The sequence below is a fragment of the Pseudoalteromonas sp. NCCP-2140 genome (assembly GCF_023708065.1).
Classification (GTDB): Bacteria; Pseudomonadota; Gammaproteobacteria; order Enterobacterales; family Alteromonadaceae; genus Pseudoalteromonas.
The window spans coordinates 1-57671 of sequence record NZ_BRCZ01000014.1 but is presented as its reverse complement, the minus strand read 5'-3'; the positions used below and the strand labels follow the sequence as shown (position 1 = coordinate 57671).

The following is a 57671-nucleotide window of genomic DNA, read 5'->3' as shown; positions in this document are numbered from 1 at the left end:
CTTTCATTTATCCTCCTTGATTACTGTTCGAAAATCACTCAAATCATAGCAAAAAAAAATCGCATCACAAATTAGTCAATATTTAGTTACTTTTTAATGATTTATCTTAAATTTTATTTTGCTAAACTCACGGCAAAGAATAAAAAGTAAGCATGGTATGCATTTAAAAACACTCTCAACGCTTATTGCGGCAGCACTTTTAAGTGCATGCAGTAATTCAAACACTGTTAATGTTATTGCCGGTGAAGGCACTATCACTCCGTTAAAAAACGAGGGTGAGTACGAAGGTCGCTACCACAACCTTTATCCGGGTGATAAAGAATACCCAACAACCTGCACCGACAATTGCTATGAAGAGTCAGAACTACTGGTGTGCGACGACAGTAACTCACAATGCGAGTTTCACGCAGAACAAAATGTGCCTGCAATCAATTCAGGTTTTACGGTGCGCTGGTTAGGTCATGCTGGGTTTTATATTCAATCACCAAATGGTGAGCAGCTGTTGTTTGACCCTGTTAAAGATCAGTTTGATTCGCCCGTAGACTTTGCCTTTAAGCTTGCTGGGGGCATTTATCGCAAACCTGGTTTTTGGCCATCACAAGCTGAACTTAATGGCTTAGATGCTGTAATGTACTCACACATTCACTATGACCATTTTAACAAGGCGGATATAGAAGAGATTGGCAATACCCCCCGCTACTTAGTGCCATTAGGGTTTGCAGATAACTTCCCGACGGGTGGCTTTAATATTTCCGAAATGGCGTGGTACGCAAGTACACAAATTAATGATTTAACGATTCATGCGCTGCCAGCTCATCATTTTAGTAGTCGTATAATGGTGCCTTTCATTTACGACGACCACAATAAAGATTTATGGAATGGTTGGTTACTTGAGCAAAACGGTAAAACCTTGTTTTTTGCTGGTGATACCGGTTACTCAAAACACTTTCAAGATATTAATCAAAAATACGGCGAGATTGATGTATGTTTAATGCCTATCGCTTCTTATTACCATGAAGAAAACGGTAAGTGGTATCGCTATGTTCATACAACGCCAGAAGACAGCTTAAACGCCGCGGAGGAGCTAAGCTGTAAAGTGATGATCCCGTGGGGTTATGGCAACTCAAGCTGGCAAATGGGCGACCATTCAAGTCATTCTGCATTATTAAGATTACTGCATATGCAAAAACAGATGAACAGCCATGTTCCTCTTTATATATTGAATGAAGGTGAGCAAGTGTCACTGTAGTGACACTTGCAAGCCCTACATAGTATGTTTGAGCAATGAGTCCCGTAAAGCCAGCATAAGTTTATGGGCGCTTCCTGCCGACATGGCTAATGGGTTAAATTCGCTGGTACCTGAATACTTAAGGTTAATAGGGGTCACTTGTTTACTGTAAGGAATGTAACCCATAGACCAATTTTCAAACTCTCTTTCATAAATTTCACAGTAATTCAGCATGATGATATTGCGATGTCTCTTGTCATTAAGAATACGATGATAAGTTTCATTAACTGCTTTTCGTGACCCCTCAAGGCATTGCATAAAGTGAGAACTATTAAAACAAAGTAGCCCAGTTACATTACTTTCTGCATTATTCTGCTTAGCTTTCTCGAGAATATCTTCGATGTCATTGGGCCCAAACCCATCGCTAATTTCACTTGTGTAAATCAGTCTAACTAAATACATCTTACTCTCCTGCAAGTTGGATTTAGAAAAGATAGTACAGATGGGGGAGTTAGTAAAAAGTTGCGAGTTGCCTTTAGAAGTTTATATAAATTAAGTTGGGTTTCGCTTCGCTCTACCCAACCTACCTGGCTTACACTAAAACAAAAAACCGCCGTATTTTTCAATACGGCGGTTTTAATTTTGTGAAACTAAAAGACCTTATTAGTCTTTAGCTTGACGGCTCGCACGCTTACGCTCACTTTCAGTTAAGTGACGCTTACGAATACGGATGTTTTCAGGTGTCACTTCCACTAACTCGTCATCATCGATGAACTCAATCGCTTGTTCAAGCGTGTAGTTTAGTGGTGGAACAAGTGTTTGTGCTTCATCTGTACCAGATGCACGAACGTTTGTAAGTTGCTTACCTTTAAGCGCGTTTACTGTTAGGTCGTTGTCACGGCTGTGGATACCGATAACCATACCTTCGTAAACTTCAACACCGTGACCGATGAATAACTTACCACGGTCTTGTAAGTTGAATAATGCGTTAGTAAGTGCTTTACCTGTTGCGTTTGCAATCATTACACCATTCTTACGAGCACCGATAGTACCGCCTTTATGTGGACCGTAGTGGTCGAATGTGTGGTAAAGAAGACCAGAACCAGACGTTAACGTCATGAATTCAGTTTGGAAACCAATTAAGCCACGGCTTGGGATCATAAAGTCCATACGTACACGGCCTTTACCATCTGGAGACATGTCTGTTAGTTCACCCTTACGAAGACCAATTTGTTCCATGATAGAACCTTGGTGCTCTTCTTGACAGTCGATTGTAAGTGTTTCGTATGGCTCTTCTTTTTGACCATCAACTTCACGAAGGATTACTTGTGGACGAGATACAGCAAGCTCGTAACCTTCACGACGCATGTTCTCGATTAAGATACCTAAGTGTAACTCACCACGACCAGAAACACGGAAGCTATCTGGGTTGTCAGTTTCTTCAACACGTAATGCAACGTTGTGAACAAGCTCAGCTTGTAAACGCTCAAGGATGTTACGTGAAGTTACGAATTTACCTTCTTTACCAGCAAATGGTGATGTATTTACAGAGAACGTCATTGTTACTGTAGGCTCATCAACACTTAGCGGTGGTAATGCTTCAACGGTATTTACATCACAGATAGTGTCTGAGATTTTCAGCTCACCAAGACCTGTGATAGCAATGATGTCACCCGCGCCTGCAGATTCTGCTTCATGACGCTCAAGACCTAAGTAGCTCATTACTTGGCCAACTTTACCATTACGCTTAGTACCATCTGCACTAACAATTGTTACTTGTTGGTTAGGGCGAACAGTACCACGCTTGATACGACCTACACCGATAACACCGATGTACGAGTTGTAGTCAAGCTGAGAAATTTGCATTTGGAAAGCACCTTCAGGATCTGCATCCGGTGGAGATACTTCGTCAACGATCATCTGGAACATTGGTTCCATGTTATCTGATGGCTCGTCTAAATCCATTGTTGCCCAGCCGTTGATAGCTGATGCATAGATTACTTTAAAGTCTAACTGTTCGTCAGTTGCACCTAGGTTATCGAATAAGTCGAAAACTTGGTCCATAACCCAGTCAGGACGTGCACCAGGTTTGTCGATTTTGTTGATAACAACAATCGGCGTTAAACCTTGTGCGAATGCTTTTTGCGTTACGAAACGCGTTTGCGGCATTGGACCTTCTTGAGCATCAACAAGTAGTAATACTGAGTCAGCCATCGAAAGTACGCGTTCTACTTCACCACCGAAGTCGGCGTGTCCTGGGGTGTCTACGATATTGATATGGTAGTCGTTCCAAGAGATAGCTGTATTTTTAGCTAAAATGGTAATACCACGCTCTTTCTCAATGTCGTTTGAGTCCATTACGCGCTCTTCGTTACCGCCGCGCGTTTCTAATGTGCCTGATTGCTCAAGCAGTTTATCAACCAAAGTTGTTTTACCGTGGTCAACGTGGGCGATAATCGCTATATTTCTTAACTTTTCGATGCTCATATTTTTTCTCAGAGAAATTGAATCTCATTGATCCTGCAAGATCTACGCACTCACCTGCGTTTTCACCAGATGTCCCAGCATAGGATTTAAAAGGGCGCATATTATCCCTTAATAATGGCATGGATGAAAGTTTATCCAATATAAATTTATAAACTTTCTTCAGGCTTTTTATAAGTATCTGTTTTATAAATGACAAATTTATGAAAATTAAAGTGAATCTTAGCTCAAAACTGGCGAAATTTTCGTTTTTGAACCATATTTTGGCACTAAATCGTGTTCATAACAGAAAAATTGGCACGCTCAATAATTGTGCAAAACAAGGTCGCACTTTTACGCACCAGAATGATCTTTTTACGCACCAACTTAGTGCAATAGAAGTTAACAAAACAAAGCCTTGTTTGTTTTTTGTAAGTCTAAACAAGGTGTTAAAAAAATGGCACGAAACCAGCTTATATAAGCGAAAAGCAATAATGCAGCAAAAAATAAAACCCAACAATTGGAGGACACATGTCACAATCGGTTTTAGATTTTATCAAAGAAAATGACGTTAAGTTCATTGATTTACGCTTTACTGATACCAAAGGTAAAGAACAGCATGTTTCTATTCCTCATCATCAAATTGATGAAGATTTCTTCGAAGACGGCAAAATGTTTGACGGTTCTTCAATTGCTGGCTGGAAAGGTATCAACGAATCAGACATGGTACTTATGCCTGTTCCTGAGTCTGCGAAAATGGACCCATTTTCTGAAGAAGCTACACTAATCGTACGTTGTGACGTAGTTGAGCCTTCAACACTGCAAGGTTATGAGCGTGATCCACGTTCTGTTGCAAAACGCGCTGAAGAGTACATGCGCTCTACTGGTATTGCTGACACTGTATTATTCGGTCCAGAGCCAGAGTTCTTCCTTTTTGATGACGTTAAATACAAATCAGACATGTCTGGTTCTATGTACAAAATCGATTCTGTAGAAGCTGCTTGGAACTCTGATAAAGATTACGAAGGTGGCAACATGGGTCACCGTCCAGGTGTTAAAGGCGGTTACTTCCCGTGTTCACCTGTTGATTCATCACATGACTGGCGTTCAGCGACTTGTTTAGTTCTTGAAGAACTAGGTCAAGTAGTAGAAGCTCACCACCACGAAGTAGCAACTGCAGGTCAAAATGAGATCGCAACTCGCTTCAATACAATGGTATTAAAAGCTGACGAAATCCAAGAGATGAAATATGTTATCCATAACATGGCTCACCTATACGGAAAAACAGCGACATTCATGCCTAAGCCAATCGTAGGTGATAACGGTTCTGGTATGCACTGTCACCAATCTCTAGGTAAAGATGGCGTAAACATCTTCGCTGGTGACAAATATGCTGGTCTATCTGAAGAAGCGCTTTACTACATCGGTGGTATCATCAAGCACGCTAAAGCAATCAACGCATTTGCTAACGCGTCTACTAACTCTTATAAGCGTCTAGTACCAGGCTTCGAAGCACCAGTAATGCTTGCATACTCTGCACGTAACCGTTCTGCTTCAATCCGTATCCCAGTAGTACCGTCTGCAAAAGCACGTCGTATCGAAGTACGTTTCCCTGATCCAACAGCGAACCCATATTTAGCATTCTCTGCAATGCTTATGGCTGGCCTTGACGGTATCAAAAACAAGATTCACCCTGGCGATGCAATGGACAAAGACTTATACGATCTACCTGCTGAAGAAGCAGCTGAGATCCCACAAGTTGCATCTTCTTTACAAGAAGCACTTGCATCACTAGATGCTGACCGTGAGTTCTTAACGCAAGGTGGCGTATTCACTGATGACCTAATCGATGCATACATCGCACTTAAGAGCCAAGAAGTTGAAAAGCTTAACATGACAACTCACCCAGTTGAGTTTGAAATGTACTACAGCGTTTAATTAACGCTGTATCAGAATTATCTGAAAGATAATAAATGTGTGTTCTCAAGCCCGCTTTGCGGGCTTTTTTAATGGTAATTGAGCGGGTTCTACTCTACAGTTTTATTTAGGTAAATAAATACAGGAACACAGGGTGAGAAGCACAACTTTATTGGTATTAATATTTATTGCAGCAAGCGTTTACGCTGAGAGTGAAGTGAAAAAAGTGTATTCTTGGAAAGATAAGAATGGCGTTTTAGTGTTTTCAGACTCACCGCGCCCTGGTGCTACCGAAGTAAAGATGAATACCCAAAACCTAACCATGCCAGCTACCGACACCAGCATTCTTAATAGTGCGCCAAGCGGGACACCAGTCAAATTTAAAGTCAGTATTTCTTCTCCTGCTAATGAAGCGACCGTGCGAGAAAACACGGGGTCAGTGTATGTCACTGCCCGTATTAGCCCACGCTTCGAAACCGGGTTTAAAGTACAGCTTTTATTTGATGGCACACCTCATGGTGCACCAAGTAATAGCACGACCTTTGCACTAAGAGAGGTCAACCGTGGTGAACACACATTACAAGCAAAACTTTATAATGCTAATAATAAACTCGTTTCGGTTAGCCCAATCAGCACCTTTTTCATGCATAGAGCTTCTGTGATTAATAGAAACTAATATTTCAACATAACGATCTCGCAACGTAAAAAGAATATGCTAAGCTGCACTAAATCGAAACGCACTAAAATGGTGCAACCATGCTCAGTGATACACATTTTAATTCTGAATTACTCGATAGTATTTGGAAAAATTTAAGTACTGCCGTCATTTTACTCGACCATGATTTTAAGCTGGTTTATGCAAACGATAGCGCCAGTGAGCTTTTAGGTTTAGGACCTAAGCGCATTATCAACCAACCGTTCGACAACCTATTTAATTACCACTCGATAGACTTAAAACGCATTGCTCAATATTCGTTGTTCGATGGTGTTGATTGCCACCAGCATAGAGCTGACGTGGTGTTTGTCGATTCACGCCATGCCAAGCTAACTATTAGCACGCGTCGAATAAACAGTAATAACGACAATTATATTTTGCTCGAATGCCGCCAAATGGATGATGAAATTCGCCACGATCAAGCTTCGAATCAAATGCATCAGTACCAAGCAGCACGTAACCTAATTCGCGGTTTAGCACACGAAATTAAAAATCCTTTAGGTGGAATTCGCGGAGCGGCGCAATTATTGCAGTATGAGGTTGATCAGCAAGAACGTGATCAATGTGCCGAATTAATCATTGAACAAGCAGACCGTTTACGCGAGCTTGTAGACCGCTTACTTGGTCCGAATCAATTGCCACATAAATCCTATGGCAATATTCACCAAGCGTTAGAGTCAGTGATTAAACTGAGCATGTTAGATAACAATGCCAATATCACTTTAGTGAAAGACTATGATCCAAGTATACCGAGCGTGTATATCGACCAAAGTAAAATTCAGCAAGTGGTACTGAACATTATTCGTAATGCACAACAGGCACTGGTTGATGGTGGCGAGATAAGAATAAAAACCCGTATCAATCATCAACACAGGCGCCCTGGTAAGGCGCCGAAAAAAACCTTGCTGATCCAAATTTCGGATAACGGCCCAGGTATAGACAAGAGCTTACGTGAAACCTTGTTCTACCCAATGATCACCAACAAAGAAAATGGATCAGGGCTTGGTTTATCGATAGCGCAAACCTTGGTTGACCAACATGACGGCCACATTGATTGTGACAGTTGGCCAGGCCATACAGAATTTAATATCTATTTGCCTTTTACGGATTAATGGTTTTTTGGAGTAGTCATGAAAACAGTCTGGTTAGTTGATGATGATGCCTCAATTCGCTTTGTACTAGAGAAAGCGTTGGCACGTGCAGGATTTGAAACTGAAAGCTATGCGAACGCACAAGATGTGCTTAATGCATTAAAGTTTAGCCAGCCAACGGTATTAGTATCTGATGTACGAATGCCGGGTATGGACGGCATGGCGTTACTTGAGACTATTGCTGAGCAAAACCCTGGCCTGCCAGTGATCATCATGACCGCTCACTCAGACTTAGATTCGGCGGTAAATGCCTTCCAAAAAGGGGCGTTTGAGTATCTCGCTAAACCGTTCGATTTAGATGAAGCTGTCGCGCTGGTTGAAAGCGCATGCCGTGCTAATTCAACGAAAAAAACTAAACGTAAGCAAGCACCACAAACCAATGCGCATATCATAGGCGAAGCGCCTGCTATGCAAGAGGTGTTTAGGGCAATTGGTAAATTATCAGCATCAAGTATGAGCGTGCTGATTAATGGTGAGTCAGGGACAGGTAAAGAGCTAGTTGCAAGTGCCCTGCATAACCACAGCCCTCGTAAAGAAAACCAATTTATAGCTTTGAATATGGCTGCCATTCCAAAAGAATTGGTCGAGTCAGAGTTATTCGGTCACGAAAAAGGCGCGTTCACTGGAGCCGACAGTATTCGTAAAGGCCGTTTTGAACAAGCGAATGGCGGCACCTTATTTTTAGATGAAATAGGTGATATGCCACTCGATGTACAAACGCGTTTATTACGCGTGTTAGCCGATGGTGAGTTTTACCGTGTTGGTGGCCATCAAAGCATTAAAGTTGATGTACGTATTATTGCTGCAACACACCAAAACCTCGAAGACCTAGTAAAACAAGGTAAGTTTCGTGACGACTTGTTCCACCGCTTAAACGTTGTGCGTTTACGCTTACCCGCGCTACGTGAGCGTACTGAAGATATTGAACGACTTGCACAACACTTTTTACATAAAAGTGCCAAAGAACTGCAAGTTGAAAGCAAAATTTTAAGCCCTAAAGCTACAGAGCAACTGCGCTTGTTTAACTGGCCAGGTAACGTACGCCAATTAGAAAATACCTGTCGTTGGTTAACCGTTATGGCACCGGGTGAGCTGATCAGCGAACAAGATTTACCACCAGAGATTGTTGCTGTTACACCGACTGAGCAAGAAGGTGATTGGCTGGATGCATTTCAACAATGGCTTAACCTTGAACTTAAACAAGGCAAAGAAAATATTTGGCCTGCCATTCAAGCACAACTCGAAACTCGTTTGATTAAAACCGCCCTTGCCAACTGTGCTGGCCACAAGCAAGAAGCCGCAGTGAAGATTGGTTGGGGCCGCAATACATTGACCCGCAAGCTAAAAGAGCGCAATATTAGCTAATTTCGCGCTATACCTATGTGAGTCAATGAAGTTAATCGAGCACATTCCACTAATTAAACAAATGGAAATTATTAACAGATTGTCGTTCTTTAGAGAGTTTACTCTCAGTGAACGACAAGTGTTATTAGAGTCATTCAGTCATTTGTATTTGGTCAAACAAGGCCGGGCTGTTTTTAAACAATACGATGCTGATAAACGGCTTTATATCGTGCTAAGCGGCTCACTGATGGTATTCAAACAAAGTCATTTACTCGAACTTGGCACCATTGAGCCTGGTGAATTTATCGGTGAAGGTGCTTTTATCAATAACCGAGAGCACAGTACCAGCGCACGCGCTAGAGTCGATACCATTTTGTTAGCTATTTCCCCTGAAGCACTCACTCGCTTACCTAATGTAATCCGTGAAAAAATTAAAGATCGCATAATCGAAGGCATGAGTGAGCGTATTACTAAGCTTAGTAATTACCTTGAGTCGCGAAGCTAGTCCATATACACAATTTGTAATGAGCAATTTAACCAACTTGGGCTATTAACACGTGCCGTGTAACGGTAAGTATCTGATGGTTTCATACCAAAAGGAGTGCTCACTTCTGGCGTTAAATGACTGTATGTTTGCGAATAATTTTTATAATAAATGACTAGGTAGCCATATAAATAATCCCAATCTAGGGAGACTTTTCTACCACTTGTAAGGGTAAAGTGCGCCTGCTTATCATTAAATGTAACTGCAAGATCATTATACTTGTCTTCAACGCACCCAGTGGTGAGTACACGAGCCGGCATAGTAAAACTGGTGGTGGTATTTTTAGCTCTTAAGTAAAAGCCAATATTGCCATGATTGTAAAAGTGATTGGCATCTGTGGTGTACTTAATTTCAGCTTGATAACCTAATCCCTGCATAATTTCAGCTAGTTGCTCGGCTTCATGAGTAAGAATTTTATCGCTCGATAGCATTAAGGTTGCATCAGTAAACTCTCTTGGCACAGGAAGCTGGGTATATTCATAGGGTAAGCTTTGTTTATTTAATGCTTGCTCTAATGATTGCAACTGCGACTGTTCAAGGTTTTCTGTATATACGTAGACTGTAGCTTGCTGACAACCTGCCAAAATTAAAAGTATGGCTGCTGAAATTATCCTTTTCATGTTCTTTCTCACTTTAGATTACATATGTAGTCTAAAGTGAGAAAAACAATAAATCAATTAAGATGTTTTTTTAGCCAACTATTAACACTTTGACGGGTATATAGAATATCTTTAAATAGACGGTGAGTTTGATGCTGAAGCAGCTTTTCTTTATTTGTTTCACCTGAACTTAACTGGCTATGGTTATCATTAAAGCGCGAAATTAACGCAAAACCTTGTTCTGATTTTTCAGGCTGAGACTTAATTGTTTGCGTTAACAAAGCTCGCACATCATCTGCAGCAAGCAATGACGAATCTTGCAAACCCATTAACTCTTTTCTTAGCGCTGATCTTACGCCCATTACAACTTCTCCTGAACGAATAAAAAATGAAACGGACATGCATTTAGCAATTTGTACACCAATTCCAAACGCGCGCAGTGTACCCAGTAAATACTGCAGTTTTTTTACTGTTTATAAAAATGTCAGATTATTTATTGCTGCAAATTTTAACCGCTTGAAGAGCTTAAAAATTTAATCTTGGTTCAATTGAGTGCTAGGCTTTATAATGGCTGCGATTGAATTAAGAGAGACCAACATGAACGAAGATTTCATCGAAATTGAACTAGAAGAAGAGCCAATAGAGTTATGCAACTTGCTAAAAGTGCTCGACCTAGTCGAAACAGGCGGCCAAGCAAAAGCCTTAATTGGTGAAGGTTATGTTGGGGTTAACTATGAAATTTGTACAATAAAACGGAAAAAATTATACAGTGGTGACGTATTGGCATTCGATGGTGAGTTGTTCCAACTGACACTAAGCGAAGATGCAACACCAAATCCTCGCCCACCGGAACCTGTACAAAAAGCACAACCACAAAGCGCTGAAGAAGCGCCAAAAAAATCAAAGCGTAAACGTACTAAAAAGCCAAAAGTAGACGAAAAAACCGGTCGCCGCCCTATCTCGTTTGGTTAACTAGAGCTTGCTTAGTTAGCATAAATCACCTTTAATTGAATGCGATTATAACAACAATAAAAGGTGATTTATGAACCCTCCAGCTTGGCTCAAGCCACTTGCTTGGGCAGCCCTTGTATGGAATCTTTTAGGTGTCATTGCGTTCGTAATGCAACTGTTGATCACACCCGAAATGATTAACCAACTCCCCGAAGCACAACAAGCCGCATACCGCGACATACCGCTCTGGTCAACGGCTGCCTTTGCGATAGCCGTGTTTTCAGCAAGCTTCGCGAGCATCTTATTACTGGCAAAAAAAGCCCTTGCGCGCGAGTTATTTTTAATCTCGTTTATCGCCGTATTAGTCCAGCAATATTATAATTTTGTGGTGATAGATAGCCTTGCTATGTTTGGTACTAGCGCATTAGCAATGCCATTGTGTGTGATCGTTATTGGTTTACTATTACTGTTTATTAGCCATAAAGGTAAACAACAAAACTGGCTTAACTAAAAGCACTTATTTCTGAGGGTAGTTTAAAGTGACTACCCTTTTTATCTGCCTCCTTCCCTTGAAATAAATCACATCAGCAGCAACTATATTAGGTAGCATATTTTTTCATCAGCTAGATGAATTTCTCAGCTGGTATTAAGTTTGCAATAACACTGTGTCTATTTCGAAAAGGAAACAACAAAGCAAGCCAAATTGCTTGCTCAAACCACAGGGGCAAATAATGAATAACAGTTTTGATACCCAAAAACAGCTTACGATTAATGGTGAGCAATATCATATTCACTCTTTACAAGGTTTAGGCGACAAAGCAAAACGTCTGCCATTCTCTCTAAAAATCTTACTTGAAAACCTGTTGCGCAATGAAGATGGCGTTAATATTAAAAAGCAAGATATCGATGCTTTACTAAACTGGGACCCTCAAGCGAAACCATCAGCAGAAGTAGCGTTTACGCCTGCTCGCGTTGTAATGCAAGATTTTACCGGCGTACCCGCCATTGTCGATTTAGCCGCGATGCGTGATGCCATGGGAAAACTTGGCGGCGACCCTGCAAAAATTAATCCGCTGTCACCTGCTGAGCTTGTTATTGACCACTCAGTGCAAGTTGACGGCTACGGTGAAGATGGCTCATTCGACTTAAATGCGAAACTTGAATATGAGCGCAACAAAGAGCGTTACGAATTTTTACGCTGGGGGCAAACTGCCTTCGATAACTTGAAAGTCGTGCCACCAGCAACTGGCATCGTACACCAAGTTAACTTAGAATATTTAGCCCGCGTGGTATTTAACGATAGTAAAAATGGTAAATCACTCGCCTACCCAGATACCCTAGTCGGAACCGATTCGCACACCACCATGATCAATGGTCTTGGGGTATTAGGCTGGGGTGTGGGTGGTATTGAAGCCGAAGCCGCAATGCTTGGTCAACCGATCAGTTTACTCATTCCACAGGTCGTTGGCTTTAAGCTCAATGGTCGCCTGCCAGAAGGCACAACTGCAACAGACCTGGTACTAACCGTAACAGAAATGCTGCGTAACCATGGCGTAGTGGGTAAATTTGTTGAGTTTTATGGTGATGGTCTTGCTGATTTACCGCTTGCAGACCGTGCAACTATCGCAAACATGGCGCCTGAGTATGGTGCAACCTGCGGTATTTTCCCAATTGATGATGAAACCATTAACTACCTACGTTTAACTAACCGCGATGACAAACAACTCAAACTCATCGAGGACTATGCTAAGCACCAAGGTTTATGGCGTAATCCTGGCGATGAAGCTCATTATACCGACACACTAGAGCTATCACTTGATGATGTTGTGCCAAGCCTTGCTGGACCTAAGCGCCCGCAAGATAGAATCGCCCTTGATAAAGCAGGTAGCATTATTGGTGAGCACTTAAAAGGCTTTCAAGAAGAGCGTATGCAACATCGCGATAAAAGCGATGCTCAAGAGGCGCGCATTGAAGATGAAGGCCCAACAACTAACCCTGATGAGCCAGTGAACGAAGCTCAGTTTATGGGCGCAGCTAAGGTTAACTTTAAAGGCGAAGAGTTTGAGCTTAATGATGGCGCTTGTGTCATCGCTGCAATTACAAGTTGTACAAACACTTCAAACCCAAGTGTTATTTTAGCAGCTGGCCTAGTGGCTAAAAAAGCTAAGCAACTGGGCTTAAGGGTTAAACCATGGGTTAAAACCTCACTTGCTCCAGGCTCACAAGTGGTGACTGATTACTTGAAAAAAGCCGACTTAATGGATGATTTAGATTCATTAGGCTTTAACCTTGTCGGTTATGGTTGTACAACCTGTATCGGTAACTCAGGCCCACTAGCTGATGAAATCACCGATGCAATTCAAAAGCATAAACTGGTTGTAAGCTCTATTTTATCGGGTAACCGTAACTTTGAAGGGCGTATTCACCAAGATGTGAAAATGAACTTCTTAGCGTCACCACCTCTTGTGGTTGCATACGCAATTGCGGGTCGTACAGATATAGACGTTTATAACGAGCCGCTTGCGCAAGACCCTAATGGTAATGACATTTATCTAAAAAATATCTGGCCAAGTGTTAGTGAAGTGAACGAACTCGTCCGCGAAACTGTAACCAAAGAAATGTTCGCATCAAGCTATGGCAACGTATATCAAGGTGATGATCGTTGGCAGAAAATTCAAATTCCTGATGGCAAACTTTATGATTGGGATGATGCGTCAACCTACATCAAAAAAGCGCCATTCTTTGATGGTATGGAAATTGAGCCTCCTGGCATTCCTAGCATTAGTGGTGCACGCTGTTTAGCAAAATTAGGTGACTCAGTTACCACTGACCACATCTCGCCAGCAGGTGCGATTAAAGCGGATGCGCCAGCAGGTCTTTACTTGCAAGAGCACGGTGTACAAAAAGCACAATTTAACTCGTACGGTTCGCGCCGTGGTAACCACGAAGTAATGATGCGCGGTACCTTTGCGAATGTGCGTTTACGTAATCTATTAGCACCGGGTACCGAGGGCGGTGTAACCCGTATGCAGCCAAGCGATGAGCTTGCCAGCATTTATGATGCAGCGATGCAATATCAGCAAGATGGCACGCCACTGATCATTTTAGCAGGCGCGGAATATGGTACAGGTTCATCACGTGACTGGGCTGCTAAAGGCTCACTTTTACTTGGTGTTAAAGCCGTTATTGCACAAAGCTATGAGCGTATTCACCGTTCAAACCTGATTGGCATGGGTGTTTTACCCCTACAATTTAAAGAAGGTGAAAGCTATGAGTCACTGGGTCTAACCGGCCAAGAATCATTCGACTTTGAAGGCCTATACGACAAAACCAATGAAGTCAGTGTGATTGCCACTAACAGTGAAGGCAAACAAATTAGCTTTAGTGTTGATGTGCGTATAGATACCCCGAAAGAGTGGGATTACTACAAACACGGCGGTATTTTACAGTATGTACTGCGTAATATGCTGGCTGAGCAGTAATAGCTGTTAAGTTAACTAAGGGGCTGAATTTTCAGCCCCTTTTTTGTTTAAAACACTAACAATACCAATCCGCAATAATACTTAATCATTTTGAGGGATTAAACCTGTCGCTACCTGCGTTAAAAATTTCTGATTTAGAACAACTAAATAACGAAATTTTTGCCTTGTTATCAACGAGGTTTTATTGCCTCAAAATAGACCACTTAATTAAGCGAATTGGTATAAATTGCAGTTTAGACCAACACACTTACTTACAAAAAATGAAAAGCACATAAAAATCAGCATGTTAAAATTGGACCGTAGTTTGCAAATGCTAACCAGATAACAATCACAATAATTTTTGGAATCCCTATGACTATTGCATCATTCAAACGCGCAATTTGCGCAACGGCCATCTCATCAAGTTTATTATTAACGGGCTGTGTTATTCATGTCTCTCCGGGTCAAATCGCAGAACAAAAGCAACAAGACTTAAGCGTGTCGGCTGTCAATTTAAACGAGCTAAAAATTGATGCCGAAGCAGGTTCACTGATCATCAAAGGCGACAGCAACGCCACGGCTATCACAGTGAATGCTAATATCTATGCGGCTAAAGGCGATGAAACTTATACACTAACCCTCGAAAAGCACGGCGACACCGCAGAGCTTATCAGTAAGCTCAATAATGGTAGCTTATCGTTTTACAGTGGCTCATCACCTCATATTGATTTAATCGTCTCTGTGCCTAGTACCCTTAACTTGGATATCGATGATGACTCAGGTGATATCGTGATACGTGCAATGCAAAACGATATCAGCATTGATGATGATTCAGGATCAATTGTGATCGAAGGGGGTCGCACTATTAATATTGATGATGACTCGGGGGATATTCGCATTAGCAATGTCAGCGGCAATATCAGCATTGAAGACGATTCTGGCTCAATTATGATAGACCAAGGCCAAGGGCGTATTGATATTGAAGATGACTCTGGTGATATCCGCATCGAAAACAGCCAAGGCCCTGCACGTATTATTGATGAATCAGGTAGTATCAGCATTAAAACATTGGCTGGTGCGCTTACTATCGAAGATGGCTCTGGTGATATAGATGTAAGACAAATCAAAGGGCTGGTTACCATTACCGATGGCTCTGGCAGTATTTATGTGGATGACACACTCGGCCTGACAATTATCGAAGCGGGTTCAGGTGATTTAAGCATCGATAACATCAACGGCCCAGTAAAATTGGATAGATAATCAACAATTGCTTGATTTAGAACAATCCTGTTAATAACAACAGCACCTACACTTTAATTAAGGCTAAAGTGTAGGTGCTTGTATGACTGAACAAACCATCATTAGAATCTTAAAAACCTTTATTATTTTAGGCATTTGCCTAATTATATTGGGGCACTCTTTATTAGCTGGCAATTACTTAAGTGATAGCATGGGTATACATGGCATTATGATCAGCGCAGCGTGTATTGCTGTTGGTGTGCTATTCTCTTTGCCCACCAAAATTTATCTCACTATTTTACTGATGAAAATGGAAAGCGATCTCAAAGCACATAACAAACAGAGCTAATTTCCACCTTGCTCTTTGAGCTGCTGTTCAAGTTGCTTGTTACGTTGCTCCATAAGCTGTTTTACCTGCTCAGCGTCTTGCATCATCTTTTGTACATTTTTAGGGTCGTATACGCCAAGCGCTGAAGATGCTTCGTCAGCTTCAGCAGTTGCTGGTTGCTCTTCATCAGCTTGAAATGTCTCTGCGGGTAACACTGTTATGTCGTTAGGATCTAAACTTACCGCAGTACTTACGTAATTAGGGTGAGGGGTATCAGCATAGTGCCACTGACCATGTTCATCTTGCCATTTATACACGACGACAGATGAGTTTGCGTCTTTGCTCAAGCTCAACTTCTCAGTGAGCTTTTTTGCTTGGCTGGTAAGTGTATCGGCACTTTGCGAAGCAAAATCACTCACATCACCACTTACTTTGTCTGAGTAACGCTCGAACATGCTCAGCTCTAGGTAAGGTTTACCGTCTGGCTTTTTAATATAAAACAGCAGGGCAACACTGGTCAGTAGCAACATAACCGCAAGATAACAAAAACGCTTAATCATTCGATTTACCGATTATTGGTAGTTACTCTCAATCTTAGCAAATTCACCGGATGATTTAAGATTTTTCATAAATTCGTTAAATTGCTCGCTCATGCGCTTACCTTTTTCATTGTAAGCAAACTGTAATTGCATCGACGCCTTACCAACACTGTAATCACTCACCGTGAATTTTTTAAAAGCATTATTTTTTGAGGCATACCACTGCAGTGTGTTTTTTGCGATAACAGCAACACGTTGATTTTGCTGCATATCAACTAAAGCGCTCAGCATATCTATTTCAGAGTAAAAGTCTTCACGGTGCAACTTGCCAGCAGCAAACAATGCTTCAAATTGCGGGTAGGTATAACCAAAGCGGGCCATTAACACATAACCGCCGAGCTCATCAATTGCTGGAATATGACAACCACTCGGCATCACTAAAATATCTTCTACAACAGCGATACTATCACTCCAATAGTATTGCTTATTTCCGCGATACCATTGCTCAGACTCTAAGCGCACATCAACCTTGCCTTCATCAAGTAAATGCTGTGAACGCACTTCTGGTACCAGCATGTATTGAATATCATGATTATATTTCTCAGCAAAACGAATTAATAACTCATCAACAAGCCCTTTATGACCACTGTCAGCAAAGTGATAAGGGGGGTAATCTGTGTCATACAACGCTACTTGCAAAGTTTCTGCTCGCACTAAAGGCGCAATAAATAGCAACAATAAAAAAGCAACAACACGACTCATAATTTTCTCTCACAGAATTAAGCCTGAGATTGTATATAAATAACACAAAAAAAGCGCAACCTAGGTTGCGCTTTACGAAAATTCTGATAGGAATTTAGGATTAGATACCATCACCATCGATATGTAAGCCACATTCACGGTTTAAACCAAAGAAACGTGTCTCTTCTTCTGTCATGCCCGGTTCAAGTTTACGGGTTGTATGAACATCGCCCATCGACACATAACCTTGCTCCCAAAGTGGGTGATAAGGTAAATCATGTTTAGTTAGATACTGATAGATGTCACGGTTGTTCCACTCAATAAGCGGATACACTTTCACAGTCCCTCGGCTGATTTCAACAATTTGCTTATCAGCTCGGCTAGATGACTGATCGCGACGCAAGCCACTAAACCAAGTACCTGCACCCAGCTCGTTTAAGGCACGAGTCATTGGCTCAACTTTATTCAGTTGATTGTACTGCTTAATGCCTTCTTCACCTTGCTCCCAAAGCTTACCAAACTTCGCTTCTTGCCACGCAGGGCTAAGCTCAGCTTTATAAACTTTAAGATTAAGCGATAGTCGCTCCGTCATTTGCTCGATGAACTGATAGGTTTCAGGGAACAAATAACCAGTGTCAGTCAGTACCACAGGAATATCTGGCTGCTGCGATGTTACTAAGTGCAACATCACCGCCGCTTGAATGCCAAAGCTCGACGACAAAAAGTGTGTGCTTGGTAAGTTTTCAAGTGCCCATGCAACACGCTCTTCTGCGCTTTTATCAGCCAGAAGACCATTTATATCAGCCAGCATGGCTGTTTGGTCTTCTTTGCTCATCGTTAAGATGTTTTTAAATTCACTCATGGTTAATTCCAAACCTTAAAGCGGTGTCGCTTATAAAATTATGCGTGAAAATCAGTTACTGAAACTTTAACTTCAGCAACAATGCCTTTGCGAATTACAAAATCACCAAAACACTCGCCTTCATTACGCTCACTTGCCCATTGGCCAATAAGTTTATCGAATGCCTCTAGGTATACGTCTTCGCCAACATTTTCTAAATACAATTTAGGAATACGCGTGCCTTCACGGTTACCACCTAAGTACACGTTGTATTTACCCGGACCTTTACCAACCAGACCCGCTTCTGCCAACATGGCGCGGCCACAGCCATTCGGACAACCCACAACACGCATAATAATGTTGTCATCGCTGATACCGTGCTTAGCTAATAACGCTTCAGTTTTCTCAATTAAGCTTGGTAAATAACGCTCAGCTTCAGCCATCGCTAACGGACACGTTGGTAATGCCACACACGCCATTGAGTTTTTACGCTGCTCTGTATGGCTGTCATCAATTAAGCCATGGTTGCGAGCAATCTCTTCGATTACCGCTTTTTGATCAGCCGGAACACCTGCGATGATCAAGTTTTGGTTTGCAGTCATACGGAAATCACCTTGGTGAATTTCCGCAATTTTACGGCAGCCTGTTTTAAGAGGTTGATTTGGGTAATCTAAAATACGGCCACTTTGGATAAACAGCGTTAAGTGATGCTTACCATCAATACCTTCAACCCAACCGATACGGTCACCACGGTGAGTAAACTCATACGGGCGGCTTTGCTCAAATTGAACACCGGCACGTTTTTCAACTTCTGCTTTAAATACATCAGAACCTACACGGTCTAGTGTGTATTTAGTTTTCGCATTTTTACGATTTGAGCGGTTACCCCAATCACGCTGTACAGACACCACGTGCTCAGCAATTTTCAACGTGTGTTCAAGTGGGATAAAACCAAAGTCATCTGCTTTACGCGGATACGTTGCTGTATCACCGTGAGTCATCGCAAGACCACCACCCACTAACACGTTAAAGCCAACTAACTTGCCGTTTTCTGCAATTGCCACAAAGTTTAAGTCGTTCGCATGCACATCCACTTCATTGTTCGGTGGAATTGTTACTGTGGTTTTAAACTTACGTGGTAAGTAAGTTGAACCTAAGATTGGCTCTTCAGTGGTTTCACTCTTTTCGCCATTTAACCAAATTTCAGCGTACGCTTTGGTTTTTGGTAATAGGTGCTCAGAGATCTTCGCTGCCCACTCGTAAGCTTCTTGGTGAAGCTCAGATTCAACAGGGTTCGTTGTACATAATACGTTTCGGTTTACATCGCCCGCCGTTGCAATTGAGTCAATACCCACGCTATTAAGCATTTGGTGCATGCCTTTAATATTTGGCTTAAGCACACCATGGAACTGGAACGTTTGACGCGTGGTTAAACGAATACTGCCATAGCTGGTTTTCTCTTCAGCAAACTTATCAATCGCTAACCATTGCTCAGGCTTGATGATACCGCCAGGCATACGAGCACGTAACATAACATTATGTAATGGCTCTAATTTTTGTTTAGCGCGCTCAGGGCGAATATCACGGTCATCTTGCTGGTACATGCCGTGGAAACGGATCAGTTGGAAGTTATCAGCAGTGAAACCACCGGTGATCTCGTCTTTTAAATCTTGCTCAATTGTGCCACGTAAAAAGTTACTTTCTCTTTTCAAACGCTCGTTATCAGAAAGCTTTACGTTTTTGTCTTGTTCGCTCATGGTATTTCCTAAATTTGTTACAGTGACGGCTGTTAGCTTTAAACGTGATTAGTACACGTCTTTCTGATAGCGATTTGCGCTACGTAAATCTTTTAAATATTGCTCAGCTTGTTCATCATCTTTGCCGCTATTTTCTTTGATAATGTCTACAAGCGCCTGATGAACATCTTTCGCCATGCGGTTTGCATCACCACAAATATAGAAATGAGCACCCGCTTCTAACCAAGCAAATACTTCTTGGCTGTTTTTGCGAAGTTTGTCTTGAACATATACTTTTTCTGCTTGATCACGGCTAAACGCCACATCAACTTTAGTCAGTAAACCTGACTTCAAGTAACCTTGAATTTCTACTTGGTATAAGAAGTCTTGAGTAAAGTGTGGGTTACCAAAGAATAACCAGTTTTTACCGCTTGCTTCACGGGCATCACGCTCTTGTAAAAACGCACGGAATGGGGCAATCCCCGTACCCGGACCTACCATGATAATTGGCGTTTCATCATTAGCCGGTAAACGGAAGTTATCGTTATGCTCGCTGAATACTTTTACTTTACAGCCTTCTTCAGCACGACGTGCTAAATAGCCAGAACAACCACCTAAATGCTCGCTACCGAATGCATCAAACTCAACCAGACCCACAGTTAAGTGAACTTCTTCTTCAACTTCTGCTTGGCTAGATGCGATCGAATATAAACGTGCTTGTAGTTTACGTAAGCAGTCTACTAAGGTTTGTGCTTCAAGCTGAGCTGGGTTTTGACGAATAATATCGAAGATTTGGCGAGGTTCGATGTAATCACGCATTGCCGCTTTATCTTCAACTAACTTTAATAATTCAGGGTTGCCAGTTGCTGTTGCATATTTTTCAACAAAGCCTGGATATGACTGAGTTAATTCTAATTTTTCGATTAATGCATCACGAATAGTTAGCTCTTCGTCGCCGAGCTTAACCGTGCTAGATGCATCGATTTGTGTAAGCGTAAGTACTTCATCAACAAGCGCTTCGTCATTTAAGAAGTAAACGCCTAGCGAATCACCCGGTGTATAGGTGATGTCTGAACCTTCTAATGAGATTTCTACATGACGCACGTCTTTAGTTGAGTCACGGCCGGTAATTTTTTGCACAACACTTAGCTCTGCAGCAAATGGGTTTTGCTTGGTGTATTGGCTTGCTACTGGTGCCGCTGCACCAAATGGCATCGCCACAACTTGACCACCACTTGCTTGCTGCTGCGCTTTAAGATCAGGTTCAAACGCATCAAGTGCACCATCAATCCACTTAGCTGCTTCATCATCGTAATCTACATCTAGGTCAGCACGCTGGAAAATAGTTTCTGCGCCAAGCTTGTTAAAACGCTTTTCAAAATCTTTTGCTGTTTGGCAGAAGAACTCGTAGCTTGAATCACCTAAGCCGATCACAGCCACTTTAACACCATCTAGTTTTGGTGCTTTTTTAGTTGTTAAAAACTCATGCAGGCTTTCAGCGTCTTCTGGTGGCTCGCCCTCACCGTAAGTTGAAACAACAACCGTGATGAATTTTTCTTTTTTCAGGGCAGTTGGTTTGTAGTCAGCCATGTTTACTAGCTTAACAGTTAGACCGCGCGACTCTGCTTGCTCTTTTAACTTGCTTGCCACGCCTTTTGCGTTACCCGTTTGCGAGCCGTATAAAATAGTTAGCGGCGGTGCATCACCTGCAGCTGGAGTGGCAGCAACACCACCGGTTAATGCACCTGCGTTGGCATTAGCAGCTAAGTAACCACTTACCCACGCTTGCTGAATTGGATTAAGTTCAGCCACTAAGCCTTGCAGCTTTTGTACTTGCTCTTGCGATAGCGGGCTCGCCGCTGCATTTAGTTGACTTAACAACATGAATTTATTCCTCGTAACCCTGAAAAGTTAACTGCGAAACGAACTTGCTACTGTCATTTCGCGAACATTTTTTTCGACTTTAAAGACCCAATAGAAATGCTTTAAAGGTTTATCTGAGCGTGAAGAATAACGAGGTCTGAGGCGATTAAAAAAGAATAGAATCTGCTTTGATATTCCATTTAGTTATTAATTTGGTATTTATCCAAAAAAAACATGTTAAAAGCAAAAATTCCCAAATAAGAAACTTTTATTAATTAACATTATTGCAACATAAGACAATTAGCCTATACTCGCTGTGTTCATTTTGAGAACAGCAAAAACTATTAAAATATAAAAAGGAAAATACAATGTCACACGGGACATGTAAAAAATATATGCTAGCCAGTAGCTTACTTTGTTTAGCAAGTTCAGCATTGGCAAATGTTAATAACGCCAGCTTCGAAAGCTGGTCAGCAAATACCCCTGCAAGCTGGAGCACTATTGATAGCGGTATTAGTCTTAGCGCTAATACTAATGTGGTTTACTCAGGTAATTACTCAGCACAAGTCGTGGTTAATACTGGCACGCAAAGTAATACCGATTTACAACAATTAGTAGAGGTAGTGGCGGGTGAAAATTATGAGTTTTCTGCTTGGGTTTACCATACAGAAGGCGGCGTAAAAGCTCGCTTAGTAGTTGATGGCTATCAAGGCTATTCTAACTCAGCATTAACGAATCAATGGCAACAAATCAGTTATCAGTACACAGCCTCTGCGACCACATCAATTAATGTTGGCCTGCGCTTTTACGATGTAACTGGTTTTGATGGCAGCGAAGTCGTTTATGTAGATAACTTTGCACCAAACACAGGCTCAACCCCACCACCTACGGGCAGCTGCGCCGATAACCAAGTATCTTTGACCCTCACTACCGATAATTATGGGGAAGAAACCAGTTGGCAAATCACCAATAGCCAAGGTAGTGCAGTAGCATCAGGCGGCAGCTATGCAGCAAATACTCAATACAGTGAGCAAGCATGCTTAACTGATGGTGACTATACCTTTACTATTTTTGATAGCTATGGTGATGGCATATGCTGCTCTTACGGTAACGGTAGCTATAGCCTTTCATTCGGTCAAACAGTACTTGCCAGTGGTGCAAGCTTCCAAAGCTCAGACGCTACGTCGTTTAGTTTAGGTGATAGCTCAGGTGGCGGTGACGGCGGTGGTACAACCCCAACAGAGCCAACGGGATACTATGTTACAACGCAAGGCCTTAGTGGTTATGCACTGAAAACAGAGCTATACAACATTATCAAAGGTCACAACTCGCAGGGCTATTCCGCGATTTGGAGTTTTTACGATATTGCTTCACGCGATAAGTATTTTGAAAACGACAACTCTATTTTAGACCGTTATTCAGAAAACCCTGCAGGCCAAGACAGCTACAACTATGTTGCTGTGAGCGACCAATGTGGTACATACAACAGCGAAGCAGATTGCTACAACCGTGAGCATTCTTTCCCGAAAAGTTGGTTTGGTGGAACAGTTGAGCCAATGAATTCAGACGTACATCACATTTTTGCCACTGATGGTTATGTCAATTCAAAACGCAGTAACTACCCATTTGGTGAAGTAGCTAGTGCAAGCTATACCTCTAGTAACGGCAGCAAATTAGGCAGCGCTGCTAGCTCATTAAATTACTCAGGAACGGTTTTTGAACCTATTGATGAATTTAAAGGTGACTTTGCAAGAGCCTATTTCTATATGGCAACACGCTATGAAAACGTGATTGGCTCATGGCAAAACAACACAACTTACAGTAACGCTGTATTAAATGGTTCATCTGATCAGGTCTTTGAGAGCTGGGTCGTTACTATGTTATTAAAGTGGCATAACGAGGATCCAGTGAGCCAATTAGAGCTTGACCGTAACCAAGCTGCTTATGAACATCAAGGTAACCGCAACCCATTTGTGGATCACCCAGAATTTGTAGAAATGATTTGGTAACTTCGTTAAGCCAAGGCACTTAGTTTCGGCTAAGTGCCTTTTTATACGGTAAAGCATGACTTAAGCCTCATTAGAGTTTAACTGCTCGACAAGACGAATGTCATGTAACAAATGGTTATGCCTTACCGACAAAGTATTTTCTTCTGTTGGCTGTATTTTATAACCGAGCTGCTGTAAAACCAGCGTAAATAGGGCGGCATGTTGATAACTAAGAGGTTGTCCGCTTAATTCAAATTCTTCGATTACGCTATTTGCATAACTAGAACTATTTTGTAATGACTGCCAAATACGCATTTGTACTTGAGAAACCTGTATCACTGATGTGTGATAGCAATTGATTTGTAGGCTTAATAAATAGTTTTCTAGTGAGTTCATAGCGATATCCATTACAAAAAACGCTACTTTAAAAGCTCAAGTTAAGTTGAGGTAAAGTGTTTTGTTATTACTTTTTACTCCACTTATTCATTATTTCTTTAAATAGTTTTGCTTCTTTATCTTCACAGGGTCTGGGCGATCCACTTGGCACTCCAGATTTACCAAACACCGAATTAAAATCTATGCCGTAACACATGCCATTTAGCACCTCGATACGCTTGCTGCCATCGCCATTTTGCCAAACGACAGTTGCTTTATCAGAGACGGTTAATTGTGCAGGCACTGTAACCCTACCTGTAGGCGATTTATCATTAGCGGCTTCATCCTGCCCAAATAAAGACGCATTAGCAGAACCATTTTCAAAATTAAGCTGTGGGATTGGCGCATAAGGGTTGAGCTTTTTAAAAGGCTCTTCGGCTATTTTTGAATTCTCAGCTGTCTGAATAGGCTTTACTATCTCAGTGATAACTTTTTTCGTCCCATTTATTGTGGGATTAATTACTTTAGTATCACTTATCTGCTGAGAGCTATTATGCGAAGTTTCTTCTTTTTTCGGCAAAGACTTAGCCTCTTCAGGCATTCCTTCTGTTTGCTCAGGTGAAGGTTTTTCTTGGATTTTCTGCAAGCTAGGTAATGAAGTTAAATCAACACTCACATACGCGTTGATTACTTTTGGCGGTTCAGCGACAGCGGGGAGTTTCACAGACTTTCCATATCGAGTAAATAGCAATAAAAGCACAGCATGTAACGTAATTGAGATGATCCATGCTTTGTAATTCCTTTTTAACACCCAAGCGCCTCGTTTTATTTTTAAGAGTATTAGATGAGTGAATTAGTTCATAGGAAAGTTGTGAGTTAGCGAGTAAGGTTTAGAGATTATGCTTTATGATGGTTTGAGTTCATAAAAGCACAGGTTTACATGGATTGTGTTGGGTTTCGCTTCGCTCAAACCAACCTACACTAATAAACTTGATCCAAATCAACTATTAAATCGGCTTATTTAGCATCAGGAAAATAGCTTGATCTGGATCATATCAGTCGCCCTCAAGCCAGCCTATGATTAACCCATAGACATTAGGAGGCACAACCATGAACGTATTCTTCAGAGATTTTTTTAGCGACCCTGTTTTATTTATGTCATTCGGCATTTTGGCAGTTGTTATCGTTTTATGCCTTTTCTATGTTGGTTTCTTTATTAAGAAAATACACGACGCAGAAGTTCCTAAGTAAGAATTAAGCACGACGCACAAAGCCCCTATCCAATTTATTGTTTAGGGGCTTTTTATTTGCAGCTAGCTAAAATCTTGTAGCGGTTCTCAAAAAGCAAAAACTTGCTACAATAGGCGCTTATTTTGTTTCGAAAGTGTCAGCTATGTTACCTGAGTTTAAGCCTGCGTGGTGGATGCGCAATCGCCATTTACAAACCATAATGCCGCGCTTTTTTCGCCCTTTTCATAATACCCGCTACGACATATCGACAATAGATACTCCAGATGGCGACTTTTTAGAACTGGCGTGGGCAACACCTCATAACGAGCAAGCCCCCCTCGCTATTGTATTGCATGGTTTAGAAGGCAACATAAATAGCTTTTATGCTAAAGGCATGATGAAAAAGCTTAAACAACAAGGCTTTGCTGTTGTATTGATGCATTTTCGAAACTGCTCGCGCGAAGTTAACCGTTTAGCACGTGCTTATCACAGCGGTGAAACCGAAGACCTGCGCTTTTTCATCAACCACCTGAAGAGCAAGTTTCCAAAACGCCCGTTATTTGCCGTGGGCTTTTCGTTAGGTGGTAATGTACTGGCAAAGTATTTAGGTGAGCAAGGTACTAAATCAAACTTAACTGGCGCAGCCGTTGTGTCTGCACCATTTGACTTGTCATCATCTTGCGAAGTTATTCGTAAAAGCTTAGGTAAGATTTATCAAAAGTATTTACTCGACCGTATGAAAAAGTCGATGCAAAGAAAGCTACCACAAATCGAACAGCAAATTAGCCTAACGCCAGAAAAGCTCATGGCGATTGATGACTTATGGCAATTCGATAATATGCTCACGGCACCATTGCATGGCTTTGCCGGTGCTGAAGATTACTATCAGCAAGCGAGTGCAAAACCATTTTTAAAAAGCATTGCAACACCTACGCTGATTGTGCACGCCAAAGATGATCCGATGTTATCAATAAAAGCCGTGCCAGATAGCTTAGATGTGAGTGAACATGTTACGCTGCGCATCTCAGAACAAGGGGGCCATGTCGGATTTATTAGCGGTAAAAACCCTTTTAAGCCCGAATATTGGCTTGAACGAATTGTGCCTGAGTATTTTCAACAATTAGTTAAAAAAGAGCAGTTATGATCATTCCCCACGAACGCCTCGATAAAGAGACTCTGTATAATTTAATCGAAAGTTATGTTTTACGTGAGGGCACTGATTACGGCGAACAAGAATTTAGCATTGAAAGCAAAGTAGCGCAGGTTCATCAACAGCTTAAAAATGGTGAAGCCATGGTGTTTTTTTCTGAGTTACATGAGTCAGTTACGATTATATCCAAAGCTGAATTCATTGCTCTACAAGCTGACCCAGAGTACCAAGCGTCGTTTAACGACTAAACTTGTAAGTTACACTGTAACCCTTCACAATGGCTTTTTAACTTAAAGAGCCATTAAAAAATGAAAAAACTAAGCTCACTGGTTGCCGCAGTTTCTTTGGCCTTAATTGGTCAAGCAAATGCAGATCAGGTTACTGCATCAGATAAAGCCATTAAACTAGCAAAAGACACTATTTTAATCGATACCCATATCGATGTGCCTTACCGTATTCATAACAAGTGGGCTGACGTAACCAAAGCTACAAGCGACGGTGATTTTGATTATCCGCGTGCTGTGCAAGGTGGTTTGAACGCTCCTTTCATGTCAATTTACATTCCTGCAAACCTAGAATTTGAAGGCAAAGGTAAAAGCTATCAATTAGCAAATCAGCTAATCGATTCTATGGAAGCGATTGTGCAACGCGCACCAAGTAAATTCGCTATTGCTGACTCAACTGCCGATATTAAAGAGCAGTTTAAACAAGGTAAAATGTCGATTGCTATGGGCATGGAAAACGGCTCACCTATCGAAGGCGACATTAAAAACCTTAAGCACTTTTATGAGCGTGGCGTACGTTACATCACGCTAGCTCACTCGCAAAGTAACCACATTTCTGATTCATCTTATGATATTCGTCGTAAGTGGAAAGGCCTGAGCCCATTCGGTAAAGAGCTGGTAAAAGAAATGAACAACATTGGTATGCTGGTTGATGTATCACATATTTCTGATGATGCGTTTTACCAAGTGATGGAAATCTCGAAAGTACCCGTGATTGCTTCACACTCGTCACTGCGTAAATACACCCCTGGCTTTGAGCGTAATATGAATGACGACATGCTGTTAGCACTTAAAAAGAACGGTGGTGTTATTCAAATTAACTTCGGTTCAAGCTTTGTTACAGCAAAAGCAGGCTCTTGGTACGATCAACTTAAATCAGCAAAGGCTGAAAAGAAAAAAGACGGTACTAAGCTAAGCAAAGATTTTGATGCTGCTTATCGCGCTAAAAACCCGTTTCCATTTGCAAGCTTAGAACAAGTACTTGATCACATTGACCATGTAGTTGAGCTAATTGGTATCGATTATGTGGGTATTGGCTCAGATTACGATGGTGTAGGCGACTCTCTACCTACTGGCTTAAAAGATGTATCTAGCTACCCTAACCTAGTGCAAGGTCTAATGGACCGTGGTTATAGTGATAAAGACATCAAAAAGATTTTAAGTGGCAATATGCTACGTGTATGGCAACAAGCTGAAGCATACGCAAAAGCCCATTAATCGGCATAAACTCTATTTAAAAGCGCAGCTAACTAGCTGCGCTTTTGTTTTTATCATCATAAGTAATTGATAATACAAATAGCTTGTTTTAATCTGCTGATATTACAAAGCAACTTGGATGATGTGATATGTCGACTTGGCAAGGGAATACTGCGCTGGCATTTGCAAGCATTGCACTAGGCTTATCAATTTATAGCTATACAAAAGAAAACTCGACTGACAAGCCTGTAGTTATTCAGCAAGCAAAACCTAACTTAAAAGAGTTAGCCATTCCAGAGCAAGACAGAGAAAATCTAGTCGCCTTACATGGCTATATTTTAGATCTCGAAACACGCATTCACGAGCTTGAAAATAAAGCGCCAACAATTGATCCTGAGCGACTTGCCTCATTAGTTAAACAAGCAATGGAACAGCAAGAAAAAGAGCGACGAGTCGAAATCGAAAAAAGAAATCCGGCGCTTGGCTGGCTAAGTAATTTACCTGATGACTACCGCGAACGCATCAAAGCAGACCCACAATATGCCGACAGCTCAATAAATGAAGCTCTTGCCACCTTACTCAATTTGAGTAAGTCCGAAAATGAGCGATTAGCAGCCTACGGGCAGCTAAAAATGACCCTAAGCATGCTCAGACGCGACTTGGACGACAGCCAAGCAAATGCAGTAATCGATGCCATGATAAGCATTAGCGAATACACTAATGATCCTAAGATTCGTGTCAGTACTTTAGAGAATTTATCTCGCCAAAATAATGTCTCACCTAAGCTCGCTGAGCATTTTCAAAAACTGTTACAAACTGACGATAATGATTATGTTCGCAATATTTCTGCCACAGCCCTCATCGGCCAATTTTTTCGTGCCACAAGAGACGGCAATAATAGTTATGCCAGTGATTTAGCAGAACGAATTACCGCTCTTGAAAATAGTAGCAATACAAAAGTTGCCGAAATCATGGCTGAAAACCTAAAAGGCCCACGGTTAAGAGAAGAAATAGATAAAGCGCTGGGGAAATGATTGAAGGTGCTAGGTGCTAGGTGCTAGGACAAACTAAATCCAGTTTATCCTGAAGTAACTTTTCTTATACTGAAATGAAAGCCCCTTCTCGATCTAATCTGACATCTGACAGCTGAAAGCTTCCAGCTATTTTTTAAAACAAAAAGCCCCAGCAGATGCCGGGGCTTTTTAGTAAGGAAACTTAATTAAAAATTAAGCTTTCTTTGGACGCTCAACAACGTCTACTAAAGTCCAAGACTTAGTCTTAGAAATAGGAGCACACTCAGAAATAGTAACTACGTCACCAGTTTGAGCTGTGTTGTTTTCGTCATGTACGTGTAGTTTAGTCGTACGTTTGATGAATTTACCATATACTGGATGCTTCACGTAACGTGCGATAGCAACAGTGAAAGATTTATCCATCTTGTCGCTGATTACACGGCCTTGAAGAGTACGGATTTTATCGCTCATTATTGACCTGCCTTCTGGTTAATAACTGTTTTTACACGCGCGATATCGCGACGTACTGTTCTTAGCGTGTGTGTCTGAGCTAACTGACCAGTGCTTGCTTGCATGCGCAGGTTGAACTGCTCACGAAGAAGTCCTAGAAGTTCAGCATTTAGCTCTTCTACGCTTTTGTCTTTTAGTTCGCTAGCTTTCATTACATCACCGTCCGAGTTACGAAAGTTGTTGTGAATGGTAATTTACGCGCTGCAAGGTTAAATGCTTCACGAGCAAGCTCTTCAGAAACACCTTCCATTTCGTAAAGTACTTTACCAGGTTGAATTTCAGCAACCCAATATTCAACAGAACCTTTACCTTTACCCATACGAACTTCTAATGGTTTGTTCGTAATTGGCTTATCTGGGAATACACGAATCCAGATTTTACCTTGACGCTTTACGTGACGTGTCATAGCACGACGAGCTGCTTCGATTTGACGAGCAGTCATACGGCCACGGCCAGTAGCTTTCAAACCGAAAGTACCGAAGCTTACTTTGTTACCGTTTTGCGCTAAACCGCGGTTGCGGCCTTTGTGCATTTTACGGAATTTTGTACGTTTTGGCTGTAACATTACTCGCTACCTCTACTTAGCACTTTTTTTGGCTTTCTTTGGCGCGCGTTTAGCTGGCTTCTCTTGCTCTTGTACTAGTGGTAAACCACCAATAACTTCGCCTTTGAAGATCCAAACTTTAACACCAATGATACCATAAGTGGTTAAGGCTTCAGAAGTTGCGTAGTCGATATCAGCACGAAGAGTATGTAGAGGTACACGACCTTCACGATACCATTCTGAACGTGCGATCTCAGCACCGCCAAGACGACCGCTAACTTCAACTTTGATACCCTTTGCACCAATGCGCATTGCATTTTGTACCGAACGCTTCATAGCGCGACGGAACATAACACGACGCTCTAGCTGTGACGCAATACCGTCAGCTACTAGTTGTGCATCAAGTTCAGGCTTACGAACTTCAGCGATATTAATCTGAGCCGGAACACCTGCAATCTTAGTTACTGCTTGACGTAGTTTTTCAACGTCTTCGCCTTTTTTACCGATAACAACACCAGGACGAGCTGTGTGAATTGTTACACGGATAGATTTAGCTGGACGCTCGATAACGATTTTAGACACAGAAGCCGCTTTTAATTCCTTAGTAAGGAAAGTACGTACTTTGTGATCGCCAAAAAGCTGATCAGAGAAATCTTTTGAATTCGCGTACCAGGTAGAAACCCAAGGTTTAGAGATACCTAGGCGAATACCAGTAGGATGAACTTTTTGTCCCATTACTTATACTCCTAGCTATCTGAAACCACAACAGTGATGTGGCTTGTACGCTTAAGGATGCGGTCTGCGCGTCCTTTAGCACGTGGCATAATACGCTTCATTGTTGGACCATCGTCCACAAAGATCGTAGTTACACGAAGCTCATCAATGTCAGCACCTTCGTTATGCTCTGCGTTAGCAATAGCAGACTCAAGTACTTTTTTAACTAATACAGCCGCTTTTTTAGGGCTGTACGCCAGGATTTCTAGAGCGCGATCAACCGGAAGTCCGCGGATCTGATCTGCAACTAGACGTGCTTTTTGCGCCGAACCAGAGGCGAATTTATGTTTAGCTAATGCTTGCATTTATCATTCCCCTCTTAACGTTTCTTCGCTTTCTTATCCGCAGCGTGACCGCGGTAAGTACGAGTTGGTGCAAACTCACCTAGTTTGTGACCGATCATTTCGTCTGTGATGAACACAGGAACGTGCTGACGACCATTATGGACAGCGATGGTCAATCCGATCATGTTAGGTATGATCATTGAACGACGGCTCCAAGTTTTAATTGGCTTCTTGTCACCGCTTTCCAACGCTTTCTCTACCTTCTTCAGCAAGTGTAGGTCAATAAAAGGACCTTTCTTGAGAGAACGTGGCATGGCTATTCCTCAACTATTATTTAGTACGACGACGTACGATAAATTTATCAGTACGCTTGTTCTTACGTGTCTTAGCACCTTTAGTCGGCTTACCCCATGGAGACACAGGATGACGACCACCAGATGTACGACCTTCACCACCACCGTGCGGGTGATCTACCGGGTTCATGGCAACACCACGAACTGTCGGACGGATACCACGCCAGCGATTTGCACCAGCTTTACCTAGTGAACGAAGCATATGCTCAGAGTTGCCTACTTCACCAAGTGTTGCGCGACAGTCAGCTGGAACTTTACGAACTTCGCCAGAACGAAGACGTAGAGTTACGTATTGACCTTCACGAGCAAGGATTTGAACGTATGCACCAGCAGAACGTGCGATTTGCGCGCCTTTACCTGGTTTTAATTCTACGTTGTGAACAGTCGAACCTACAGGCATGTTACGCATTGGTAACGTGTTACCAGCTTTGATTGGTGCATCAATACCTGATTGGATTGAATCACCAGCTTTTAAGCCTTTAGGTGCAATAATGTAACGACGCTCACCGTCTGCATATAATACAAGAGCGATGTTTGCGCTACGGTTTGGATCATACTCTAGACGCTCAACAACAGCTGGAATGCCATCTTTAGTGCGTTTAAAGTCGATTACACGGTAATGATGCTTATGACCACCACCGATGTGACGAACCGTGATACGACCTTTGTTATTACGACCACCAGACTTAGAGTTTTTCTCTAGTAGTGGTGCGTAAGGTTTACCCTTATGTAGATCTGGGTTAACCACTTTAACCAGGTGACGACGACCCGCAGAAGTTGGTTTACACTTTTGAAGTGCCATAATTCTAACTCCCCTTATTACTCGGCGCCGCCGACAAAGTCTAGCTCGCTACCTTCTTTAAGAGTAACGTAAGCTTTCTTCCAGTCTGAACGACGACCGAAACGCATGCCAGTACGTTTTGTTTTACCCTTAACGTTTAGTGTGCGAACACCAGTTACTTCTACTTCAAAAAGCTTTTCTGCTGCAGCTTTGATTTCAGCTTTAGTTGCATCAGAAGCTACTTTGAAAACAATCGTGTTGTTCTCTTCAGCAGCGATAGTGCTTTTTTCAGAGATGTGTGGAGCAAGGATCACTTTTAAAAGACGTTCTTCACGGATCATGCTAGCGCCTCCTCAAGTTGCTTAACAGCAGCAGCTGTAATAAGTACCTTATCGAAAGCGATTAGGCTTACAGGATCGATACCAGCTACATCACGCGTGTCAACCTTGTATAGGTTACGTGCCGATAAGAAAAGATTCTCATCTACTTCTTCAGTCACGATTAGAACATCTTTAAGCTCAAGTTCTTTAAGCTTAGAAACTAGTTCTTTAGTTTTTGGTGCTTCAAGACCAAACTGCTCAACAACGATTAAACGCTCTTGACGAACTAATTCAGATAAGATGCTTTTGATCGCACCGCGGTACATTTTACGGTTTACTTTTTGGCTGTGATCTTGTGGTTTAGCTGCGAAGCTAACGCCACCTGAACGCCAAATTGGGCTACGAATTGTACCAGCACGTGCACGGCCAGTACCTTTTTGAGACCATGGTTTTTTACCACCACCGCTAACTTCAGAACGTGTCTTCTGAGCACGAGTACCTTGACGAGCACCTGCTGCGTAAGCAACAACTACTTGGTGTACTAATGCTTCGTTAAACTCACGTCCAAAAGTAGCTTCAGAAACTTCAAGAGCGCCAGAAGCGTCTTTAATTGCTAATTCCATCACTAAATCTCCAGGACTTATGCTTTAACAGCTGGTTTAACGATAACGTCACCGCCGATAGCGCCAGGTACTGCACCTTTAACTAAAAGCAAGTTACGCTCAGCGTCAACGCGAACTAGTTCTAAGTTTTGAGTCGTTACACGCTCAGCCCCCATGTGACCGGCCATTTTCTTACCTTTAAACACCTTACCAGGTGATTGGTTTTGACCGATTGAACCAGGAGCACGGTGAGATAGAGAGTTACCGTGAGTAGCGTCTTGCATGCTGAAGTTCCAGCGCTTAACACCACCTTGGAAACCTTTACCTTTAGAAGTACCGGTTACGTCAACTTTGTTGATTTCGTTGAATAATTCAACAGTAAGCTCAGCGCCTACTTCAAAATCGCCTTCACCACCATTTAGGCGGAATTCCCACAGACCGCGACCCGCTTCAACACCAGCTTTAGCGAAGTGACCCGCTGCAGCTTTGTTTACACGGCTTGCTTTTTTAGTGCCTGCGGTTACTTGAAGCGCGTTATAACCGTCAGTTGCTTCAGATTTGATCTGAGCAATGCGGTTAGGTGTCGCTTCGATAACTGTCACAGGGATAGATACACCATCTTCAGTGAAGATACGTGTCATACCCACTTTACGACCGACTAGACCTAATGCCATTTTCCTAAAACCTCTCTAATCTTCCGATTAACCCAGGCTGATTTGAACATCAACACCAGCAGCAAGATCTAAACGCATAAGAGCGTCAACAGTCTTGTCAGTTGGTTCTACGATGTCGATCAGACGTTTATGGGTGCGGATTTCGTACTGATCACGCGCGTCTTTATTAACGTGCGGTGAAGTTAGTACAGTAAAACGTTCAAAGCGTGTAGGTAGTGGGATTGGACCACGTACTTGTGCGCCAGTGCGTTTCGCAGTTTCCACGATTTCCGCCGTTGATTGGTCAATCAAACGGTGGTCAAAAGCTTTTAGGCGAATACGAATGCGTTGATTTGACATTCTTAAACCTCAATATAAAGAGCATTTAAAAAGAGCATAAAAAAACGACCGAAACAATCTTAATAACTAAGATGTCGGCTGCTTTCTTATATCTACGATGAATTCCAAATCGGAATTCCTGTTTATTAGCTTGAAATCCAAGCTTAATCTTTCCTTCCAAGTTCCCGAGGGAATTTTGAAAGCCTGCGTATTATAGATAGATTGGTGATAAATGCAACAACTATTTTGAAAATCTCAAAGGTCTAAATTAAATTTTGTTTAATTTTCGAACTTTATCAATAACATTAACGTCTTTAAATTATACTTGTGCGAGTAAAGAGGCTAGAAAATCGCTTTTAAATGGTCAGTCCAGTTAATAATTGTTATTCTATGCCGCTTATTTTTGACCAGACTCGGTCTATTTAATATCTACTAATAACTTTGGTGAGTTGATGCGTATCATTAATCGTTGTTTAAATTTCATTTCTGCCGGTATGAACCGCTTGTTTGTAAAAAGTAAGGTGCTGCCAGAAAATCCGATTGAACAATACAACCTAAACCCAGCCAACCCTACTTTTTATATTGTTAGGTTAAATGCACGCTCTGATTTAGCGGCACTGGCAAGGGTATGTAAAAAATACGGCTTACCTAACCCGACCGAAGAGCAGTTATTAGGTAATGCAGAACTTGATCGCTTTATCGGTATTCAAAACCCACCACCGCTATTTGGTAACAAAAGCAAACCAAGCAATGCCCTGCAGCAAGGCAAACAAATTATTGACCACCTGATGCAATCAGGTGAGAAAAACGTCCAAGTGATCCCGGTGACGATTTTATGGGGCCGAAACCCAGGCAAAGAAAAGCCAGGTTTAGGTACTTTGGTGTCTCATTCATTAACACCCAGCTGGTTTCGTAAATTCTTTGTGTTGCTATTTTCTGGGCGCGATAACTTTATTCGCTTTAGTCAGCCACTCGATTTATCTTTATTGGTCAATGAAAAAGCTGAGGTTGATGAACTACCACATAAGCTTTTACGTGTAGCCCGCGTACACTTTCGTCGCCAAAAATTGGCAGCGACAGGCCCGAAAATGCCATCACGTGAGCAGTTATTTAATTCGCTACTTGCCTCACCAACAATAAAAAAAGCAATTCAAATAGAAGCGAAAGAAAAAAACATCAGCCAAGAACAAGCTCGCCAAAATGCGCTGAAGCTACTTGATGAGATTGCCGCCAATTACAGCGATGCCACCATTCGTGTTGCAGACCGTATTTTAACTTGGCTGTGGAATAAGCTTTATAACGGGATTGATATTAAATTTTCTGAGCAGGTGCATGAGCTTACAGATAAAGGCCACGAGATTATCTATATGCCATGTCACCGATCGCATATGGATTACTTATTGCTGACCTATTCTATTTACCATTTAGGCTTAGTTCCGCCACATATCGCTGCGGGTATTAACTTAAACTTCTTCCCGGCAGGGGGGATTTTCCGTCGCAGTGGTGCTTTCTTTATTCGCCGCTCATTCGCGGGCAATAAACTGTATTCGTCAGTATTTAAAGAGTACCTGAGCCAGTTATTTATCAAAGGCTATTCAGTAAAGTTTTACACTGAAGGTGGTCGTAGCCGTACTGGTCGCTTGTTACCGCCAAAAACAGGTATGCTCGCCATGACATTACAAGCTATGTTACGTGGCATAGACCGCCCTATTTCAATTGTGCCTGTATACATTGGTTATGAGCACGTAATGGAAATTAATACTTACTTAAAAGAGCTTGCCGGTAACGATAAAAAAGGTGAGTCGGTACTAGGTATCTTTAAAGCAATTAAAAACCTTAAAAACTATGGTCGTGGTTATTTAAACTTTGGCGACCCTATATCAATAAACCAATATCTCAATGATCAACAACCTGATTGGCGAGAGTCGATCCACCCAACCGACGTGCAAAAGCCACAATGGCTTGGACCACAAGTCGCTAACCTCGCTGATAAGGTAATGGTTAATATTAATAGCGCCGCTGCACTCAATGCAGTGAATCTACTTGCGATGATATTACTGGTAAATGATAAACACGCGTTAAGTAAACCTAAGCTGATTGCTCAGCTTGAGTTTTATTTACATTTACAGCGAAGCGCAAGCTACAGCGAAAAGGTGACCACACCAGACGAAAGCGCCGAGCAGCTGCTAGAGCATGCACTTAAACTTAATAAGTTTGATGTGATCAGTGATGAGTTTGGCGAAATTATCGCGATTAACGATAAAGAAAAAACACTATTCAACTACTACCGTAATAACGTGTTGCACTTATTTGCAGTACCGAGCTTATTGGCGCTGCATTTATTCAAAGCACATCAAACTACCATGGCTGATTGCCAAGCCTTGATTGCACGTTTTTACCCACTGTTTGCCAAAGAGTGGTTTTTGCATGAGTTAGATGAAAACTACATTACTCGCGTACTCGCAAGCTTCGTTGATCAAGACCTGATTGAAATTGATGGCGATAATATCAAGATCACAAACAGCAACGACTGTTTAGCGAAACTCGAAATGCTCGGTCGCGCCTTAAGTTTAACACTACAACGCTACGCTATCGTGGTTGGTTTTATTCAAACTAGCAGTGGTATTGAGCGTGAAGAACTTGAACACGAAAGCCAAGTGTTAGCAGAGCGCTTAGGTACCTTGCACGGCATTAAAACCCCTGAGTTCTTCGACAAAAAAGTACTTATTGGTTTTATTTCAAGCTTACGAGAGCAAAAGCTAATTACCGAAACAGAGCAAGGCTTAACGGGCAGCAATGAGCTGTGTGAAGTGTATTTATATCTTAAAGCATTGCTGCCAGCACGGGTCTGGCAGTCAATTGACGATATAGTGCAAAGCCAAGCTCAGCACACACAAGATTAACGCTGACGCATGACCCCTTCTTGGATCGTTGAGGCAACCAAATTGCCTTGACGGTCAAAGAACTGACCTCGCACCAAACCACGACCAGAGCTCGCACTTGGGCTATCAATCGAATATAAAATCCAATCGTCTAGTCTAAACGGGCGGTGAAACCACATTGCATGGTCAATTGTTGCAACCTGCATATTCGGCTGCATAAACGATACCCCGTGCGGCTGTAATGCAGTTGGTAAAAATTCAAAGTCAGATGCGTACGCAAGTAAGTAATTATGAATACGCTGATCGTCAGGCATCTCACCATTAGCTTTAAACCAAATATGCTTAACTGGCTCCATCACTTGTGGTTTGAATGGGTTATGAAAGGTCACAGGACGCATTTCAATTGGTACTTCTCGGATGAACTTATTTCGAATTGGTTCAGGAATAAGCTCTGCATTTGCTTGGTAAAATTCAAGCGATGACTTTAATTCTTCAGGCTGTGGTACATCAGGCATCTGCGCTTGATGTGATAAGCCCTCTTCTTCACCTTGGAAAGAAGCTGTCATGTAAAAAATCGGCTTACCATATTGAATTGCTTTTACACGGCGAGTACTAAAACTTTTACCATCACGGATATTTTCTACATCATAGACAATCGGCTTTGCAGCATCACCTGGGCGCAAAAAGTAAGAGTGTAAAGAGTGAACAATACGCCCTTGTGGTAATGTTTCTTTTGCGGCAGATAGAGCTTGGCCCATTACTTGACCACCGAATACAGCTCTAAATCCTAAATCTTGGCTTTGCCCGCGATACAAGCCTTGCTCAATCTCTTCTAACGACATTAATGACAGTAGGTCATCTAATACTTGGCTCATTTATTTATCCTCAATCCCGACAAGCGTTTAATGATACTATAGACTAATTGGAAGTAAATCTTTGTAAGAGCACCTCATTATGGCTTATTGGCTTTTTAAAACCGAACCCGATGCATTTTCAATTGATGATCTAAAAAACGCACCTGAGCAAACCTCTATGTGGGATGGCGTGCGTAATTATCAAGCCCGCAACTTTCTTCGCGATGGTATCAAGCATGGTGACTTGGTAATGATTTATCATTCAAGTTGTAAGCAAGTGGGTGTTGCAGGTATCGCTACGGTGACTCGCGAAGCTTATGCCGACCCAACACAGTTTGATTTAAATAGCGATTACTACGATGCTAAAGCAACTGCTGATAACCCGCGCTGGTTTGTAGTCGATGTACAATATCAAGCACACCTTGAAAAGCTAGTTAGCCTGCAGGCGATTAAAGCCAATGAGTCAATTACCGAAATCGCTCTTAAAAAAGGCGGCCGATTGTCAGTAATGCCTGTCACCGAACATGACTGGCAGCAGATCATCGCAATGAGCGAAAGCTAAGATTCTAAAATGGAAGCCATTTTTAATTAGCTGCTATTTTTGCTATAATTTCGCCCCTTTATTTTAGAGGTACTAAGGGGGATGTATGAAATTATTGTATTGGTTAGAGGAATGGACCAATCTCCCACGCGATGAGCAACAAAGCCTTGTGCCTATGACTGGTGGTGATTTGCTCGGTGATGTTTATGTGAAATACCATATCATTGATGCCAATAAGCCCCTGCTAATTACCTTCTCTCCTGCTGGAACAAATTATCAAGAACATGATATCACTGATGATTTTTCGCCTTGGGCTTATAAGCTCGCGAAAAAGCAAGATGTGAATATCATCGCCTTTCAACATTTAGGCATTAGCAACTGGTTTAGGCACCGTAACCTGTTGTTTTTTATTGAACAGCTAGCACCACTGATTGGCGGGTTCAAAGAGCGGTTAGGTTATGGATTGAGTCGAGGAGGCTTTGCCGTTGGCGCCTTTGCCAATCTATTAAAGCTAGACAAGGTTTTACTCTTTCACCCAGTTAGCACAAAAAATAAAGAAAAAGCGCCATGGGATGATCGCTCAAGTACCGACATCGCGCAAAAATTTGATTGGAACGGTGACTACCACGATTTAGATTTAGGCCATGCAAAGGGTTATATTATTTACGACCCAACGAATCGCATCGACCGAGCTCATGCTAAACGTTACTCACAACTAACCCACTTACGCGTGTTTGGTATGGGTCATAGTGTTCATGCAACATATTTAAATAAGTTTGGCTTTTATAAAGACGTTGCTGTTGATTTTATTAGCCACCAGCAAGTTGATATAGCCCAATTCCGCCAGCAAACCAAAACGCTGCGCTTTAAAGAAGATTATTATCGTCGTCTAAATAAGGCAAACAAGAGTTCGCCACATCGTTTAGCCTTACTAAGCACCGCGCATACAATTTTAGCTGAAGAAAAAGCCGAGCACATGCAAGAGCAAAAAGATGCGATTGATGTACAACCGCTGATTGATGTTGCAATCAAACATCAAGATGAGCACCCAAACGATGCAATTAAGGTCTTAGAAGTAGCGCAGCAACTCTCACCCGATGATCCTGTCATAGATCATAAACTAAAACAGCTGAAGTGACACAGCAGCTGTCAATTTGAGGAGAGTTAACTCTTTGGTTTTACTTTACGGTGTTTCTTGACCCGTCCGTGCTTAGGGATGATTGTTAAGTACATTACTAAAGCTAACCACGAAAAGAAGATGATACCGATTAACCAAGCATTCTTTTCGTGGCCTTGAGTGCGTTTACTATTGAGCACAATGACCACAGGTAAAATGTAGGCACTGAGTACAATAATTAAAAACACAACTTCGTTCATAAATTATACCAACGCTGACCAATCAACTTCGTCACTCAAAACACGCTCCGCAGCAATATAATGCAAAATATCTCCTTCACTTACCACGTAATCAAGTGGCGGGTTTAAGTCCATATTTTTTGCACTCAAATTATGTGCGACACCCAGTAATATAGCATCATGACTATATTTAAAGTGATGAAACAGCTTGCCAAACTCCATTGCTTGCACGCCTTTTGGAATTGGTAAACTAAATTGAGTATCCCCATGTAGTGTCGATAACAGCTCTTCTTGCACACGACTTGAACCTGGGTCTTGCATTGAGCGCACTAAGATCTCGGCTGACTTAGCACTGCTACATTCTACATTGTGGCAATGCTCATGTAGCATTTCGATTTTAGTTTCATCAGTAAAGTGCGCGCTAATGTGGCACTGTTCATTGACCAACTTGCTAATGCGCAGGGCTGTTGTAAACGTTTGGTCATCGTCTTGGCCATCAATGATAATTTTATCGGCGCGATCAATGGCAATTCTTTTCAACTCATCTAAGTCAGTAAAGCTACTTAGACGAGCAAAATCAACCATAGGATTTGCTAAAAACGGATGTTCCATTTGTTCAGTAACCGCCAATAAAATACGACGATCTAAGCGTTTATGATCGGCCAAGATATAGTCAACCATCTTTTTAGTACGTGTATCGTGCCAACCAAAGATAATAATGTGATTGTTTATATGTGCGAAGCTTTTATCACCCGTCATAGCGCGCCTAATTAAATAAGTTACTGTTTGCCCTGTCTTTCCTAACAGAACGCCAAATAATGCTAAACCAAAAGGTATTTGCAATAATGCGACAATCCAACGGCCAAGCTCGGTGCTTGCGCTAAAATCGCCATAGCCAACTGTAGATGTAGTTACTACATAATAATAAAAATAAGTACTAAGTGGTGTGAGCGCTTGCTCTCCTGCAAGCATAAGCAGCCACCAAATAAGTAGCATATGCAAAAGCGTAGTAAATACCACAGCCTGCCAACTTACTTGATCAATGTGACTGCGAATAAGTACCACTAAACGATTAAATATATGATGCATGATCCTTGCGATTTATAGTGGAGGAAATTATCGATACGGTACTGTAATGCTTGCATTTTGGCAACTGATGGAAAATTACTAATGCATGTCGATGAAAAATGATAGTAGACTATACTATCTCTGTATTAGGTGTTTAGGGTGAAATATGTCAGGTGTTCTTGCTTCCGTCGATAAGCGTACGCAACTGGTCGGTGAAAACCGCTTAGAGCTTTTACTATTTTACCTACACAGTCGCCACTTATTCGCTCTCAATGTGTTTAAAGTTAAAGAAGTGGTGAAGTTACCGCAAATTAGCAAAATTCCCCACGCCCACCCTAAAGTTTCTGGGGTTGTAAATATTCGTGGCGAATCAATTCCGGTGATTGATTTGCGCAGAGCGATAAACATGCCTGAAGCTAAACACATCGAAGATACAAACCTCGTTATCACCGAGTACAATCGTACCGTGCAAGGCTTTTTAATTGGTAAAGTTGATCAAATCATCAATATGACGTGGTCAGATATCATGCCGCCGCCAACGGCAATTGGTAAAAATCATTACCTAACAGCCTTAACGAAAATAAAACGCGATGGCCAAGAGCAGCTGGTTGAAATTATCGATGTAGAAAAAGTGCTTGCAGAAATCGTTGAGTACGAAGTCCAAATATCTGAAGACATTCTAGATAAAAGCATCGTGAACGAGTTTGCAGGCCGCAAAATTCTTCACGCCGATGATTCGCCAACGGCTCGTAAACAAGTAAGCGATACCTTGTCGCAACTTGGCATCGAAATCATACCTGCTCGTAACGGACTTGAAGCACTCGAAATGCTAAAAGGCTGGGCTGATCAAGGCAAAGATGTAGAGAAAGAATTACTCATGGTGATCACCGATGCTGAAATGCCAGCAATGGATGGCTACCGTTTAACACACGAAATTCGTAACGATAGCCGCATGAAGAACCTACATATTGTGCTTAATACCTCTTTGAGTGGTAGCTTTAACCAAGCTTTAGTTGAGAAGGTTGGCTGTAATGCCTTCTTATCAAAGTTCCAGCCAATACTGTTAGTAGAAGAAGTTCAAGCCCGCTTAAAAGCAGTGTTAGAACAAGATTCACAGTAAGCACTTTTAGCATCTGTTTTTAAAGGTATAAGCTAAAGCAACGACGTCGCAATTTGCCAATCATCGTTAATCATGATTTATTGGCATTATCGATTCGACGACAACAATAAAAACTATGCTAAATCGCGTTGCCAAACCATTCACTAAACTAGTAGAGCGTTACCTACCCGACCCGTTTGTATTTGTTATATTACTCACCTTGCTGAGCTTTATCGTTGCGAGCCTCTTTACGCCGTCAACGCCCACGCAAGTGCTCGCGGCTTGGGGTGGTGGATTTTGGAACCTATTACAATTTGCCATGCAAATGCTGCTAGTACTGCTAACGGGCTACATGCTAGCGAGTACCCCGGTGATGCGCAGTATACTCAACAAACTCGCGACTCTTGCCAACAGCCCTGCAAAAGCGATCATACTCGTTACGCTCGTGTCTTTATTAGCAAGTTGGCTAAATTGGGGCTTTGGTTTAGTGATTGGCGCTTTGTTCGCCAAGGCAATTGCGAAGCAAACCCGCGTAGATTACCGTTTGTTAGTGGCCAGTGCCTATTCGGGCTTTATTGTTTGGCATGGCGGTTTAGCCGGTTCAGTGCCGCTGACAATCGCAACCGATGGCCACTTTGCAGAGCAAAGTATTGGGGTAATAGGCACCGAAAACACGATTTTTTCGGCATTTAACATCGCTATTGTTGTGGGCTTGTTTATTATCATGCCGCTGGTAAATCGCTATATGTTGCCGAGCGAAAAAGACAGCGTTTATGTTGACCCTGCAAAACTCGATGATGAATCACAACAAATAGCAACACCTACCCGCCCTGCCGAAGTGATAGAGCATAGTCGTTTGCTTGGTATGGGTATAGGTGCCTTTGGTCTTGCCTATTTATTCTATTATTTTGTGCTAAACGAAGGCGGCTTAAACTTAAATAGCGTGATCGCTATTTTCTTATTTAGCGCAATTTTACTGCATCAAACGCCGCATAATTTACTTAGCAGCTTACAGCAAGCAATCCCTAGTGGCGCTGGTATTGTGATTCAATTTCCCTTTTATGCAGGGATCATGGCGATTATGGTAAAAACAGGACTTGCTCAACAAATCTCTGAAGGATTTATTGCCATTGCAACAGCCGAGACACTGCCATTTTGGAGCTTTTTAAGTGCAGGGTTTGTGAATATATTTGTGCCGTCAGGCGGCGGCCAATGGGCAGTGCAAGCGCCGATTGTCATTCCTGCAGCACAAACACTTGGCTCGGATATGCCACGGGTTGCTATGGCTGTAGCATGGGGCGATGCTTGGACTAACCTTATTCAGCCGTTCTGGGCACTCCCCGTACTTGCTATTGCTGGCTTAAAAGCAAAAGACATCATGGGCTTTTGCCTTGTACAGCTGATCATCACCGGCGTGTTTATATCGTTAATGCTGAGCTTTTATCCTTAACACGATATTAGGAAGTGTTAAAAACACTTCCTAATAACTGGCTGTGCATGCTAGCTTGCTAATATCTTCATTGGCAAACTTAGGATTGGGCTTTCTGAATCAGCAAAATGCATCATCACTGCAACGTGGCCTGCAACAACCAGTGCGTACATGACCGCTGAAAAACCTTGCCCGTAAGTATCAAGAGGGATTAGGTGTGAATAATGACGACCACGCCATTCAAATACAATTTCAAGCGCGCCAACAAACAAGAAGAACACGAGGAGCATTAAACCGAAGGTATAGCTCAGCCATAAACCAAATAACACGCCTAATAAGCACACGCTTAAGCCGACCCAAGAACGCATCGAAAAACTAATGCTTTTTAGTACATGACCGCCATCTAGGGGCAGAATAGGTAACAAGTTAAATAGGTTTAACAGTGCACTGAGTACCGCCACCCCGGCGAATATTTCCATTTCTGTGGCGTAGTAAAGCACCACTCCCAGCACAGAGGTAATTAAGCCAAAAGCGGGCCCCATGAGTGAGATCACCACGTCTTGCCATCTGGTGGTAATCTTATCATCAGAAACAGCCAAACCACCGACAAAGGGAATAAGGTAAATACCTTTAGTTTTAATGCCAAAATATTTCATAGCACGCACATGACCATATTCATGCACCACCAAGCAAGCAATTAGCATCAAGGCAAATTCAATGGAAAATAACCACGCATAGCCTGCCACCGAAGCACCCGCTAAAGCCGCTTTCACGACTTTTGCACTTTTGAATAATTTAAAGCCCAGTGCCAGCAAACCAATAATGCCGCGTTTTGGTTCAGCTTCTTGTAACTCAGGTAAAGCAAGTTGGCTCACCTGCTGCTGGTTAACAAAGATTGCTAAGCTTTTTTCGTGCACTTTACTAGTATCAAGGCCAATACGCAGCCCCTGAAAATCAAACTCATAAAGATCTGACTCTGGACTATCAAAGGCAATTGCTTGTTGTTGATGAAAAAGCTGAATTAACTGTGAGCCGTTTAAATGCAAAATAAAGGTTTCGTCTGCGAGGCTCAGCTGAAGTCTGACCATAGTTCTTATAAATACGAATAAAAAGTGCGGCTATTATACTGAGGCCTTACAAAATTACGAATTTCCTTTAGGTACAAGGGGGTATATTTTTCGCACCACAAAACAAGCAAAAAACATGACGAAATACCGTTTATCTACTACTTTTAACTATAGCGTTCTTGTTCATGGAGTGAATATGGTGAAGTCAAATAGACACATTCTCGTAGTGGATGACTCAAAAGCCATCCTGATTGTTATGCATGCCATTTTGAATGAGCTTGAGGTTCCGCACATCACAACCTGCCTAAGTGCAGAAGAAGCTTTAGAAAAAATTAAAAAAGCACCTCGATTCTTTGATGCAATTTTTACTGACCTCAATATGCCAGATATGGATGGTATGGAGCTTATTCGCCACTTAGGCGCTATGAAGTACCAAGGTGCAATTGCCATTATTTCTGAGATGGATCCTAAAGTTATAGACCTTGCCGCAGACCTTGCTCGTAAGCATAACGCTCACTTAATTGGTAACGTCACTAAACCCGTGCAACTTAATCAAGTCTATTTACTACTGCAAAAGCTTGAGCACTTTGCCATTCATGTTGAGCGTACAAAAACCCCTATTTCTGAGTCACTGCTACTACATGCCATCAGTCATAATGAGATTATTCCGTTTTATCAACCTAAGATAAATCGCCACGATAATCGGGTTGAAAGTATAGAGGTGCTTGCCCGTATCAACACAAGCCAAGCAGATGAAATTATCTTACCAGAGCGCTTCATTTGTATCGCTGAAGATCTGGATTTAATAAACCTTATTACTTTTCAATTATTTGAAAAAGCCACTAACGATTTTGCAGAAATTAAAGAGCAGTTTGATCCCAACTTAAAACTGGCGTTTAACTTATCCCCTTCGCAGCTCGAGGACTTAAGCTGCCCTGATAAACTGGCTTTAATACTGCACCTTAACAACCTAACCCCCAGTGAAGTTATTTTAGAAATTACTGAACAGTATGCTCTACGCAGCACTGCACAACTCGAAACACTCAACCGTTTACGAATGCGCGGTTTTGGTATTTCACTTGATGACTTTGGCACTGGCTTTACTAATGTTCAGCAGCTAAAAACGCTGCCGTTTACCGAAATTAAGATCGATCGCACCTTGATTAGCAATATTGAAACCGATCAGTTTTCTCAAGTGATTGTTAGTAGCTTGGTGAATATAGCGATACAAGAAGATCTTGCGATTGTGGCCGAAGGGATTGAACGCGTTGAAGAGCTTGAATATCTCGACCGCTACAAAGAGTTTATTTTAATGCAGGGCTTTTTGCTGTGCCGCCCGAAAGCCAAAGAAGACTTTTTAAATTGGTCACTTTCATGGCGGCAAATGGTAAAAACTGCAGCAGGACATCGCCGCTAAGGTTTACGCTTATCGTCACTGACGATGGTATTACTCGATGCTAAACGTTGTCGCCAACGCTGTTTGGCGACTTTTTGCATATTGGCTGATTGATCATGTTCATCAACAATTTCAAGTCCCATTAATGCTTCAATTAAATCTTCAAGAGTGACAATACCTTGCACATCACCGTATTCATCCACGACTAAACAAATATGTGTGCGCTCAGACAGTAAGGTTTCGAGCAAGGTTGGCACATGCAAGGTTTCTGGTACGGTGTAAATAGGCTTAACAAGCTTGCTAATTTTATAGTCTTCACCTAAACGATGATATGCCAGCATAATGTCATTTTTATGCACAAAACCAATAATATCATCACCATTTTTGTCATAAACCAATACTCTAGAGAACGAAGAAGAACCATGCTCCGCCAAGTATTGGTTTACGGTTAGGTCTTTATGCACTTTAAAAAGCACCGTACGTGGTGTCATTAAGGTATCGAGTTTGGCATGACGAAAATGCAGCAGGCTACGAATGATTTCAGATTCATCTTGCCCAAGCGCTCCAGACTCAGTACCAATATCAGCCATGGCTTCAATCTCTTGGCGAATATAATAGGCTTCATCGTAATTACGCCCCAAAAAGCGCGTTAAAATGTCTGCAAACCACACAAAGGGTTTTAGAATAAACACCAACCAAATTAGGCTCACGCTAACAATGGGTGTTAATCCTCGCCAATAATTAGCCCCTAATGTTTTAGGGATAATTTCAGAAAGCACTAGTACCAATAACGTCATGATTGCTGAAGCTATACCGACGGCAGCATCTGAAAACACCACCGCAGCTTGTGCGCCAACACCAGCGGCACCTGCTGTGTGCGCTATGGTATTTAACGTGAGTATTGCAGCTAAAGGTTGGTCTATATTGTCTTTAAGCTTACCAACACGTTTTGCCAATTGTGGTTGTTGCTTTCTGAGCATGGCAACATAGCTTGGTGTAATACTTAACAGTACCGCCTCCATCACTGAGCACAAAAACGAAACCGCAATGGCAACAAACATATAAACAAGTAACAATGTCACTGTAAGCCCTCTTAAAAAGTTAACCTGCTCACCATAGCAATTGAAAACCACAAGCTCAAACCCGACTGCAATCTAACGCAGAGCACTTTTTGGGTAATTTGCAGCGTGCTATATTGGTTTAAATTACCTTCAACAGGCGAAACTATGACACTTTCAACTACTTGGCTAAGCCAATCAGCCAAGCTAAAAACAACATTCAGTGCATTAGCGTTATGTGCGTTAAGTAATACAGCGATGGCCGCTGCCATTGATAAATCAGCGGTGCAATTTATTGGCCCTCTTGGCGAAGATATGCAACTTAAGCCATATCAAACGGATCATCGCGATGCCATTATTGCTAACCTATTACCTAGCTTGCAAAAAAGCAGCGATAGCATACGCGTTTTTGGTAATGAGCTTGACTGGCAATCATTCGACAAAGTGAGTGCGCTAACACTCGGTGGTTTACAGGCACTCAAATTTACCGCCTCAACTGAACGTTTTAGCCAAGGCTCATTAACACTTAAAGGCATTGAAAACGCGCAGCTGTTTATTGATGGTGAAAAGCAAACAGAAAAAAATAAAAGCTATGAGCTAGCTTTAAGCCAAGGCGATCATCAGTTTGTTATCATCACTGAGCAAGTAGCCAACTGGAATGAGGTTGAGCTTGATTTTACGGCTAAGTCAGAACTAGATACTGTGCAATTTAGCGCTAAACAACAACACGGTTTGTCTGCTAAGCAATTATTTGATGCGCCAACAGTCAGTTATATTTCAATGGCACCAAATGGTGATTACTTCATTACTAGCCAACGTCATTACGAAGATACAACCGCTAATCAAGCACAATATGTTACTGAACTTAAAGACGAAAAAAACAATACACTTTATCGCTTTGAGTCAGCCCAACCAAGTAACATTACTTGGAGCCCAGATAGCAAAAGTTTAGTGTATTTATTAAATGGCGAGCTTAAGCGTTTAAACCTAAAAACCATGCAACTTAGCGTCATTGCTAAAAATCTAGCTGGTGCAAATGGCTTTCAGTTTTTTGATAACAACAGCTTAATTTTTAGTTGGTCAAAGTCTCCAACAGACAATGGCAAGCTCACTAAGCATTACCAAGGCCTGCAAGACCGTTGGTCTTATGCTCGTACTACATCGCAAGTATATTTACTCGATATACCAACAGGTCTTAGCAAAATCTTAAGCCAAGGCCCACTTAGCCATTCACTTGAAGATTTTGACGCTAAAAGCGGTCGCGTCTTAATGAGCCGCTCAGCACAAGCAATGCAGCTATCACCACAGCCAGCAACAGAACTTGTTGAGTTAAACCTAGCTACATCGGCTCTTACGGTACTTGGTCAATACAATACATTTAATCAGGCTAAATATACTGACGACGGAATTTATGTCACTGCCGGACCAGATTTTAATAATGGCTTAGGTCGTAACCTTCCTGAAGGGATGCTTGCTAATAACTATGACGGTCAACTTTATTTACTCAGCCGTGACGGTAAAAAAGCAACCGCTTTAAGTAAAGAGTTTAACCCGGCTATCGGCCAGTTAAATGTGCTTAAAAACGGTGATGCGCTTATTAAAGTTACCGAGCAAGATACCGTACAACTTTATCAATTCGACTTAAGCAAAAAGCGTTTTAATAAAGTGAATACGGGTTTTGATGTTGTTGAGCAAGTTAGCTACTCACACGAACGCACCCCGCGCATTTTGGTTACCGGCACCACAGCGTCAACACCTCAGCAGTTAAAACAACTAAGCTTAGGTAAGAGCCGCGCTAAAGTAATGTGGGACTCTAAGCCAATTGGCTATGAAAATACGCAAGTAGCCTCATTGGAAGAGTTTAACTTTACTAATAAAGATGGCATTGAAATTAAGGGTCGCGTTTATTTACCCCATGATTTAGATAGCAATAAACAATATCCTGCGCTGGTTTATTATTATGGTGGCACTTCGCCAGTAACTCGTGGTTTTACCGGTCGCTACCCATTTAACCTATGGGCTGAGCATGGCTATGTTGTTTACGTTTTACAACCTACTGGCGCAACCGGCTTTGGCCAAGAGTTCTCAGCTAAACACGTCAACGCGTGGGGTGAATACACCGCCAACGACATCATCGACGGCACAAAAGCCTTTTTAGATAAATATAGCTTTGTAGATAGTAAACGTGTGGGTAATTTAGGAGCCTCTTACGGTGGCTTTATGACCATGCTACTCGCAACTAAAACAGATATGTTCAGTGCATCAATTGCCCATGCAGGGATTTCAAATATCACCTCGTATTGGGGTCAAGGTTGGTGGGGTTACTTATACTCAGCAGAGGCATCTAAAAATAGCTACCCGTGGAACAATCCTACACTTTATAGCCAACACAGCCCGGTGTTTCATGCTGACAAAGTAACAACGCCGTTATTACTCCTTCATGGTGATTCAGATACCAACGTACCTGTTGGTGAAAGCCACAATATGTACACGGCATTAAAGTTATTAGGTAAAGATGTTGACCTGATTGAGTACAAAGGTGCAGATCACCAAATTTTTGCTCGAGATAAACGCTTCGACTGGTGGAATACCATGTTGGCTTATTTCGATAAAAACTTAAAAGATCAGCCACAATGGTGGCAATATCTTTATCCTGAAAAGTAGTTTAATCACTTGGCTGAGTACTGTGCGAGTGCTCAGCTTTCACCCTTTTCAACTATAGCTAAGCCATTAAATTGTAAGAAATAGTTACAAACCTCGCCAATACACTTCTCAGCCTTTGCCATACAGTGCTAACATAACAACAAATCAAGTGTGAAATTAAAGCGAATGACTATTCAAGTTTTATTGGTTGAAGACGACGAACTACTCGTTAAACGCATTCTTAATCATTTCAAAGAAACTGAGTTTAATATTGAGGTAGATTCAACGGGGGCCGATGCATTAAGCATTGTGCAATCGCGTGCTTCAACTAAAGAAGCAGTTTCTCTAGCCGTTATCGACATTGTGTTACCAAAACGCGATGGGCTTTTGCTTGCCAAAGAACTTAATGCACTGACTGATATTGGCGTTATTGTGCTGTCTAGTCGTGACTCGCAAGCTGACCGTATTGCAGGTCTTGCACAAGGTGCCGATGACTATATTTGCAAGCCGGTTGACTTACTTGAACTTGAACTAAGAATGCGCGCTCTTTTTAAGCGCATAAAAGGCTCTCAGCAAGATGATGAGAGTGAAGAGTTTATTGAATATGCCGACTTTAAACTGCACCCAGATAACCGCACATTAGTGACCCCTAATGGTGAAGAGTCTCGTCTTACCGAAGCAGAGCACAAGGTACTTATTTGCCTTATTGCAAATGCAGGTAAAGCGACATCGCGTGAAAAAATTTCCGAAGAAATTGGTCAACCTGACTGGAGCCCAAGCGATCGTACCGTTGATGTACTTATTGGCCGCTTACGTAAAAAATTAAGCGATGAAAAAGACCAAAAACGTATCGTTACCGTTCGCGGCAAAGGTTACATGCTCTCTATTTAGCAAGTTATCTAATACTGCGTTAATTGACTAATTAACCGTTCAAAGGCGCGATAATTCAGCGCCTCTTTTAATTCATTTAAGGTAATTGCGGGCTGTACTTTCAAGTCGCTAATGGTACGCGCAACTTTAATAACACGATGATATGAGCGTGGTGATAAAGCCAGTTTTTCGCTGGCTTTTGCTAAAAACTGCAGCTCAGCAGCTGCCAACTCACAATGAATGCTCATTTCTTTATTATTCAAGCGCGCATTCACTTTGCCTTGCCGGTTAAGTTGAATTGCATAAGCTCTTTCAACTCTGGCTCTTACTTGTTCACTGCTTTCTTCTACTTGCGTGCTCTGTAATTGGCTACTGGTGAGTCTAGGCAGCTCAATTTGTAAATCAATCCTATCGATAAATGGTCCAGATACTCGAGATAAATAGCGCAATACTTGATCAGGCGTTGCACGCTTATCAGTATGACTTCCTGTAGGGCTTGGATTTAATGCGGCGATCAGCTGGAATTGCGATGGAAATTCCATTTGTCGAGCCGCTCGCGATATAGTCACCACGCCCGTTTCCATTGGTTCACGCAGTGAATCGAGCACTTTTCTTTCAAACTCGGGCAGCTCGTCTAAAAACAATACGCCATTATGAGCAAGAGAGATTTCCCCCGGCTTAGGGTTCGAAGAGCCACCAACAAGGGCAACCGCAGAGCAAGTATGATGTGGATTTCTGAAGGGTCGTTCACGCCAATTCGATAAATCAACCGATTGACCAATTATCGAATATAACGCGGCGGTACTAATTGCTTCATCATCCGACATGGTTGGCATAATCGTAGGCATACGCTGGGCAAGCATTGACTTGCCTGTACCTGGAGGGCCAAGAAACAGTAAATTATGGCCACCAGCGGCTGCTATTTCGAGTACCCTTTTCGCGCCAGGTTGGCCTTTCACATCACTTAAATCGAGTAGCGTGTCACGCTGCGACTGCTGCTCTGGATAGCAAATATTAAGTGGCAGGGGTTGCTGATTTAATAAGTCATTCCAAACATCTTGTAAGGAGTAAACAGCTTTTCGAGCGACGCCCGAAACAAGGCTTGCGAGATTATCGTTTTCAGCGGGTAAGAAACAACAACGACCCTGCTCTTTCGCTCCTAACACCGAAGGTAAAATAGCATTTACCCCTCTTACTTCACCATTTAAAGCCAACTCTCCGTAAAACTCATAACGATGAATATCAGGGCTGTTTATTTGCCCAGAGGCGACTAAAATCCCCACAGCAATAGCCAGATCAAAACGGCCACCTTCTTTAGGTAAATCAGCAGGCGCAAGGTTTACGGTTATTCGTTGATCTGGAAAACCAAACTGAGAGTTTTCGAGTGCGCTACGCACTCTATCTTTTGATTCTTTGACTGACGCTTCAGGCAAGCCAACGATATGAAAAGCTGGCAAGCCATTTCCTAAGTGTACTTCTACTATCACTTCAGGAGCTTGCACACCCACTTGTGCACGTGAAAATATTCTAGCTAAAGACACGATCCATGATGTCCCTATCATTCATCCTTAAATTAAGTTTAGTCGGGATATTTAAAAACGTGTAATGTCAGTTTCCATTTCATTGCAGCTAAACGCAGTGATAAGGTCATTAGCATGGCTAATATCATAGCTACTTCGGTCACTAAACCCAGCGAAATACTTAATGTATAAACAATGCCACCAGCGATACAAGCAATGGCATAGAGCTCGCCCTTTAATAGCATCGGCATATTCCCAGCCAGCACATCACGGATAACACCGCCAAAGCAGGCTGTTATTACACCCATGATAATCGCCGTGGTGTCTGGCATCCCTGCGAGCATGGCTTTTTGTGTGCCCATCACCGCAAAAAATGCCAAACCGAAAGCATCAGCAACTTGCAGCGCATTAAGTGAAATCGATCGCTGTTTATTGATTAATCGAGTGGTGACAAATACAGACAATAAAATAGCCCAAAAGTAGCTTTGATCATGTAGCCAAAATACAGGAACATCTAAAATAACGTCGCGTACACTCCCACCGCCAATAGCAGTGACTGTGGCTAACACAACAACCCCAAAGCCATCCATTTTTTTGTTGTACGCCAGTAGCGTTCCAGAAACTGCAAACACGGCTACGCCGAATAAATCAAACCAATGGTAAAGTTCAGTCATGTTTGTAACTAAAAAGTAATGTTAGTGCCGTTGTAACATAAACTTTTCAATCTTTTAAGCGAAGTTGTAATAAAAATCGGCTCTTGAAAATTTAAGAGCCTTAACTCAAAGGAAGTAAAAAATAGATGGGGCTCGCTGTAGTCCTTAACCATAATCTGTACTCAGTCATGTTTGCCCGTCAATGATAAACAAAGAGCCCCAAAACTACGAAGATATAATTAGATTAGGTTAACTGTAGAAAATATGTATGCATTATGCCGACAAAAATGTACTCAAATGCGACATTTTCATAATTAACAGCCAGTTATATGTAATGACATTGATACTCTTTCGCCGTCATGCCATATTTTGCTTTAAAAAATTTAGAAAAATACGAGCGTGACGAAAATCCCACATCGTCTATTACTAAACTTATTTGTTGGCCTTTCCTAAGAAGTTCGGCTGCTTTGGTTAGTCGATAATTTCGTAAGTACTCACTGGGTGTAATGTTTAGTAGGACTTTTAACTTGCGTTGTAACTGACGCTCACTAAGCGCTAACTCTTTCGCACAATTCACCATAGAGAAACCTTGTTGCTGGTAATGCTCAGCAACATATTTTCCTAAATTTTCAAGCAACTGTTTATCACGAGGATCAACTTTAATTGATTGCTTAGTTTGAGAATTAAGAGGTAACCCCATAATTTGCTGCTGCGAATATAAGCTAACCCAATGTATCCAGTTCTCTACTTTTAAAAAGAGCTCTTCCCTATCAAATGGTTTAGTGATCACATCTAGCGCATGCTGTTTTAAGCTGCTAATTCGGGTTTCGTAGTCGCCCTTTGCAGTTAAAATAACCACTGGGATATGGCATGTAACGGGCGAATTGTGTAATGAATCTAACACAGTAAAGCCATCGACTTTTGGCATCATTAAATCAGTGATGATTAAATCTGGTACTTGGCTCAGCGCTATTTGCAAACCGACTTGACCATCTTCAGCTAATAATACTTGATAACGCTGCTGTAACTCTGTTTTTAGGTAATGACGTAGCTCGTCATTATCTTCAATAATTAATACACTCGCTTTGTCATGATTCTCTGTTGATTTTAGACTTGTGCTATCAACTGGAGTTTGCTCTGCAAATTGCGCTGTTTTAAATGCGAGTTTAAAGCTGGTCCCTTCCCCTAGGTGACTTGACAGCTCAATAGTACCTTTGTATTTATCAACCAAGCGCTTAACGATAGTTAAACCAACGCCACTTCCTGCTATATTTGCATGACAACTCACTCTGTAGAATGTATCAAACACCTTGTCTTTTTCAGCGTCAGCAATGCCCTTACCTGTATCGGTTACTTCTATGTTGGCAAGTTCACCTGATGCGCTTACGGTTAAGCTAACTTGACCTTGCTTAGTATATTTAAAGGCATTACTTAATAGATTGGTAAGAATGGTGATCACCCCTTCTCGGGTGCTTTCAATAAATACAGCCTCTTCAATATCGACCTGAAAGTCGATGGACTTTTCACCTAACACAGCAAACTGCCCTGCGACCTCTCTGGATATTGCCGATAATGACACAACTTTAATAATCTCTTCATGGCGCTCATCATAGCGAGTCAAGGTTAATAGCTTATCGACCAAGTTTTCTAAACGCCGACTATTACGCAGTACCAAATTCAGTTGCTCTCGCTTTTCAGTATTTCGCTCATCTGCGATTAGCTTTTGCAACGGCGCAATTAACAAACTCAAAGGAGTACGTAATTCATGTGATGCATGTGTGAAAAAGCGCACTTTATTTTCGAGTGAGTCACTCAGAGCATCAGCTTGCTGTTCGATTAGCATTTTTTGCTCTGCAATTTCATCAGTGCGTTCGCTAACAATTTGCTCCAGATAATATTTTTGTTTGCGAATACGGCGAGTCCAAAGCACTGTGAATAACCACACCATAGCCAAAATCAGCATGGCTGCTAGCAGATAAAACTCACTTGTTTGCCACCAAGGCGCAAGAACCGTTATGTTTAACAGTAATGGGGTGAGCGCATTAGCCCCATTTTCACTACTAGCATTAACTTTCAACTGATATTTACCAGCAGGAAGATTAGTGTAGTCAACAGATAAAAACGGCCCTGTAGCTTTTCGCCATTGCTGTTCAAAGCCTGCTAACTGATAGGAGTACTGGTTAGTCTGTGGCTCAGAGTAGTGTAGGTAACTAACCTGAAAATGAACCCGTTTAATTCCCGCAGGAATAGTCACTGAACGGCTTTTTTCTATTTGGTATAAACTGCCTAAACGGCTGATTCCCTGATTTACCACATCCTCATCATCAAACTGCAAACTAGTGAGTGCTAATTGCCCGCCAATATTATTAACTTCAAGGTCAGCAGGATTAATCACGCTAACCCCTTGTGTGCCACCAAACATCAAGCGGCCATCACGGGTTTTTAAATAAGCACCGGCATTAAATTCATTACCTTGTAAGCCATGGCGAGCTTTATAGTTTTTAATGCTCATGGTTGCAGGATCTATTTTAGCGAGACCGTTATTAGTACTTAGCCAGACCCAACCTTCGTTGTCTTTTAACAACGCATAAACGACTTGATTAGGAAGGCCTTGAGCGACATTAAGCTGATGAACTTGCTGGTTGCTCAAATCAATAATATTTAAGCCGTTCGATGTTGCGAGCCACATTTGCTGATCAATTTTTAAAAACGCTCGCACTGTATTATCAGATAAAGCCAAGTCACCTTTACGGTAATTAGTGAGGGTATCGGTTGCAGCGTTGTAATGATAAGCCCCATCACCATCTGTACCTATCCACAGATCTGCTTGCGAAGTTTTATATAAACTCGTCACCCGCGCCGTTGGAATTACAAGTTGAGTATTCGCTACAGGCTTTGCAAAACTAATAAATTTGCCGCGCTGCCTATCAAAGCAAAACAGCCCCCCTCCATTAGTGCCGACCCAAACATTATTTTTCTCATCGACTAAAAGGGCATATATACTGTTTTCAGTTAAGCCATGCTCGCCTTCATCTGCTCGAAAGTGACTGATGCTGCCATCTGTATGCAAAACATCAATCCCTTGCTGCCAGCTGCCAATCCATATATCGCCATTACGATCTTCGGCGATGGCTTTAATTGCATTGCTACTGATTGAATACGGTGAACTTTCGGTGGTTATGCGTTCTAAACGATTTAATTGCTGATCAAGAATATCGATACCGCCACCCCAGCTGCCATACCAAATACGTTGCTTTGAGTCTTCAAATAACGCCCACGCATCGTTACTTGAAAGTGGCGTTGGCTTTTTTAACTTACTAAATTGCAATGATGCTGGGTCGAGCTTACTGATCCCATGTGCAGTACCAAACCACATAATGTCGCTACTGTCTCGGTAGATACTATATACCCGGTCATGAGCAAGACTATATTTATCAAATGGGTCATGCACTAAGACGGTGAAACTTGCATTAATAGGATTGTAAACATTAATACCGCCGCCTCGCGTTGCCAGCCAAACTTGGCCTTGACTATCAAACTCAATATCACGAATTTCATTACTACTAAGCCCCGAATTATCATCTTTAGAGGTAAGCCACTGCGTTATTGTTTTTGTACTTAACTCAATCTTATATAAACCACCGCCCTGGCTTGCCAACCAAATACTGCCATCAGCAGCCTGTTTGATAGCAAAGATACTGGCATGAATATCTACAGGCTCAGCAAAGCCAGAAAAAACCGAATTGATTTGTTTATTATTAATAAGGTCATAATGAAGTACCCCAGCCCCATGAGTACCAATCCAAAGGATGTCAGCAATTTTTGATAGCGCATAAATAGGCTTTTTTAACCCTGTTATTAACGTTTCAAGCTGCTCTTTTTGCTTATCGTAACGAAACAGGCTGCCGTCGTAAGTGCCAATATAAACTTGCTGTTGCGTCACCAATAAACTGGTAATGCGGCGCTCTTTTAAAAGCGGCTCAGAAAATTGATAATCATGTAATGCGAGCTGGTTTACACCACTATTTCGAGTACCTATAAACAGCTGTGATTCGCTATCAAGTGCCAATGGATAGATATAGTTATTAGCTAGGCTATTTGTCTCATCAGATGCTGTGAATACAGTAAATTCATTGCCATCAAAGCGATTTAAGCCTGCCTGTGTTGAAAACCACATAAAACCTTGCTGGTCTTGCACAATATCGAACACAACACTTTGCGATAACCCATCTTCAATATCGTAATTATGAAATGCAGACCAAGCTGAAGGTAAAAACAGAAGTGCTAACAGCGCTATAAAAAAACGGATCATCCCTAAATCTACACATTTATTATTAGTTATTAATCAAGCGTAGTTCAGTTCAGCTAACATTCATAATCATTTCCCAATTTAGGGATGAATAACTAGGATAGATATCAAGGGGTTGGATTTAGATATGAGTTAGCGAGGATAAAGTTTAAAGGGGCGAGGTCAAGCCTATTTGCAGAATGGCTATTTGAGTTCATAAAAGAAAAGGTTTACATGGATTGTGTTGGGTTTCGCTTCGCTCAAACCAACCTACCCGAAGAATGAACACGGCAAATGCTGAGTGAGACACCACACTAACCAACCCCACTCTTCTGATCTGACGTCTGAAAGCTGATAGCTTTTCTACAGACATTAAAAAAGGCCGCCTAGGCGACCTTTTTATAAGCTGTGAAGCTCTATCTGTTGATATTACTCAACGATAGTTGCAACAACACCAGCACCAACTGTACGGCCACCTTCACGGATAGCGAAGCGTAAACCTTCGTCCATTGGGAATTTGAAGGCGGCAGATTAGCCTTTCACTCTAAACTGCTTAAAACTTAAAGCTGACAGCTTTTTTCACCCATAAAAAAACCCGAGACTAAGCTCGGGTTTTTCTTAATGCTTGATGCATTACTATAGTTGATTACTCAACGATAGTTGCAACAACACCAGCACCAACTGTACGGCCACCTTCACGGATAGCGAAGCGTAAACCTTCGTCCATCGCGATTGGGCAGATTAACTCTACAGTCATCTTGATGTTGTCACCAGGCATTACCATTTCAACGCCGTCTGGTAACTGTACGTCACCTGTTACGTCAGTTGTACGGAAGTAGAACTGTGGACGGTAACCTTTGAAGAATGGAGTGTGACGACCACCTTCATCT

Annotated in this window: 57 protein-coding genes and 1 pseudogene (1 of these 58 running past the window's edge); 25 read left to right on the top strand and 33 right to left on the bottom strand. The window is 41.9% G+C overall.

What is annotated here, in order from left to right:
* Window positions 1-7: the 5' end (the start) of a hypothetical protein gene (locus NFU46_RS18685; RefSeq protein WP_251603969.1), read on the bottom strand. Its footprint begins 923 nt before the window's first position; 7 of the gene's 930 nt are visible here — the first part of the coding sequence; its start codon is at window positions 5-7; its stop codon lies off the left edge, out of view.
* Window positions 8-157: 150 nt separating this feature from the next.
* Here NFU46_RS18685 and NFU46_RS18680 point away from each other — a divergent pair, with 150 nt between their 5' ends.
* Window positions 158-1249, top strand: a complete 1092-nt coding sequence (locus NFU46_RS18680; RefSeq protein WP_251603966.1) for an MBL fold metallo-hydrolase — start codon at window positions 158-160, stop codon at window positions 1247-1249.
* Window positions 1250-1264: 15 nt separating this feature from the next.
* Here the strand turns inward: NFU46_RS18680 and NFU46_RS18675 are convergent, their stop codons facing one another.
* Both NFU46_RS18675 and typA read right to left on the bottom strand, forming a co-directional pair.
* Window positions 1265-1690 carry a BLUF domain-containing protein gene (locus NFU46_RS18675; RefSeq protein ID WP_251603962.1) on the bottom strand — a complete coding sequence of 142 codons (426 nt, stop codon included), beginning with the start codon at window positions 1688-1690 and terminating at the stop codon, window positions 1265-1267.
* A 201-nt stretch (window positions 1691-1891) separates the two neighbouring features.
* Window positions 1892-3715 (bottom strand): translational GTPase TypA, encoded by a 1824-nt coding sequence (gene typA / locus NFU46_RS18670; protein ID WP_063529660.1) that lies wholly within the window; start codon window positions 3713-3715, stop codon window positions 1892-1894.
* A 507-nt stretch (window positions 3716-4222) separates the two neighbouring features.
* Here typA and glnA point away from each other — a divergent pair.
* The 5 genes from glnA to NFU46_RS18645 all read left to right on the top strand — a co-directional run bounded on the left by glnA (window position 4223) and on the right by NFU46_RS18645 (window position 9323).
* Window positions 4223-5629, top strand: a complete 1407-nt coding sequence (gene glnA / locus NFU46_RS18665) for a glutamate--ammonia ligase (RefSeq protein WP_054552391.1) — start codon at window positions 4223-4225, stop codon at window positions 5627-5629.
* Between the two features lie 133 nt (window positions 5630-5762).
* Window positions 5763-6284: a DUF4124 domain-containing protein gene (locus NFU46_RS18660; protein WP_251603959.1), complete on the top strand. Its 522-nt coding sequence runs from the start codon at window positions 5763-5765 to the stop codon at window positions 6282-6284.
* Between the two features lie 80 nt (window positions 6285-6364).
* Window positions 6365-7435 (top strand): nitrogen regulation protein NR(II), encoded by a 1071-nt coding sequence (gene glnL / locus NFU46_RS18655; protein ID WP_251603956.1) that lies wholly within the window; start codon window positions 6365-6367, stop codon window positions 7433-7435.
* 18 nt (window positions 7436-7453) lie between these two features.
* Window positions 7454-8839, top strand: a complete 1386-nt coding sequence (ntrC, locus tag NFU46_RS18650; protein WP_055198930.1) for a nitrogen regulation protein NR(I) — start codon at window positions 7454-7456, stop codon at window positions 8837-8839.
* Between the two features lie 25 nt (window positions 8840-8864).
* Entirely contained in the window at window positions 8865-9323 is a 459-nt protein-coding gene (locus NFU46_RS18645; RefSeq protein ID WP_054563446.1) for a cyclic nucleotide-binding domain-containing protein, read from the top strand.
* Here NFU46_RS18645 and NFU46_RS18640 read toward each other — a convergent pair.
* Together NFU46_RS18640 and NFU46_RS18635 are read right to left on the bottom strand one after the other, a co-directional pair.
* Window positions 9320-9982, bottom strand: a complete 663-nt coding sequence (locus NFU46_RS18640) for a hypothetical protein (RefSeq protein WP_251603953.1) — start codon at window positions 9980-9982, stop codon at window positions 9320-9322. The genes NFU46_RS18645 and NFU46_RS18640 overlap by 4 nt on opposite strands.
* 53 nt (window positions 9983-10035) lie before the next feature.
* Window positions 10036-10323: a hypothetical protein gene (locus NFU46_RS18635; RefSeq protein WP_062566674.1), complete on the bottom strand. Its 288-nt coding sequence runs from the start codon at window positions 10321-10323 to the stop codon at window positions 10036-10038.
* A gap of 235 nt (window positions 10324-10558) precedes the next feature.
* Here NFU46_RS18635 and NFU46_RS18630 point away from each other — a divergent pair, with 235 nt between their 5' ends.
* The 5 genes from NFU46_RS18630 (at window position 10559) to NFU46_RS18610 (ending at window position 15961) form a co-directional block, all read left to right on the top strand.
* A complete protein-coding gene (locus NFU46_RS18630; RefSeq protein WP_054563502.1) occupies window positions 10559-10933 on the top strand; it encodes an RNA-binding S4 domain-containing protein in 375 nt (124 codons plus the stop codon).
* A gap of 70 nt (window positions 10934-11003) precedes the next feature.
* Window positions 11004-11423: a hypothetical protein gene (locus NFU46_RS18625; protein ID WP_251603950.1), complete on the top strand. Its 420-nt coding sequence runs from the start codon at window positions 11004-11006 to the stop codon at window positions 11421-11423.
* A gap of 220 nt (window positions 11424-11643) precedes the next feature.
* Window positions 11644-14394, top strand: coding sequence for an aconitate hydratase AcnA (acnA, locus tag NFU46_RS18620; protein WP_251603947.1), 2751 nt, complete (start codon window positions 11644-11646; stop codon window positions 14392-14394).
* Window positions 14395-14745: 351 nt separating this feature from the next.
* Complete coding sequence (locus NFU46_RS18615; protein WP_251603943.1) at window positions 14746-15633, top strand: DUF4097 domain-containing protein; 888 nt, start codon at window positions 14746-14748, stop codon at window positions 15631-15633.
* Between the two features lie 82 nt (window positions 15634-15715).
* Window positions 15716-15961, top strand: a complete 246-nt coding sequence (locus tag NFU46_RS18610; protein WP_058584005.1) for a hypothetical protein — start codon at window positions 15716-15718, stop codon at window positions 15959-15961.
* Here the strand turns inward: NFU46_RS18610 and NFU46_RS18605 are convergent.
* The 5 genes from NFU46_RS18605 to NFU46_RS18585 all read right to left on the bottom strand — a co-directional run bounded on the left by NFU46_RS18605 (window position 15958) and on the right by NFU46_RS18585 (window position 21681).
* Window positions 15958-16500: a DUF4124 domain-containing protein gene (locus NFU46_RS18605; RefSeq protein WP_251603940.1), complete on the bottom strand. Its 543-nt coding sequence runs from the start codon at window positions 16498-16500 to the stop codon at window positions 15958-15960. The genes NFU46_RS18610 and NFU46_RS18605 overlap by 4 nt on opposite strands.
* A 12-nt stretch (window positions 16501-16512) precedes the next feature.
* Window positions 16513-17241, bottom strand: a complete 729-nt coding sequence (locus tag NFU46_RS18600) for an ABC transporter substrate-binding protein (protein ID WP_251603938.1) — start codon at window positions 17239-17241, stop codon at window positions 16513-16515.
* 100 nt (window positions 17242-17341) lie between these two features.
* On the bottom strand, window positions 17342-18082 hold the full coding sequence (locus NFU46_RS18595; RefSeq protein ID WP_062566680.1) for a phosphoadenylyl-sulfate reductase: 741 nt from the start codon (window positions 18080-18082) through the stop codon (window positions 17342-17344).
* A gap of 38 nt (window positions 18083-18120) precedes the next feature.
* Complete coding sequence (cysI, locus tag NFU46_RS18590) at window positions 18121-19818, bottom strand: assimilatory sulfite reductase (NADPH) hemoprotein subunit (RefSeq protein WP_251603935.1); 1698 nt, start codon at window positions 19816-19818, stop codon at window positions 18121-18123.
* A gap of 48 nt (window positions 19819-19866) precedes the next feature.
* Window positions 19867-21681: an assimilatory sulfite reductase (NADPH) flavoprotein subunit gene (locus NFU46_RS18585; protein WP_251603932.1), complete on the bottom strand. Its 1815-nt coding sequence runs from the start codon at window positions 21679-21681 to the stop codon at window positions 19867-19869.
* A gap of 347 nt (window positions 21682-22028) precedes the next feature.
* Between NFU46_RS18585 and NFU46_RS18580 the strand changes: the two genes are divergently transcribed.
* Window positions 22029-23669, top strand: a complete 1641-nt coding sequence (locus tag NFU46_RS18580; protein ID WP_251603929.1) for an endonuclease — start codon at window positions 22029-22031, stop codon at window positions 23667-23669.
* Between the two features lie 60 nt (window positions 23670-23729).
* On the opposite strand, the gene NFU46_RS18575 is transcribed toward NFU46_RS18580, so the two are convergent.
* Window positions 23730-24044 carry a hypothetical protein gene (locus NFU46_RS18575; RefSeq protein WP_251603926.1) on the bottom strand — a complete coding sequence of 105 codons (315 nt, stop codon included), beginning with the start codon at window positions 24042-24044 and terminating at the stop codon, window positions 23730-23732.
* Between the two features lie 67 nt (window positions 24045-24111).
* On the bottom strand, window positions 24112-24747 hold the full coding sequence (locus NFU46_RS18570) for a hypothetical protein (RefSeq protein ID WP_251603923.1): 636 nt from the start codon (window positions 24745-24747) through the stop codon (window positions 24112-24114).
* 386 nt (window positions 24748-25133) lie between these two features.
* On the opposite strand from NFU46_RS18570, the gene NFU46_RS18565 reads away from it, so the two are divergent.
* The 5 genes from NFU46_RS18565 (at window position 25134) to NFU46_RS18545 (ending at window position 28918) form a co-directional block, all read left to right on the top strand.
* Window positions 25134-25274, top strand: coding sequence for a DUF3149 domain-containing protein (locus NFU46_RS18565; protein ID WP_119852677.1), 141 nt, complete (start codon window positions 25134-25136; stop codon window positions 25272-25274).
* A 142-nt stretch (window positions 25275-25416) separates the two neighbouring features.
* Entirely contained in the window at window positions 25417-26397 is a 981-nt protein-coding gene (locus NFU46_RS18560; RefSeq protein ID WP_251603920.1) for a hydrolase, read from the top strand.
* Entirely contained in the window at window positions 26394-26651 is a 258-nt protein-coding gene (locus NFU46_RS18555; RefSeq protein WP_054554495.1) for a YheU family protein, read from the top strand. Before NFU46_RS18560 ends, NFU46_RS18555 begins: the two co-directional genes overlap by 4 nt.
* 60 nt (window positions 26652-26711) lie before the next feature.
* Window positions 26712-27905 carry a dipeptidase gene (locus NFU46_RS18550; protein WP_054563921.1) on the top strand — a complete coding sequence of 398 codons (1194 nt, stop codon included), beginning with the start codon at window positions 26712-26714 and terminating at the stop codon, window positions 27903-27905.
* Window positions 27906-28033: 128 nt separating this feature from the next.
* Window positions 28034-28918: a hypothetical protein gene (locus tag NFU46_RS18545; RefSeq protein WP_058583717.1), complete on the top strand. Its 885-nt coding sequence runs from the start codon at window positions 28034-28036 to the stop codon at window positions 28916-28918.
* Between the two features lie 192 nt (window positions 28919-29110).
* Here NFU46_RS18545 and rpsQ read toward each other — a convergent pair whose 3' ends face one another.
* Genes rpsQ through rpsJ form a run of 11 tightly spaced genes read right to left on the bottom strand, consistent with a single transcriptional unit; the run spans window position 29111 to window position 34078 of the window.
* Window positions 29111-29368, bottom strand: a complete 258-nt coding sequence (gene rpsQ / locus NFU46_RS18540; RefSeq protein ID WP_054552372.1) for a 30S ribosomal protein S17 — start codon at window positions 29366-29368, stop codon at window positions 29111-29113.
* The gene (gene rpmC, locus NFU46_RS18535) at window positions 29368-29559 is read right to left on the bottom strand and encodes a 50S ribosomal protein L29 (protein ID WP_054552371.1); all 192 of its coding nucleotides are present in this window, start codon (window positions 29557-29559) and stop codon (window positions 29368-29370) included. Before rpmC ends, rpsQ begins: the two co-directional genes overlap by 1 nt.
* On the bottom strand, window positions 29559-29972 hold the full coding sequence (rplP, locus tag NFU46_RS18530) for a 50S ribosomal protein L16 (protein ID WP_036974208.1): 414 nt from the start codon (window positions 29970-29972) through the stop codon (window positions 29559-29561). Before rplP ends, rpmC begins: the two co-directional genes overlap by 1 nt.
* A 12-nt stretch (window positions 29973-29984) precedes the next feature.
* Window positions 29985-30686, bottom strand: a complete 702-nt coding sequence (rpsC, locus tag NFU46_RS18525; RefSeq protein WP_054552370.1) for a 30S ribosomal protein S3 — start codon at window positions 30684-30686, stop codon at window positions 29985-29987.
* Between the two features lie 11 nt (window positions 30687-30697).
* The gene (gene rplV, locus NFU46_RS18520) at window positions 30698-31030 is read right to left on the bottom strand and encodes a 50S ribosomal protein L22 (RefSeq protein ID WP_004588690.1); all 333 of its coding nucleotides are present in this window, start codon (window positions 31028-31030) and stop codon (window positions 30698-30700) included.
* A 14-nt stretch (window positions 31031-31044) separates the two neighbouring features.
* Window positions 31045-31323, bottom strand: a complete 279-nt coding sequence (gene rpsS, locus NFU46_RS18515; protein ID WP_010376377.1) for a 30S ribosomal protein S19 — start codon at window positions 31321-31323, stop codon at window positions 31045-31047.
* A gap of 16 nt (window positions 31324-31339) precedes the next feature.
* On the bottom strand, window positions 31340-32164 hold the full coding sequence (gene rplB / locus NFU46_RS18510) for a 50S ribosomal protein L2 (protein WP_058583716.1): 825 nt from the start codon (window positions 32162-32164) through the stop codon (window positions 31340-31342).
* 17 nt (window positions 32165-32181) lie between these two features.
* Window positions 32182-32484 (bottom strand): 50S ribosomal protein L23, encoded by a 303-nt coding sequence (gene rplW / locus NFU46_RS18505; protein WP_054552368.1) that lies wholly within the window; start codon window positions 32482-32484, stop codon window positions 32182-32184.
* Window positions 32481-33086 carry a 50S ribosomal protein L4 gene (gene rplD, locus NFU46_RS18500; RefSeq protein ID WP_054552367.1) on the bottom strand — a complete coding sequence of 202 codons (606 nt, stop codon included), beginning with the start codon at window positions 33084-33086 and terminating at the stop codon, window positions 32481-32483. The genes rplW and rplD overlap by 4 nt, the downstream gene beginning before the upstream one ends.
* A 17-nt stretch (window positions 33087-33103) precedes the next feature.
* Window positions 33104-33739 (bottom strand): 50S ribosomal protein L3, encoded by a 636-nt coding sequence (gene rplC / locus NFU46_RS18495; protein WP_036974218.1) that lies wholly within the window; start codon window positions 33737-33739, stop codon window positions 33104-33106.
* 27 nt (window positions 33740-33766) lie between these two features.
* Window positions 33767-34078 carry a 30S ribosomal protein S10 gene (rpsJ, locus tag NFU46_RS18490; RefSeq protein WP_002957900.1) on the bottom strand — a complete coding sequence of 104 codons (312 nt, stop codon included), beginning with the start codon at window positions 34076-34078 and terminating at the stop codon, window positions 33767-33769.
* 431 nt (window positions 34079-34509) lie between these two features.
* Between rpsJ and plsB the strand changes: the two genes are divergently transcribed.
* Window positions 34510-36960: a glycerol-3-phosphate 1-O-acyltransferase PlsB gene (plsB, locus tag NFU46_RS18485; protein WP_251603917.1), complete on the top strand. Its 2451-nt coding sequence runs from the start codon at window positions 34510-34512 to the stop codon at window positions 36958-36960.
* On the opposite strand, the gene tesB is transcribed toward plsB, so the two are convergent.
* Window positions 36957-37814, bottom strand: a complete 858-nt coding sequence (gene tesB / locus NFU46_RS18480; protein WP_054552365.1) for an acyl-CoA thioesterase II — start codon at window positions 37812-37814, stop codon at window positions 36957-36959. The two genes, plsB and tesB, sit on opposite strands and share 4 nt — an antisense overlap.
* A 79-nt stretch (window positions 37815-37893) precedes the next feature.
* Between tesB and NFU46_RS18475 the strand changes: the two genes are divergently transcribed.
* Together NFU46_RS18475 and NFU46_RS18470 are read left to right on the top strand one after the other, a co-directional pair.
* Window positions 37894-38355: an EVE domain-containing protein gene (locus NFU46_RS18475; protein ID WP_175078865.1), complete on the top strand. Its 462-nt coding sequence runs from the start codon at window positions 37894-37896 to the stop codon at window positions 38353-38355.
* Between the two features lie 85 nt (window positions 38356-38440).
* Window positions 38441-39472 carry a cytosolic protein gene (locus tag NFU46_RS18470; RefSeq protein WP_251603914.1) on the top strand — a complete coding sequence of 344 codons (1032 nt, stop codon included), beginning with the start codon at window positions 38441-38443 and terminating at the stop codon, window positions 39470-39472.
* Between the two features lie 26 nt (window positions 39473-39498).
* On the opposite strand, the gene NFU46_RS18465 is transcribed toward NFU46_RS18470, so the two are convergent.
* A complete protein-coding gene (locus NFU46_RS18465; RefSeq protein ID WP_054554498.1) occupies window positions 39499-39711 on the bottom strand; it encodes a hypothetical protein in 213 nt (70 codons plus the stop codon).
* A gap of 3 nt (window positions 39712-39714) precedes the next feature.
* Entirely contained in the window at window positions 39715-40779 is a 1065-nt protein-coding gene (locus NFU46_RS18460; protein WP_054563927.1) for a potassium channel family protein, read from the bottom strand.
* Between the two features lie 145 nt (window positions 40780-40924).
* Here NFU46_RS18460 and NFU46_RS18455 point away from each other — a divergent pair, with 145 nt between their 5' ends.
* Window positions 40925-41878, top strand: a complete 954-nt coding sequence (locus tag NFU46_RS18455) for a chemotaxis protein CheV (RefSeq protein WP_251603911.1) — start codon at window positions 40925-40927, stop codon at window positions 41876-41878.
* A 115-nt stretch (window positions 41879-41993) separates the two neighbouring features.
* Entirely contained in the window at window positions 41994-43307 is a 1314-nt protein-coding gene (locus tag NFU46_RS18450) for a short-chain fatty acid transporter (protein WP_251603908.1), read from the top strand.
* A gap of 50 nt (window positions 43308-43357) precedes the next feature.
* Here the strand turns inward: NFU46_RS18450 and NFU46_RS18445 are convergent, their stop codons facing one another.
* Entirely contained in the window at window positions 43358-44374 is a 1017-nt protein-coding gene (locus NFU46_RS18445) for a metalloprotease (RefSeq protein WP_251603906.1), read from the bottom strand.
* Window positions 44375-44549: 175 nt separating this feature from the next.
* Between NFU46_RS18445 and NFU46_RS18440 the strand changes: the two genes are divergently transcribed.
* Window positions 44550-45770 carry an EAL domain-containing protein gene (locus tag NFU46_RS18440; RefSeq protein WP_054563931.1) on the top strand — a complete coding sequence of 407 codons (1221 nt, stop codon included), beginning with the start codon at window positions 44550-44552 and terminating at the stop codon, window positions 45768-45770.
* On the opposite strand, the gene NFU46_RS18435 is transcribed toward NFU46_RS18440, so the two are convergent.
* On the bottom strand, window positions 45767-46831 hold the full coding sequence (locus NFU46_RS18435) for a hemolysin family protein (RefSeq protein ID WP_251603904.1): 1065 nt from the start codon (window positions 46829-46831) through the stop codon (window positions 45767-45769). The genes NFU46_RS18440 and NFU46_RS18435 overlap by 4 nt on opposite strands.
* Before the next feature lie 144 nt (window positions 46832-46975).
* Here NFU46_RS18435 and NFU46_RS18430 point away from each other — a divergent pair, with 144 nt between their 5' ends.
* Both NFU46_RS18430 and NFU46_RS18425 read left to right on the top strand, forming a co-directional pair.
* On the top strand, window positions 46976-49471 hold the full coding sequence (locus NFU46_RS18430) for a S9 family peptidase (RefSeq protein WP_251603902.1): 2496 nt from the start codon (window positions 46976-46978) through the stop codon (window positions 49469-49471).
* A 165-nt stretch (window positions 49472-49636) separates the two neighbouring features.
* Window positions 49637-50341 (top strand): response regulator transcription factor, encoded by a 705-nt coding sequence (locus tag NFU46_RS18425; protein ID WP_062564684.1) that lies wholly within the window; start codon window positions 49637-49639, stop codon window positions 50339-50341.
* An 8-nt stretch (window positions 50342-50349) separates the two neighbouring features.
* On the opposite strand, the gene NFU46_RS18420 is transcribed toward NFU46_RS18425, so the two are convergent.
* The 5 genes and pseudogenes from NFU46_RS18420 to NFU46_RS18400 all read right to left on the bottom strand — a co-directional run.
* A complete protein-coding gene (locus tag NFU46_RS18420; RefSeq protein WP_251603900.1) occupies window positions 50350-51861 on the bottom strand; it encodes a YifB family Mg chelatase-like AAA ATPase in 1512 nt (503 codons plus the stop codon).
* Between the two features lie 38 nt (window positions 51862-51899).
* Entirely contained in the window at window positions 51900-52514 is a 615-nt protein-coding gene (locus tag NFU46_RS18415; RefSeq protein WP_251603898.1) for a trimeric intracellular cation channel family protein, read from the bottom strand.
* A 304-nt stretch (window positions 52515-52818) separates the two neighbouring features.
* Window positions 52819-56805 (bottom strand): two-component regulator propeller domain-containing protein, encoded by a 3987-nt coding sequence (locus NFU46_RS18410; RefSeq protein WP_251603896.1) that lies wholly within the window; start codon window positions 56803-56805, stop codon window positions 52819-52821.
* Window positions 56806-57210: 405 nt separating this feature from the next.
* Window positions 57211-57291: a hypothetical protein gene (locus tag NFU46_RS18405; protein ID WP_082874015.1), complete on the bottom strand. Its 81-nt coding sequence runs from the start codon at window positions 57289-57291 to the stop codon at window positions 57211-57213.
* Between the two features lie 136 nt (window positions 57292-57427).
* Window positions 57428-57671 (bottom strand): annotated as a pseudogene (locus tag NFU46_RS18400) (elongation factor Tu); the annotation flags it as partial.

Bases quoted from the DNA above. Each gene is read 5' to 3' on its own strand.
- NFU46_RS18680 (WP_251603966.1), top strand. From the start codon at position 158: ATGCATTTAAAAACACTCTCAACGCTTATTGCGGCAGCACTTTTAAGT.
- NFU46_RS18675 (WP_251603962.1), bottom strand. From the start codon at position 1,690: ATGTATTTAGTTAGACTGATTTACACAAGTGAAATTAGCGATGGGTTT.
- typA (WP_063529660.1), bottom strand. From the start codon at position 3,715: ATGAGCATCGAAAAGTTAAGAAATATAGCGATTATCGCCCACGTTGAC.
- glnA (WP_054552391.1), top strand. From the start codon at position 4,223: ATGTCACAATCGGTTTTAGATTTTATCAAAGAAAATGACGTTAAGTTC.
- glnL (WP_251603956.1), top strand. From the start codon at position 6,365: ATGCTCAGTGATACACATTTTAATTCTGAATTACTCGATAGTATTTGG.
- ntrC (WP_055198930.1), top strand. From the start codon at position 7,454: ATGAAAACAGTCTGGTTAGTTGATGATGATGCCTCAATTCGCTTTGTA.
- NFU46_RS18645 (WP_054563446.1), top strand. From the start codon at position 8,865: ATGAAGTTAATCGAGCACATTCCACTAATTAAACAAATGGAAATTATT.
- NFU46_RS18640 (WP_251603953.1), bottom strand. From the start codon at position 9,982: ATGAAAAGGATAATTTCAGCAGCCATACTTTTAATTTTGGCAGGTTGT.
- NFU46_RS18635 (WP_062566674.1), bottom strand. From the start codon at position 10,323: ATGGGCGTAAGATCAGCGCTAAGAAAAGAGTTAATGGGTTTGCAAGAT.
- NFU46_RS18630 (WP_054563502.1), top strand. From the start codon at position 10,559: ATGAACGAAGATTTCATCGAAATTGAACTAGAAGAAGAGCCAATAGAG.
- NFU46_RS18625 (WP_251603950.1), top strand. From the start codon at position 11,004: ATGAACCCTCCAGCTTGGCTCAAGCCACTTGCTTGGGCAGCCCTTGTA.
- acnA (WP_251603947.1), top strand. From the start codon at position 11,644: ATGAATAACAGTTTTGATACCCAAAAACAGCTTACGATTAATGGTGAG.
- NFU46_RS18615 (WP_251603943.1), top strand. From the start codon at position 14,746: ATGACTATTGCATCATTCAAACGCGCAATTTGCGCAACGGCCATCTCA.
- NFU46_RS18610 (WP_058584005.1), top strand. From the start codon at position 15,716: ATGACTGAACAAACCATCATTAGAATCTTAAAAACCTTTATTATTTTA.
- NFU46_RS18605 (WP_251603940.1), bottom strand. From the start codon at position 16,500: ATGATTAAGCGTTTTTGTTATCTTGCGGTTATGTTGCTACTGACCAGT.
- NFU46_RS18600 (WP_251603938.1), bottom strand. From the start codon at position 17,241: ATGAGTCGTGTTGTTGCTTTTTTATTGTTGCTATTTATTGCGCCTTTA.
- NFU46_RS18595 (WP_062566680.1), bottom strand. From the start codon at position 18,082: ATGAGTGAATTTAAAAACATCTTAACGATGAGCAAAGAAGACCAAACA.
- cysI (WP_251603935.1), bottom strand. From the start codon at position 19,818: ATGAGCGAACAAGACAAAAACGTAAAGCTTTCTGATAACGAGCGTTTG.
- NFU46_RS18585 (WP_251603932.1), bottom strand. From the start codon at position 21,681: ATGTTGTTAAGTCAACTAAATGCAGCGGCGAGCCCGCTATCGCAAGAG.
- NFU46_RS18580 (WP_251603929.1), top strand. From the start codon at position 22,029: ATGTCACACGGGACATGTAAAAAATATATGCTAGCCAGTAGCTTACTT.
- NFU46_RS18575 (WP_251603926.1), bottom strand. From the start codon at position 24,044: ATGAACTCACTAGAAAACTATTTATTAAGCCTACAAATCAATTGCTAT.
- NFU46_RS18565 (WP_119852677.1), top strand. From the start codon at position 25,134: ATGAACGTATTCTTCAGAGATTTTTTTAGCGACCCTGTTTTATTTATG.
- NFU46_RS18560 (WP_251603920.1), top strand. From the start codon at position 25,417: ATGTTACCTGAGTTTAAGCCTGCGTGGTGGATGCGCAATCGCCATTTA.
- NFU46_RS18555 (WP_054554495.1), top strand. From the start codon at position 26,394: ATGATCATTCCCCACGAACGCCTCGATAAAGAGACTCTGTATAATTTA.
- NFU46_RS18550 (WP_054563921.1), top strand. From the start codon at position 26,712: ATGAAAAAACTAAGCTCACTGGTTGCCGCAGTTTCTTTGGCCTTAATT.
- NFU46_RS18545 (WP_058583717.1), top strand. From the start codon at position 28,034: ATGTCGACTTGGCAAGGGAATACTGCGCTGGCATTTGCAAGCATTGCA.
- rpsQ (WP_054552372.1), bottom strand. From the start codon at position 29,368: ATGAGCGATAAAATCCGTACTCTTCAAGGCCGTGTAATCAGCGACAAG.
- rpmC (WP_054552371.1), bottom strand. From the start codon at position 29,559: ATGAAAGCTAGCGAACTAAAAGACAAAAGCGTAGAAGAGCTAAATGCT.
- rplP (WP_036974208.1), bottom strand. From the start codon at position 29,972: ATGTTACAGCCAAAACGTACAAAATTCCGTAAAATGCACAAAGGCCGC.
- rpsC (WP_054552370.1), bottom strand. From the start codon at position 30,686: ATGGGACAAAAAGTTCATCCTACTGGTATTCGCCTAGGTATCTCTAAA.
- rplV (WP_004588690.1), bottom strand. From the start codon at position 31,030: ATGCAAGCATTAGCTAAACATAAATTCGCCTCTGGTTCGGCGCAAAAA.
- rpsS (WP_010376377.1), bottom strand. From the start codon at position 31,323: ATGCCACGTTCTCTCAAGAAAGGTCCTTTTATTGACCTACACTTGCTG.
- rplB (WP_058583716.1), bottom strand. From the start codon at position 32,164: ATGGCACTTCAAAAGTGTAAACCAACTTCTGCGGGTCGTCGTCACCTG.
- rplW (WP_054552368.1), bottom strand. From the start codon at position 32,484: ATGATCCGTGAAGAACGTCTTTTAAAAGTGATCCTTGCTCCACACATC.
- rplD (WP_054552367.1), bottom strand. From the start codon at position 33,086: ATGGAATTAGCAATTAAAGACGCTTCTGGCGCTCTTGAAGTTTCTGAA.
- rplC (WP_036974218.1), bottom strand. From the start codon at position 33,739: ATGGCATTAGGTCTAGTCGGTCGTAAAGTGGGTATGACACGTATCTTC.
- rpsJ (WP_002957900.1), bottom strand. From the start codon at position 34,078: ATGTCAAATCAACGCATTCGTATTCGCCTAAAAGCTTTTGACCACCGT.
- plsB (WP_251603917.1), top strand. From the start codon at position 34,510: ATGCGTATCATTAATCGTTGTTTAAATTTCATTTCTGCCGGTATGAAC.
- tesB (WP_054552365.1), bottom strand. From the start codon at position 37,814: ATGAGCCAAGTATTAGATGACCTACTGTCATTAATGTCGTTAGAAGAG.
- NFU46_RS18475 (WP_175078865.1), top strand. From the start codon at position 37,894: ATGGCTTATTGGCTTTTTAAAACCGAACCCGATGCATTTTCAATTGAT.
- NFU46_RS18470 (WP_251603914.1), top strand. From the start codon at position 38,441: ATGAAATTATTGTATTGGTTAGAGGAATGGACCAATCTCCCACGCGAT.
- NFU46_RS18465 (WP_054554498.1), bottom strand. From the start codon at position 39,711: ATGAACGAAGTTGTGTTTTTAATTATTGTACTCAGTGCCTACATTTTA.
- NFU46_RS18460 (WP_054563927.1), bottom strand. From the start codon at position 40,779: ATGCATCATATATTTAATCGTTTAGTGGTACTTATTCGCAGTCACATT.
- NFU46_RS18455 (WP_251603911.1), top strand. From the start codon at position 40,925: ATGTCAGGTGTTCTTGCTTCCGTCGATAAGCGTACGCAACTGGTCGGT.
- NFU46_RS18450 (WP_251603908.1), top strand. From the start codon at position 41,994: ATGCTAAATCGCGTTGCCAAACCATTCACTAAACTAGTAGAGCGTTAC.
- NFU46_RS18445 (WP_251603906.1), bottom strand. From the start codon at position 44,374: ATGGTCAGACTTCAGCTGAGCCTCGCAGACGAAACCTTTATTTTGCAT.
- NFU46_RS18440 (WP_054563931.1), top strand. From the start codon at position 44,550: ATGGTGAAGTCAAATAGACACATTCTCGTAGTGGATGACTCAAAAGCC.
- NFU46_RS18430 (WP_251603902.1), top strand. From the start codon at position 46,976: ATGACACTTTCAACTACTTGGCTAAGCCAATCAGCCAAGCTAAAAACA.
- NFU46_RS18425 (WP_062564684.1), top strand. From the start codon at position 49,637: ATGACTATTCAAGTTTTATTGGTTGAAGACGACGAACTACTCGTTAAA.
- NFU46_RS18415 (WP_251603898.1), bottom strand. From the start codon at position 52,514: ATGACTGAACTTTACCATTGGTTTGATTTATTCGGCGTAGCCGTGTTT.
- NFU46_RS18410 (WP_251603896.1), bottom strand. From the start codon at position 56,805: ATGATCCGTTTTTTTATAGCGCTGTTAGCACTTCTGTTTTTACCTTCA.
- NFU46_RS18405 (WP_082874015.1), bottom strand. From the start codon at position 57,291: ATGGACGAAGGTTTACGCTTCGCTATCCGTGAAGGTGGCCGTACAGTT.